Genomic DNA, 57,671 nt, shown 5'->3' on the forward strand with positions numbered 1-57,671 from the left:
CATATAGAACCTGACATAATGACTTTGTCAAAATCAATTGCTGGCGGTTTACCATTAAGTGCTATTGTCGGTCGTGCGGAGTTGATGGACATTCCTGGGAGAGGACAAATTGGTGGAACTTTTGCCGGGAGTCCGTTATCATGTGCAGCCGGTCTTGCTGTATTTGAAATAATGGAAGAAGAAAATCTAGTTGAAAGGGCTCAGCAAATTGGAAATAGAATAATGTCACATCTACATCAAATGCAATTAAAGTACGAAGTGATTGGTGATGTTCGTGGAATCGGTGCGATGGTTGCAATGGAACTTGTAACGAATCGCATAACGAAAGAACCTGCAAAAGAACTAACAGTAAAGCTAATTGAAGATTTTTGGAAGAATGGGCTTATAAGTATTGGAGCGGGGATATTTGATAATGTACTACGCTTTTTACCACCTCTAGTTATCTCAAACGAAGAAATAGATAGAGGATTTGAAATAATAAATGAGTCTTTTGAAAAGTTGTGCCGCAAGTAAGAGGAGGGATTTGAATGACTAAAGTATATGAAATCCTATCTTTAAATCTAGGATTGCCAAAAGAGGTTATGTATGGTGGGAAGTTAATTCAAACAGGGATAAATAAAAAGCAAGTAAAGGAACCTGTTTTTTTATCATTTTTAAAGTTTAATGGAGATGGACAGGCGGATTTAGTTCATCATGGAGGGGTAGATAAAGCGGTTTGTGTTTATACTGGTGACCACTATCCTTACTGGGAAAAAGAGTTGAATCAGGAACTTGTATATGGGGCTTTCGGTGAAAATATAACAGTAAGCGGAATGCGTGAAGAAGATGTTTGTATTGGTGACACGTTTCAACTCGGAGAAGCGATTGTACAAGTAACGCAGCCAAGACAACCTTGTTTTAAATTAGCGAAGAAATATAATATTCCAAAGTTGCCATTATATTTTCAAGATACAGGATACACAGGTTTTTATTTTCGAGTATTAAAAGAAGGGTGGATATTACCGGTAGATACTTTAAAATTGTTGAAGCCTGATCCAAAAGGTGTGTCAATTTTGTTTGCGAATCGCATAATGCATAAAGAAAAACAAAACTCTGAAGGATTAATAAGGATTTTAGAAGTAAATGCACTGTCTACTAGTTGGAGAAAGACGTTTGAAAAGCGAGTGAAGGGAGAAGAAATTAGTACGATGGAGCGACTTGAGGGAACCAAAGAATAGGTGAATTATATTTGCATAAAATGGTGTATTTCTATTATCGGAAAGATAAGTAGGAAGCACCATTTGTTATATAATAAACATGATATTATTCAAAAATCTTAATACTAGTTTATTCGACTTGTTTTTTAATAATCAAAACATAAAATAAATTAAACCATTTTTAAAAGTTTTATGATACTATATTGATTTGAAAGGCCTATTTTTTGAGAGTAAGTCATATAAGTATATCTAAATTAATGGAATCGACGTATGGAGGGACAACATGGGGAATGTTGAAAAAATGGCAAACTTTCTATTAGAAGAACCGAGAAGAGAACAGTTATTTCCTTTATTTGAAGAAGTGTTTGGGATTACGAGCCAAACATTGCAGGATTTTTCAGAGAAAGGGTATTGGGATCATACATATAAAGCATTATCATTTTTACAAGATGATAATGCGATTGCAAATGTTGCGGCATTTTCACTTCCGCTTTTAATTAATGGTGAAAAAATAAATGCAACGGGTATTCAATCAGTAATGACACATCCGAATTATCGTAGACGAGGATTAATGAAACAATTGTTTAGTAAGATGATAGAGGAAATTGATGAGCAATGCGAGTGTGCGGTCTTGTTTACTGAAAATCCGGAACTATATAAACCATTTGGTTTTCAAATTGTGCAAGAATATTTGATGACAGTATCATACGAAAATAAAGGTTACAAAGATTCTCAACTTAAAAAGTTAGATTTTTATAATGAAGAGGATAGACAATTAATACATGAGATTATTGAAAATGGCCAAAGGCTTTCTAATAAATTTTCAGCGCTAAATTACCGCTCTTCGTTTTATTTAAATATGTATGATTCAACATGGAATGAAAACCTTTATTATTCAGAGAAATTAGATGCGCTGATTGTTCTTACAGTAGAAAATCAAAAACTAAAATTATTTGGAGTATTTGCGCCGGTAATTCCGATTTTAGATGAATTATGTGAGGAAATCTCTGGGGAATTTACGGAGATTGAATTTTATTTCTACCCAGATCAATTAGGAATTGATGATGTACAATATACAGAATTACAGACTAGTAAGTATTTAATGGTTCGAAGTAATAAAGAATTAGATTTTAAAGGTTATAAATTCCCGGTATTAACTGAGTTTTAAATATTAATTTAAATGCTTTTTTATGGAGGAATTATGAAAACATCATATATACCAAATCATATTGAGCAACTTACTGTAATGAATGCACCTAAATTTTACAAACTTGAAGACAATGATACATTCATTGTCCATTCGAAAGAAGAAACAGATTTTTGGCTGAAAACCCATTATGGTTTTGAAGTAATGAATGGCCATGTATTTTATGATGAGATAATGACAGATTTTCAGGCTGAGGTTCAATTGCGCATGAATCCAAATGCGACATACGATCAAGCGGGTTTATTTGTTATGATTTCTGAGAAGTGTTGGTTAAAAACATCTTTAGAATATATTCCTGAGGGCCCATCACATTTAGGTGCTGTCGTAACGAATAATGGCTATTCTGATTGGTCAACGCAAGACTATCCAAATGAGTTTGCTAAGCAACAATTACGTTTTCGAATTATTCGAAAAATTGGCGATTATACAATATATGTGAAAACGAGTCAGCGATGGGAACAAATAAGAATCGCTCATTTGATGGAGGACATAGGTAATGAGCCTGTTAAAATTGGTTTTTATACGTGTAGTCCTTCTGAAAATAATGGATTCGAGACCGAGGTTTTCGATTTTAAAATTGAACAAATATAGATGGAAAAACCGCATTCTTACTAAATGAGAATGCGGTTTTTATTAAGTTAAAGAGTATTCACATCAACTGGCAGTGAAAATGCCTGGTAGATTAAAGTTCCATTTTATTGACTAAAAATGATTTAAAACTTATCATTTAATAATGTTAAATATTAATTTACATAATATAATAGGACTAATGAAGAAATTACAGACTATATCGCTTAAATAAGGAGGAATATGAATTATTCAATGGTAATTTCATGAAAAAAGGAGATTATGTATGAAATCATTTCGCAAGTTGTTACAGTATTTAAAACCATACATGTTCTTCGCTATTATTGGACCGCTATTTATGGTACTTGAGGTTGCGATGGACTTAATTCAACCGACAATTATGCAACATATTATTGATATTGGAATTGCAAATCGGGATTTGAATTATGTAATAAAAATGGGGCTTCTAATGATAGGAGCGGCGGCGCTTGGATTAATTGGTGGACTTGGCTGTATGATGTACTCTACAAAAGCAGCTATTAATTTCGCTACAGACATACGAAAAGATGTGTTTGCGAAAATAGAAACATTTTCTAGCAAAAATCGTGATTCATTTGGAACAGGTAAATTATTAACAATCGTGACAAATGATATTACATCTATTCAATCGGCAATGACGATGACGTTACGTGTACTTGTCCGTGGACCGTTATTATTTATTGGAAGTATCATTATAGTCTTTGTAACAGCGAGAGACCTATTTCCAATTTTACTTGTTGTGGTACCCGTATTATTAGTTGCAATTGTATTGATTGCAGGTCAATCGAGCGGTTCATTTAAGCGAGTACAAGAAGCATTAGATAAAGTAAACACAAAGCTACAAGAAAATTTATCCGGTGTACGTGTTATAAAAGCATATGTAAGACAAAAATATGAAATCGCACAGTTTGAGAAAGTTAATACAAGTTTAACTGAAATAAATATTCGTGCAATACAAATTATTTCATTGATGATGCCAATTATTATGCTAGTTGTAAATAGTGGAATTGTAGCAACTTTATGGATTGGTGGCGAGAAAGTTTTTAACGGTACACTCCAAGTAGGGGCCATTTTAGCTTTTATTAACTATTTAAATATCATTTTAATGTCACTTATGTCTATTAGTATGGTATTTATTCAAATTGCCCGTGCTTTTCCATCAGCTGATCGTGTACAACAAGTCTTACATACTGAAGTTGATATTACAACTGAAGGCGACGTATATGAACCAAAACAAGTGGGTGGTAATGTAGAGTTTAAAAATGTTAGCTATAGTTATACGAAAAATAATGAATATGTTTTAAAAGATATTTCATTTACTGTACGTAAAGGTGAAAAAATAGGGATTATTGGATCGACCGGAAGTGGTAAATCTACATTGGCGAAACTATTGCCACGACTTTACGATGTTGATCAAGGTGAAATATGTATAGATGATGTTAATGTGAAAGCATACGATTTGCAAAAACTTCGTGCTTCCATTGGCTTCGTTCCACAAAAGGCACTTCTTTTTTCAGGCAGTATAGAAGAGAATTTACGTTATGGCAAAGAAGATGCAACTTATGATGAATTGGAATTAGCATCTTCATCTGCTTGTGCGACTGAGTTTATCAATAAGCTGGAAGACTCTTATGAATATAACTTAACACAAGGTGCAACCAATCTATCTGGTGGTCAAAAACAACGTATATCTATTGCAAGAGCCCTAGTGAGAAAGCCATCTATTCTTGTATTAGACGATTCTACATCGGCAGTTGATGCGAAGTCAGAAGCTGTAATACAGGAAGCATTAAGGACAAGATATAGTGGCACAACGACATTTTTAATTGCATCAAAAATATCTTCTATTATAGATGCTGATAAAATCCTCGTTTTGAATAACGGTGAATTAGTTGGAAATGGTACGCATGAGGAGTTATTGGCAACTTGTGAAGTGTATCAGGAAATTTATCTTTCCCAAGGTGGTAGCCTGCAGCAAGAAGGAGGGGAAGAGCGTGCGTAATTTTCAAGGACAATTTGGAAATAAAGGTGGACGTAACAATCCGAAAACGGGAAAAACTAAGAATACTAAAGGAACTATAATGCGAGTATGGAACTATATGGGGTATCAAAAAGCATCTCTGATGTTCGTTATTATTCTTGTATTTATCACGACATTACTAGGTTTACTTGGGCCATATTATATGGGGGTCATCATTGATGAATACATTGTACCGAAGGATTTAAGCGGGACAGCCAGAATGTGTATGCTACTCATTGCAATATATGGGATAACCGTATTATTAACATGGTTACAAACATTTGTAATGATTAATGTTGCATTAAAGACTATACAAAAAATACGACAAGATATTTTTGAAAAAATCCAAACACTTTCTCTACGATTCTTTGATGTACGTTCTCAAGGTGATTTAATGAGCCGTGTGACAAATGATATTGATAACTTGAATCAAGCTTTGACACAAAGTGTTGTGCAAATCATTTCATCAGCGTTAACGTTTATAGGTGTAACAATTGCGATGTTTTCATTAGATTGGATTTTAGCGATTGTAACTTTAATTACAGTACCTATTATGTTTTTCGTTACGAAAAAACTAGTTGCTTATAGTGGGAAAAACTTTGCGAAGCGTCAAAAGGATTTAGGAGAATTAAATGGATTTATTGAGGAAGCTATTACAGGCGCAGACGTAACTACGTTATACGGAAAAGAAAAAGAAACCGTACATAACTTTAATGAAATTAACGAACAGCTAAGAATTTCAGCAACGAAGGCTGAAACGTTTTCAGCATTTATTTTTCCAAGTATGAACTTTATTAATAACTTAGGAATGGGGCTTGTAATTGGAACTGGATCGGTAATGGTATTAAACGGAATGACAACAGTAGGTGTCATTGCAGCTTTTATTAATTATTCTCGACAATTTTCAAGACCACTTAGTCAATTTGCAACTTTAATGAATACGATTCAAGCGGCAGTTGCTGGAGGAGAACGTGTCTTTGAAATTATGGATGAAGTACCAGAAATTCAAAATAAAAAAGATGCAGTACTTGTACAAAATTTACAAGGACATGTTAGGCTTGAGAAAGTTTCATTTGGATACGCACAGGACAACATGATTTTAAAAGATGTGAGTCTCGAGGCGAATCCTGGGGAGACAATTGCTTTAGTCGGTCCAACTGGATCAGGAAAAACAACAATTATTAATTTGTTAACTCGCTTTTATGACATTCAAAAAGGGCAAATTAGCATTGATGAAAAAGATATAAAGGATTATGATATTAATTCTTTGCGGAGTAAAATAGGGGTTGTTTTACAGGATACGTATTTATTTGCAGGAACGATTATGGAAAATATTCGATATGGACGTTTAGATGCAAGTGATGAAGAAGTAGTTGCAGCAGCAAAAGCAGCATCAGCACATTCTTTTATAAAACATCTACCGAATCAATATGAAACGGAAATTGCTTCAGAAGGTTCGAATTTAAGTCAAGGACAAAAACAACTCCTTGCGATTGCACGAGCGATTTTAGCAGATGCAGATATATTAATTCTCGATGAAGCAACATCTAATATTGATACGAGAACAGAATTACAAATTCAAGCAGGATTAAATAATTTAATGAGAGGGCGAACGAGCTTTGTAATTGCTCATCGACTGAAAACGATTGAAAAAGCAGATCAAATACTTGTAATAAAAGATGGAAGTATTTTAGAGAGAGGAAATCATGAAACTCTCATGGAAGATGGAGGGTTTTACTTTGATTTGTATACGAGTCAGTTTAAAATTTAACAAAAACATTGATGTGGTGAGGTTTCTCTAGAAAAGAGAAACCTCATTTTTTATATTTGCAAACATTGCCATCCGAAAAGTCTATCACTGAATGTTTTAACAGCGTCCTTTTGCAGACTAGGTGAAAAATGTGAATAGCGATTTAAGGTTATGAAAACGTCCTTATGATCCAATCGTTCGCTTACAATCTTTGGATGTACTCCTTGTTTTAAAAGAAGCGTTGCATGAGTATGGCGTAAATCATGAAATCTAATGTTTTTTAATTCTGATTTTTTCAAATAGGCTTTAAATTTATCACGAAAACCACTTTTGTCTTCTTTTTCCTGTCTCTGAATCAGCTCCGATATCGACAATAATACACCGCTTTGTTCCTCTTTTTCGAATATGTCCTTTCACTTAAAACATTCCTTCATTGATTTTTGAATCATGTTGTAAAAGTATATTTGTAATTTTGCTGCTATGAAAATTACATGTTTGGACATATCGGCGATGGATATATTTTATCATATATAAATTAAAACATTTTGGAGTCGTCTATTTAGTAAAGAAATTAAAATTATAAGAAATATGATTTTTAGTATATTTTCATCAGTTGGTGTATATATGTCGTATTTATTATTTTTGGATTTCAAATGAAATTTCTTTAGCTGCTTCTAAAGCTATTTTTTTAGCTTCTGTTTTAAAATAGGCTGCAGCTAAAACGTATCCACATCGATGTCCCATTGATGTAGGTGGTTTTAAGATAGTTCCTTTTTTAGGTTTTATATAAACTTTCTCTACACCAGGATATTTAGAACTACGGTTTTTCCCTGTAACTCGAATTAGTTTTCCTTTAGATTTAACTGTTAGGTAATGAGCGTACACATATTTATAATGTTTTTTATTTAGTGAAGGTTTATTTCCTAACATTAACTGAATAGTCTCTTGCACTAAGTTGATTCCATGTCCAATTTCAATTATGTCATTCATTGCTCCACCTGATATTCTGGGATTTATCTCAATTAATTTCCAAACATCTTTTATTCTCCGGAGTTCTAGATGACACGCTCCATTTTTCATATTAAAGGCCTGAATAACAGAATTAACTGCATTGAAAAGACTATTATATAGTCTTTTGTCTACCTGTCCTAGTAAAGAATAACCAGTAACAATAAAACGTTCAAAAAGTGTAATTTCTTGTTCAATTACTGCTATAATATGGACTTTTCCATCTTGAACTAAAATTTCAACTAAGTACTGAGGTCCATCTATATATTCTTCAAGTAGAATTTCTTCATTAGGTAGTTTTTTTAAAAGACTTTGTATAGATAAGATTAATTGATCTTTATTTTTTACTAATAATACATCTTTGGATCCTGTTGATTTAGGGGATTTTACAATAAGAGGGAAATTCATCTCTTTAGTTTTTTCAAGAAAAGATGATAATGATTCTGTTGGTTTGTAAATTAAATAGTTGAGTGAGATTGGTAATTCTTTAAGTACATTACGAGTTAATATTTTGTTTTCCATATGATGGATAGCTTTAGTAGATACAATATTTGAGCAAAATCTTTCTGATAAACGTGCAGCCACATAAACAAAAGGGTCAATAAAACTAAAGATCCCTTTTATGTTTTTTCCTGATTTATTTAATTTTTCAATTGTTGTAATTATATTATCATAATCATTTATATCAGTGAAAATCATCTGATGTACATCAGGGAATATAGTGCGTTCATTAATAAATTTTGTTTTTTTAGTTAATAAAACAGTAAAGAAATTAAGTTTTTCAGCTGCTTTGATTGCTTCCCTACTTGATCCAGATTTATTTGTTTCAATGAAAACGATAGTATCCATTTTATGTCACCTTAACCTTTATCATTTTATAAAATCTCAGGTTTATTATTTCTATAGGTAGAATATTAAAATGAGGTTAAGCTTGTTCTGGATTTTTCGAAAAATGGTTGAATGAGGAAGAACATGAATATATATATAATGAATTTGATATTTGTTTTGAAAAAATCTTTAGAAAGAAGGGAAGAAGAACTAACATGACTATAATTGGTATGCTTCATCATCGGAAAGATCCGAATGACGTAAAGAAAGCATATACTTATGCTGCTGTAGCTAAAGCTGAAGGTGTGGAATTTTTTTATTTTACTTTAGGAAAAGTAAATATAGAAACGAAGAAGATTTTAGGTAAAACTTATGAAAATGGTAAGTGGATTGAACAAGAATTTTCTTTTCCAGATGTTATTTACAATGCAAGTGTTCATGTTAGTGATAAAAATCAGCAAATCTATGATTATCTACATGAAAAAGTTCCTTTTACAAGTCATTCAATTGGAAATAAATTAAGTGTATATAACAGAATAAATAGAGAGAAAAAATTTAAGCAATACCTTATTCCTTTTTATGAATTAAATGATGTTAATAAGTTTTTTGACATGATTAATCGTTATGAAAAACTTATTATTAAACCAATTTCTGGACATCAAGGTAGTGGTATTATTTTCATTGAAAAAAATGGGATGAATTACAGTATGAATGATTCAGAACAAATTTCATCTATTAATAAAAAACAATTACGGAGCTTTATATCTGATAAGATTCAAGAGCAAGGTTACATAGTTCAACAGTTTATTTCATGTCAAATGAAATCTGGTCATGTTTATGATTTTCGATTGCATGTTCAAAGAAATGGGGAAGGCAGGTGGGTTGTTACTTCTATATTCCCGAGAATAGGTCCATTAGGAAGTATTGTATCAAATATGGCTAAGGGTGGTTATAGTACGTATTTAGATGTTTTTTTAAAAGCGGAGTTTGATAACGATTGGTATAATATTAAAAGGTATTTAGAACGATTTGCAGTAACTTTTTCTAACCATTTTAATTCTTTATATAAGGATATACTATTTGATGAGTTAGGAATTGATGTAGGGATTGATAAGGATCAAAAATTGTGGTTATTTGAGGTGAATTGGAGACCAGGGGTACCTAATATATTTAATCTTGAATTAGATGTAGCTAGAAATTTAGTTCACTATGCTAGATATTTGGCTGATAAATATAAATAAGAAAAGGAAAATATAATGAAACCTAGAAACCTTTATATACCAATGTTTCTACTAATCTCTCTTTCTATATCTCCTATAAGGCTTTTCTCCATGCATTCCGAAATTGGGCGGATGCTGGACTGTCGCCAAGCCAACGTACCTAATACGAGGAAAATACCGGAACCTGGTAATACATCCTTCATTGTGGGCGGGAGCACATATTTTTTTAAAAAATACGCTTGTCCAATCCATTATCATTCTCCAGTCATTTAATACTACAAAGGGGGGAGAACATGGAAAGCAATGAAAAAATCACGTTTCGATTTGTAAAAAAAGATGGAGAAGAAATTAATTTGGGAAATCTTGCTGATAAACGAAAAATTGTCATTGTCATTAATAATCAGATTACATTTGCACCGAATACAACACAAATTGCCAGTGGAGCCGGACAAAATAGTGCAGCAGGAAGTAATGCAGCAATCGATTCATCGAATACCCGACAGCAAGAAACGGTGGGCGCTGGAGGCGAAGCCATAAATAAGGGAATTAGTGGGGACCAGATTGAGCCACATAAAATGAAAAAAGAAACTTCGGATGAAGAGGCGGAATTTGTACTTATCATCAATAATCAAATTAATAAAACCCGTAAGGAACAGGCTGGTGCTACTCAAGTGGCAAGTGGTGGTGGAGAAGACAGTGCAGCGGGAACCAACGCTGCCATCGAAAGTTCTAATACTAAACAGCAACATGCAGTGGGAGGCGGAACGGATAGTTCGGCAGAAAATGCAGGTGAAGAAGGCGACCAAATAGAAAAATGCGATTAAAGAAAAGAGGCTGTAATTATTTCGCAGCCTCTTTTTCTTATTATGGATTAATTGGTCTATTACTTACCCAACCAAATTAGGAATATATTAAATATCTTGATGGATCATATACTGTCCATAATCCTATCCGTTGAGAAGTATTTGGATTTTTATATACTGCGATTGATCCATAAGGCTGAAGTTGTATTTAATAAAAAGTTGTAGCTTCTGATTTTGATGATGCGAAAAATCAAATTCGTCAACTCGAATTGTCTTTTGCCACAGAAGCATGTGCTTCTTTTTTTGAAGAGCTATTAGTATTTGTACAGTTTCTAGTAATAAGTTTTGGATTATACATTCAAAAATAGAAAAAATATATCCAACCTTATTTAGCAATGAAGCTTAGTAAGAAGCGTGTGGATATAAAAATCGTTATTGGATAAAAAATCAAAAGAGCACGCCTATAAACGTACTCTTAGAAAGATAAGAATCTTATGAGTGGAGGAAATCTCCATATAATAACATATGCTTGTCTACTTTAAATGTGTAAAATTTATAAACAAAAATGCTATTTTATTAAGAAACGAGAAACGGTAGATAAGTAAGTACGTACGTATATTATCGGATGTTAGTTGTTTTAATGAAAAAGAAACCTTTATAAAAAGGTTTCTTTTTCATTAAAATTAACAATCATAATCATTGTCGTATTCATGGTTACATTCATCGCAAGGGTTGTTCTGGTCATCACAGCAAATACAAAATGTTTTATTGATAAATATATCAATAAAATCAAATGTATCGGAATTATTTGTGAGAGTAAGGCTTTGTAAATCTTCTACTTGAAAGATCCTTGTTTCATTAGGAATTAAAGTTGCATTAATTGGTATGTTAGAACTTCTTGTTTGAACTGTTACTTCAATGGGACCGGAATCGTTAGGAACAGATAGTTGAAGTAATGTTTTGTTGTGATTAATAGTAAGATCTTCAAATACTGTTCTTGAGGTATTAGGGGGTACGATAATATCGAGAGGTACATTTCCAGCTAAGGTAGTTCCCGAACCAGCAATCGTGTGAGTTTCGACAAAACAGTTACTATCTTCGTTAATAGAATATGAATGCTCTTTATAATAAGCATTTTGTTCATTGCAGCAGATGCAAAATGTTTTTTGAATAAAAATACCAATATCGCTACTTGTATTGGTATTATTTGTGACAGTGAGGCTTTCAAAATTTTCTACTTGAAAAATCCTTGTTTCACCTGTAGCTATTGTAGCAGTAATTGGTCTACGAGCATTTCTTGTACGAATAGTTATTACAATCGGTGCAGAGGTGCCAGGAACATGAAACTGAAGTAATGTTTTGTTGTGATTATTAGTAGAATCTTCGAAAACTATTTTTGAAGTGTTAGCTGGTACGACAATATCTAGAGGTATATTTGAACCGGCAATCGTATGCGTTTTAGTGAAACAGTTCTCTTTTTTATTGTGAGAATATGAATAGTTTTTATAGTACTTTTTACCATGTTTATAAAAAAAATCAGCCATTCTTTAATCTCCTATCTTCTATTTGTCTATATATTATATTTAATGAGGATAAGAACTGTTTGTACAAGGTAGAAAAAAGTTCTATTTAGGAGAATAAGAGAAAGAATTTTAGATGTATGTTCTGTAGAATTTGTTTCAGTTAACCCAAATATAAGAAATGTATAGCTAACCTTTTTACGATATTAATAGTTAGGAAAGCATAGATCGGGAAATACAGTTTGGTATTCTGGGATTAACCGAAGATCAGTAGTTAAGGTCGCATAGTGCGTATAGTTTTTTTCTAATTTTTCAAGTGTTGTTAAATGATGAGAACCTAAACCACGCTGTACACTATGTTTAGAAAGAGTGGGTCCAATTTGTAATTTTCTTTTTTTCATAGCCTCGTTCCATGGACTATAAAAAAATTTTAAAACGAAAGCAGGCTGCATGTAAATGCTATATGGATAATGTGAGCCATGTCTGCCGACTCTGTAGTCACCATGAAAAATATTGTGAATTAATCTACCGTTGAGATAAAGCAGATTGGGACTGGGTTGGATTAAAATACCGTGATAACGTTGTTTGACTAGTGGAATACTGTATCTTGGATTAGAATAGCCGTGAGAAGGTTCATCGATCATCATTATAACTCTAATGGAAAACATGTTCCCTCCATTAGAGTTAAGTGAAGTGAAAAATTGTTCTTTATTAAAACAACAAAGAAACTCTGTCGTATTTAATACCATTTTCCATCCAGTAACTTCTTTTTCAATTTCCATAACTTCTTGATCAACTAAATAGGCATCAAATTCTAATACTTTTGAATTGCGAATTTCCCAATGAGGTGCAAATAACTTACATATTTCCACTGAACGGTCAGTAGATCCTCGGTTAATTAGAATACCGTGATCAAATAGTTTTGTATGATGCATTAACCACCATGGAAGTAAATATTCTTCATTGTAAAAATGAGAAATTAAAGTAGTCTTAATGAAAACCTCCTCCTTATATAACACACTTCTTATTTAGTATGATATGGTGGGAATCTTATCGTTAGAAGGTTCCCACCTTAAAACTAAAAAAACAAAGATGATAGGTGGAAGGATAATTATTTATTTCAGATTGACTGTTAAATTAAGAATTAGGATGGTTATGGAGCTAGTTGATAACAATTGAAATAGCGCTAAACACTAATAAAACTGCCATAATAATGTTAAATATTCGGTTATGTTTTAATAAAAGTTTTTGAAACATCGACCCGAATAGACACCAACTAAATGTACTCATTAAACCGACTATGCCTAAAAACAATGAAAAGAATAGGTAACTAGAATATGAATGGTAGTAAGGGAGAATAAAAGTTGATACTACAGTCAGTCCGAATAAAATTCCCTTCGGGTTAACAAATTGAAGCATAATTCCTACTAAAAATATGTTTTTATTACTTTTTTCATTTGTATCTGTATTGCCTTTACTAGTGAGTATTTTAAAAGCTAAATACAGCATATAAGCTACACCTAAAATTTTTAAAGGGAATTCAATTAATGGCAGAATATTTATAAGTACAATATTAAAGAAACTACATAATGAAGTGATAATAAAAAAACCGAAAGCCACACCTAGGCAAAATGTAATGCTTCTTTTTAATCCATATTGCTTGGCGTATGTCATAGCTAAAAAATTGTTAGGGCCTGGTGTGAAGCTACTAACTAAGACAAATAATAAAAAAGAAAATATTGGCATTTCAAAAACCCCCTCTTATCCGTGTGTTATAATGACCGAAAAGAACAATATAACGTGTGCTTTTTATTATACATAATGGTCGTTATATTGTATATGATATAGGAGTGTTTTTTATGGAGGAAATTCAAATTATCCTTGCAAAAAATTTAAAAGCTATTCGAGAGAAAGAAAAGCTGAGCTTAGAAAAGGTTTCTCAATTAAGTGGTGTAAGTAAAACGATGATTGGACAAATTGAAAGAGGAGAATCAAGCCCGACCCTAACAACAATATGGAAAATTGCCAATGGATTGAAAGTGTCTTTTACTTCTTTAATCAATAATCCACAGCCAGATACGAAAGTTGTTTTACGAAATGATGTTCAAGTATTATCTGAAGACAATGGGAGATATAAAGTGTATCCTTCGTTTCCTTTTCAAGATGATAGACATTTTGAAATCTATACTGTTGAAATTGAAACAGAAGGAAAGTTATATGCTGAAGCGCATAAAGAAGGAACAGAGGAATTTATAACTGTGTTTGATGGTGAACTGACAATTGAGGTAAATAATTGTCAATATAGATTAAATAGTGGAGACTCAATCAGGTTTAAGGCGGATAGACCTCACGCTTATTATAATTCAGGAAGTACGTTAACTCGGTTGAGTATGACAATTTATTATCCAGCTTCATAAGTTTTTATGTACATAAAAAATATAAGGGAAGAGTAATTATAAAACCATCTATACAAGGTGGTTTTTATTATGTGAAAAATTACAAAAAAAGACACTCATTTGAGTGTCAACACAGTATTTCTCTCGCGTATAGGATTGGAGAATGTTTCTCAAATACATATTGAGATGATTAGTAAAGGAGAAACTGTCTTCATAAATAACTTAACATTGATAGCTTATAGAGTAAATTGATAATGTTTATCCGGAATATTTAGTATAGATAGTTTCTACTATCTATATAGGGGAATGGCATTTAAAGCTAAGAAGAAAAGATGAATCATTTATTAATCAACTCGTATAATTGTTAGAGAGGCACCAGTTGATCCACCACCGACTAAATTGACAATTGATAAGAGACCGGATAATTGAAGATATTACCTGCATTTAATATTGTAATTAAATTATTATTATAACTTGAAGTAGATAAGGCAGGAGATAGAATTGAGCCCAGAAGTGATGTAGATCCGTTTAAAATTAGTCTTGAACCCGCAAGAAGTGCAGTTGTAGTATTAATTTGATAAGAAAGATAATAACGTCCCGTTACAGGGACTGTAAATAAATCATTCGCACTATTGACTGCAAAGCTATCAAGGCTTTGATTGTTTGAGAGTGGTATGTTAGTACCGCCTAGTACAACTGAAACTGTTCCACCCACTGTATTATTTGCAAACATAGAATTTGTTGTAACGTTTATGCCGGTATTACTCATGGGTCCAGTACTACCAGTAGGACCAGTTAGTCTATAAGGAAGGATAATTTCAAGTGAAATTATAGATAATTGTACGTCATTATTTTGGGGATTTTCTCTATCTTTATTTTTAATTAAAATCACCTCATTTTTATGATAAAGGAGATACTTTTCATATATTCTATTAATAATATTTTTTATAATAACGGCATGCTGTTTAAAATACATTCATTTTTAGTAAGTTACATTAAAATTGATTTTGTACAAAGATTTTAATCGAGAGATTAATAGTATTTTTTTAGATAATCCTTTTAACATTTCGGAACATCTAACATTTAATAAATACTATAGAAGGAAGGTGCAAATTTGAATCGATATGACAAATTACCAATGTCTAAGGAAGTTATGGATTCTAAAAATATTGGTCCTACATTTCCACCTCTTCCGTCTATTAATTTTCCAACCGGAGCAACCGGAGCAACCGGAGCAACCGGAGCAACCGGAGCAACCGGAGCAACCGGAGCGACAGGAGAAACCGGAGAAACAGGAGCAACCGGAGCAACCGGAGAAACAGGAGCAACCGGAGAAACAGGAGCAACCGGAGCAACCGGAGCAACCGGAGAAACAGGAGAAACAGGAGCAACCGGAGAAACAGGAGCAACCGGAGCAACCGGAGAAACAGGAGCAACCGGAGAAACAGGAGCAACCGGAGCAACCGGAGAAACAGGAGCAACCGGAGTAACAGGAGCAACCGGAGCAACCGGAGAAACAGGGGCAACCGGAGAAACAGGAGTAACAGGAGTAACAGGAGAAACCGGAGTAACAGGAATAACAGGAGAAACAGGGGCAACCGGAGAAACAGGAATAACAGGAGTAACAGGAATAACGGGAGTAACGGGAGAAACAGGAGCAACCGGAGAAACAGGAATAACAGGAGTAACAGGAATAACGGGAGTAACGGGAGTAACAGGAGCAACCGGAGTAACAGGAGCAACCGGAGCAACCGGAGAAACAGGGGCAACCGGAGAAACAGGAATAACAGGAGTAACAGGAGTAACAGGAATAACGGGGGTAACGGGAGTAACAGGAGAAACAGGGGCAACAGGAGCAACAGGAATAACCGGCCCAACGGGAATACCGGGAACAATCCCAACAACAAACCTATTATATTTTACTTTTTCAGATGGGAAAAAACTTATATATACTAATGCAGATGGTATAGCACAATACGGTACAACACAAATCTTATCACCAAGTGAAGTTTCTTATATTAATCTATTTATAAATGGAATTCTTCAACCACAACCTTTTTATGAAGTTACAGCTGGTCAGTTAACTTTATTAGATGCTGAACCACCCTCACAAGGATCTTCAATTATCCTACAATTTATTATTATCAATTAAAAAGGACAGATTTCCTATAAAGAGAAATCTGCCCTTTTTGTTCTAAATTTGGTTAGTTAAAATTAAGTGACGATAAATTCAATTGTAATTGGAATTCCACCGTCTAATGCATCTCCGCCAGGAATTGTAATAGCACCAGTAGGACCAGTAGTAACACTGGAGTTTACACTAGGCTGAAGAATACCGTTTATATAGAGATTGTAATACGTAAAAGTTGGGAAGGCAGTTGCAGTAGTACCCGCATCGTTTAAACAAGCTGTGGCAGCAATCGCAAAAGCAGCACCTGTGCCTGTTCCAGCTCCTAGTGTAGAGGTGAATCTTCTAGATGCCATAAATGGTTGAATGATAGGCATTTAATTCTCACTCCTATTCTAAATTTATTGGAACGAAGTTTAGAATAACTTGTCCACTATATAATATGAGAGTTTTCTAAATTAGAAACGGCATCCTGATTATAGTTTCAACACAATTTTTGTATAGGTAAAATACTAATTATTCTAGTATGGAAAAAGTGATGTCATTATAAGTGGAACATATGTTATTGATTGTTTTAGTGATTACTATGGATAATTAAATTGATAGGCAATTGAATTTGGGAGATAAACGTGGAAAAATAAAATAAACTCTTAAGTTTAGGTGTTTAATCTAAGCACTCAATTATTAAAAACATATAATTAATATGTGAGTCATGAACATAATTAAATTACGTTTTCAAGTTTGATTATAATTCATGTTTCCTATTTTAAGAGAAACATATAACTTAACTACTTTTTTCAAGCGCATCTTTTATAGTACTTAGAATAGGAAAACACTCAACTATAAGAAAAGTAAGGAGGAAATAAATGAAACATAATGATTGTTTTAATCATAATGACTGCAATTCGATTGTTTTTTCAGCAGATTGTTGTAAAAATCCACAGTCAGTTCCTATTACTAGGGAACAATTAAGTCAATTAATTACTTTACTAAACTCATTAGTATCAGCTATTTCAGCATTTTTTGCAAATCCAAGTAATGCAAACAGATTAGTGTTACTCGATTTATTTAATCAATTTTTAATTTTCTTAAATTCCTTATTACCTTCTCCAGAAGTTAATTTTTTGAAACAATTAACTCAAAGTATTATAGTTTTATTACAATCTCCAGCACCTAATTTAGGACAATTGTCAACATTATTGCAACAATTTTATAGCGCCCTTGCACAATTCTTCTTCGCTTTAGATCTTATCCCTATATCCTGCAACTCAAATGTTGATTCTGCAACTTTACAACTTCTTTTTAATTTATTAATTCAATTAATCAATGCTACTCCAGGGGCGACAGGTCCAACAGGTCCAACAGGTCCAACAGGTCCAACAGGAGCAACAGGAGGCGGAGCGACAGGAGCAACAGGAGCAACAGGAGCAACAGGAGCGACAGGCGACAGGAGCAACAGGAGCAACAGGAGCAACAGGAGGCGGAGCAACAGGAGCAACAGGAGCAACAGGAGCAACAGGAGCAACAGGAGCAACAGGAGCAACAGGAGCAACAGGAGCAACAGGAGCAACAGGAGCAACAGGAGCAACAGGAGCGACAGGAGCAACAGGTGCAACTGGTGGCGGAGCTGTTATTCCGTTTGCATCAGGTGGACCAGTAACGTTAGCAACTGTTTTAGGTGGATTAGCAAACACAGGAGCACTTCTTGGATTTGGAAGTTCATTCTTCCCTGTAATTGTCCCACCTGGTGGCCCAATTACTATAGGTCCTGTACCTCCAGTATTTGATTTCGCATTTGTAGCTCCTCGCGCAGGTACAATTACTTCGTTAGCAGGATTCTTTAGTGTAACTGTAGCGGTTGCTTTAGCATTAGGAAGCATACAAATTCAAATGCAGTTGTACAGCGCACCAGCAGCAAGTAATACTTTCACGCCAGTAGGTACACCGTTACTATTAACACCAGCATTCAGTGGTCTTATTGCTATCGGTGCTACTTCGAGTGATATTAGCGCACAAGCAATTGCGGTTGCTCCACAAGATAAGATATTACTTGTTGTTTCATCAACTACACCAGGTTTTGATATAGCTACTGCTATTACAGGATTCGCAAGTGCAGGGATAACATTCGTCTAAGCATCGCGTCTTAAATGGTGAGCATTGAAAAAAGGAATACTCTTTTTAAGAGTATTCCTTTTTGTATAGCTAAAAAAGATCTTATTTATTTTTATTACAATTACATCCTTTTTTCTTTACGTAGCCTTGTTGAGCTAAATCTCTTTCCGATTGGGAACTGGAAGATTGAGAATTCGAAGATTGAGAGGACGCTGAAGAGCTACTATTTTTATTATTAGAGTAGTTTTTTCGATAGTTATAATTACTCATAGTACTATCACCTCCAATTAAATATATAAATATTATATGTATGTACTCTATTAATTGTTACGATAAAAAATCTCCTCGATATTTTCCGAGGAGATAAATGGTGGTTCTATTAAAATGATACTAATTAATACCCCCAGTAAAGAGGGAAGTAATAAGAATCTTGGTAATATAGATTTTGTTGTTGAGTAGGGGGCTGAGTTGACTGATTCATCATGTCGCGGTTTTGATTACAGTTCGCCGGGGGACCAATTACCGTAGTTGATTGAATTGGGGATACTGCTTGTTTCCATTGTTGTTCATTGAGGCAATAAGTATGAGCCATCATATTAGCGGGAGTTAATCTTAAAATATCAGAACCAAAAATAACTTCTGGGGTTGGGGCATCGAATATAGCTAATAAATGAGTATTATCTGCTGAAGCAATTTCATAATGCCACCACGCTTGTGGAATGTTGGCAACTTGCCCTGGCTTTATCGGTAAGTTTAATATTTGATTCGTAAATGGATTAAGTAAAGAAACAACAGCAGATCCTGAAATACAGTAAACGAGTTCAGCTGCATTTTGATGGATATGTGGTTCTACAACATTACCTGTACTTAAATATATATCTAATAAAGAAGTGTTTTCTAATGTGTTTAATTGTTTAATGCCAAGTACGTTTATATAATTTTTGGCATCTTTCTTAAAAAAATTACTTTTATTTAAATCATGGGTGAAATTGGTTGAGGGGGAAGTGTAGTCGATATTAGAAGTCAATTGTATTACCCGCCTTTCCTATGTTTTAATGCAATCTGAAATTAGGGTATGAGTCTAGTTATTGAAATGTGAAAGTGAGGATGGTTTTAGTTCGTTAAATAATAAAGTTGCAAGTACATATGCAGTATGATTGAATTTCGATGAAATAGTATAAAATAAGTTTGGTTGCGAGAAAAAGCTCCTTTAATTACAATTAATGTAATTAAAGGAGCTTTTTTATTAGTTAATAAAAAGGGAGTGTGGGAAATGAATAATCTAATTATAAAAGAGTTAGAAGTTGAATTGAAAAATCACTTTAAACCATTTTTGAATGCACCTGCAACAATAGAAGAAATTCAATATGTCGAAAGCGAAATGGGAATTTCGTTTCCAGATGAATTACGTATGCTTTATCTCACGCATAACGGTGAAGTTAAATCGGGACCAGGATTGTTTTTTGGTTTGCCATTTCTCTCTTTAGATGAAGTTTTGAATGAGTGGAGAGTATGGAAAAGAATTGAAGAAGAGGAGTTTTTAAATTTTGATGCATTTTCAATACCAGTAAAATGTATTAAGGAAACATATGTGAATTACAAATGGATACCTATTAGTAAGGATTATGGCGGTAACAATATAGGAATAGATGTTGATCCGGATGAAAAGGGGGAAATGGGACAAGTTATTAATTTTGGACGAGATGAAGAAGTAAAATATGTAATGGCAAATAGAATTTCAGATTTTTTACTATTTATTTTACAAACGCTAAAAGATAAAAATTTCACCATTCACCAAGAGGAAGACTATTTATATTGGAGTTATGGTGCTAACAACAATATACATTTTTTAGACGCATTATTTAATATTGAATTACCTGTTTTACATCCTCAATTTATATTTCAGTCTGAAAATAATGTTAAAGATTGGTACGATAGTTTAGATGGAGAATGGAAAAACATTGTGGGTTCTTCTGAACGTGCGGATAAATTTATTAGAGAGAAGAGACTATATTTAGGTGGAAAGGGATTAGTAGATATTAGTCCATTACATATATGTACGGAAGTAAGGGAACTAATTTTATCTGGAAATGAAATTAAAGATTTAACAGGATTAGAACGAATGAATTCTTTAAAGAAGTTATATTTAGTTAATAATCCGGTGCAAGATTTAACGCCAATCATACATTTACAGCACTTACAAGAAATGAATATAAAGAATACGAGGATAAATAATCTATCGGCACTTGTAGAAATATCATCATTAAAAAAATTAGATTTTTCACAGACTAATATTCAAGATTTTTCGTTACTATCGCAGTTTCAAAAGTTAGAATCGCTTACTGTACATATTTCAAATCGCGAGCAGCTTTATGCAATTTCAAAAGTAGATACTTTAAAGCATTTGTATATTTTAGGTTTAGAGAATGTTAGTGGATTGGATTTACTTGTTTTACAAAATTTAAATGACTTAATAACAATTGAATTTGAAAATAGTACCATTGATAATTTAAATTGCTTTCAACATAATACGTCAATTCAAAATATAAAGTTGAAAGATACAAAGGTAAAGGATGGATCGGCATTAGGTAGAATGAGAGGACTAAAGGAATTAGAATTAGATGGAGCAACAATTGAAAATATTGAAATGGTTTGTTGTTCTAAGTCATTAGAAACATTTACAGGCTCGTTTGAACAATTTCATATGTTAAAAGACTCATTTGATAGAAAAATAGATTTTTCAAAAATAATAGGAGAAATGAGTGAAGAAGAAAGTGAAGTTTGGTACCAGCATTTAAGTGATTAGAAAATAATATTATTATGTAAACAAGATTGTTTGTAGAAGTTGTCACTGTTACTATTTTGAAAATGTTCACCAACACTTTCTGGAATATAAATTAGTTTTAAGCCACTGTTTGACAGTTGATTCTGCAATGGAGTGGTTAGGAGAAATAAATTATGTGTAACTGAATGTCACATCCCTCCTAATTCGTTCGTCTTGTATGTAGAACGATAAGGAGGGATTTTATTATGAAAAATTTTGATGTAGCAATTGTTGGTGGTGGGCTTGCTGGATTAACAGCATCTATATATTTAGCGAAAGCTGGAAGGAAAGTTATTGTATTAGAAAAGTCCAGTAACTTCGGTGGTCGAGGGATGACTATAAATAAAAACGGCATTTGTATGAATCTTGGTGCACATGCTTTATATAGAGGTGGAGAAGCGTTTATAACTTTTAATGAGCTAGGAGTAAATCTTCCAGGTGGAATCCCATCTACAAAAGCACATGGAATATGGAAAGGGGATATTTATACCATTCCAACAGATTTTCGCTCTATTTTATCAACACCGTTACTTTCATGGTCTGCAAAAGTACAGTTCGCTCGTCTTATGATTCATTTAGGAAACTTAGATGTAGAAAAAGTTCCGAAAATAAGCCTAACTACATGGGCAGAAAATGAAATTAAAGATCCAATGGTTCGAAATATATTTTATGCATTATGTCGAACAACAACATATACGTATGCTCCTACAATACAATTAGCATCTTCCGTACTAAAGCAAATACAGCTTTCTATGAAAGAAGGAGTACTTTATGTAGATGGTGGTTGGGAGACGATAATAACAAATTTAAGAGGGATAGCGAATACTAGTGGTGTACAATTTCTGGCTAAAAAGCATGTTTTAAAAATAGAGAATTGTGAAGGAAAACACAGAATACATTGTTTTGACGATGAAGTATTTGAAGCAGGGGCAGTTATTGTAACAACTCCACCGAAAGAGGCATGTAAAATTATAAAAGGTACAGAAGGAACAAGTTTGCAAAAATGGAGTGAACAATCTATACAAGTGACCGTGGCAGCGTTAGATATTGGTTTAAAACAATTACCGAATCCTTTGCATCATTTTGCATTGGGATTAGATCAACCTATATTTTTCACGAATCAATCGAGAGCAGCTAAATTAAGTGAAGATGGATCAATTGTAGTGAGTCTAATTAAATACCATAACCCTGTACTAGAACTGAATCATATTCAAGAAGAGAAAGAACAGTTAGAAAATATGATGGAATTGTTACATCCGAATTGGAAAGGAGAAGCTGTTGCACAGCAATATTTACCGAAAATTACGGTAGTACATGATTTTCCTCATATTGACCGTGTTGAAAAACCAGGCCCTAATATACCTGAAATGCCAGGTGTTTACGTTGCAGGAGATTGGGCTGGGCATGATGAAATATTAGCTGATGCTGCGGTAGCAAGCGGGAAACGTGCAGCGTTACACATTTTAAAGCAATTAGAAAGTGAGGCAGTTCATCATGGAAACGGAGCAATTATATGAAGCGTATCAACCATTATTATTTTCATTAGCATATAGAATCCTTGGGAGTGTTATGGATGCTGAAGATATCGTCCATGACGTATTTATATCGTTTAATAATATGGAGGACGTTCAATCTATAGAAAATATGAGAGCCTATTTATGTAAAATGGTAACAAATCGCTCAATTGACAAATTACGTTCGGCAGCACATAAACGTAACGTATATGTCGGAATGTGGTTGCCAGAGCCATTTGTGGAAGAGATAGATGATCCATCAGAGTCATTTGTAATGAAAGAATCAATTTCTACGGCATATTTATTACTTTTACAACAATTGTCTGAGGTAGAAAGGGTTGTTTTCATATTAAGAGAGGTTTTCAGTTATGACTACGAGGAAATAGCTTCAATTGTTGATAAAAGTAGTGTGAATTGCCGGAAGATCTTTCAACGCGCACGAAAAAGTATTTTAGATAAGCCGAAGCAATCAACATTAAGTACGAAGAAAATGGCTGCCTATGTGGAAAAGTTTGTATCATCATTACAGCGTGGGGATACGCAAGGCATGTTAGAGGTATTAAAAACAGATGCGATATTTAAAGCAGATGGTGGTGGTAAAGTTACAACTGCAATTAATCCGATTTATTCTGCAGATAAAATTATACGTTTGTTCTTTGGAATTGCAAAACGATTGCCAGAAAAGTATAGTGTTGATTTCAAAATAGTAAATGGTGCACCAGGCGTTATAGTTACAATAAATAATAAAGTGACGTATGTACTTTCATTCATATTTGAGGATGAGAAAATTTCAAACATTTATATGATGGTTAATCCTGAAAAACTTATGCACTTAAATGTAACAGTATAAAAAAAGACGCATTCCTTTAGAAGTGCGTCTTTTTTTTATTTTTCTAACATTTCAAGAGGTACATCTTTTTCGCCGGCTACCTCGAATTTAATTTCCCCGTCTTCTTCATAAATGCGTTTAATAATCGGTATAGTTATCATTAGTTTTTTATGCTGTTTACGTCTTCTAGCAGCATCTAAGTTAATCACGTTCATGTGTAAGCATCCTTTCTTACAGAAATATATAAACAAAAGAAAATGCGTCCGAAAAGGGCGCTTAGTTGAATTAGAAATACCGATTCATTTAAATGGGGTTTAGATTATCTTATAATTGAAAACTGATTGTAAAATAATGTGAATTAAATAATTGCACGTAGAAATTAACTTTACCAAAAAACGAAACAATATGCTATAAAAAATTTTAATTCTTTGTCGTATAACAGGAAAAAGGTGTGCATTTCGCATATAATGAAAAGTAGACGGGCATCATGTACTTTTTCATCATATTGCTTGGAAAGGCGATGGAGAAAATGAATACTCTAGATTCATTATTATTGCAACTTGAACAATATGGAGAAGAGCATGATCGACATAAAGAAAAAAGAGAAGAAAAATTAAGAAATATTTCTCGTGAAATGGGGCAGTTTTTATCAGTATTAGTAAAGGGGTGCAATGCAAAAAAAATTTTAGAAATTGGAACTTCAAATGGCTATTCTACATTGTGGCTAGCAAATGCGGTAGAAGAAACAAATGGAAATGTTATAACTGTAGAACTTTCTTCAGAACGGGTTGGAGAGGCACTTGGAAATTTTGAAAGGGCAAATCTTACACAGAGAATCGATATTCATAATCAAGAGGCTGGGGCATTTTTAGATTCGCAAGTAGATCGTTCATTTGATTTTATTTTCCTAGATTCAGAGCGCACGCAATACATGTGGTGGTGGGAACATATAAAACGTATTTTAGAGCCAAAAGGTTTTCTTGTAATTGATAATGCAACTTCTCATGCGGGGGAATTAGCTGGATTTATAAAGATGATTGAAGAAGACGTTACGTTTGAAACCGTGTTATTAGCTTTTCAAAAGGGAGCATTTGTTGCGCGGAAGAATAATTAGAAGTGGACCTAATATAATTATCACATTGAAAGATAGTATATGTCAAAAGATAGAGCATTGTATGAATTTAAGAAGGTAACTAAATGGAATTTCAAATTAATAGTCAGTGGTGATAAGTAAGGTAAGCTGTGAAGAATCCGTCTTCAGCATGTTGTTCTCTAGGTCTTAAGTCTGAGGAAAATAATGACGAGAACAGGTATACTTATACTATGAAACAGGGAATGACTGCATAAGCAGGTATTTCTTGAAAAATCGATTTCAAGCAAGCAAAAATGTATATGAAATACGATATATTAGATGAAATATAGTGCACATAAATTCGCACATATAAATAAAGGAGCGATTTTGTTGACTGAACTCGAGAAAAAAGAACCTGTATCGATTGTGAAAGATAATAATGTAGAAGTAGTAGTGGATACAGTAATAAAAGATGCAGAGCTTGAAGAACTAAATAAAGAAGCAGATCTTTATGTACAAAAGTTAAATAGCGAGCAAAATACAGATTTATCAAAAGTATTGTCGCAGCTAGGAGACTTAGGGGATAAAGAGCAGCAAGCGGCAGGACAAACGCTATCAGCTTTAAAACGTCCTGTGACAGCGATGATGAATGGAAAGAATGAAGAAATTCCAAATACATTGTTAGAATTACGAAAAGTGGTATCAGAACTTGATCCAAACTCATTAAAAGCAACTGGTATGAAGAAACTTATGTTTAAAGTGTTTAAGAAAAATCCGATTGAAAATTACGTGCATAAATATCAATCTATAGATAAGCAAATCGAGGAGATTATAAGATCACTTCTCATTGGCCGTGATAACTTGCAAGAGGATACGGTTGGTCTTGAAATGTTAAAAGAGCAATCACACGATAAAATTCACGCTCTTGATAAACAAGTATACTTAGGAAGAAAACTTGCTGGTATGCTTGAAGCTGAGAAACAAAATCCAGAACGTCAAAGGGATATTCCGTTAATAAATGATGCATTAGAAAAGATACTTGTGCGTACTCGTAATATGCAACAAGCAAAAAGTGTATTATTACAATCTATCGCATCTGTAGACATCATTAAGAAAAATAATGAAAAGCTATCAGAGGCAATTCGTAATGCAATTACGATGACGCAAAACGTTATAACGGTTTCAGCTGCAATTCAGCTCGCATTAACAAATCAATGTAAAACAATTGATGCAGTTAATGCGACAAATGAAGCGATTGAATCAATGGTATTAAGCAATTCTCAAGCATTAAAACAAAATACAGAAGAAACAACAAAACTCCTAGAAAATCCTGCAATTAGCATGGATAAATTACGTGAATCATTCCAAAATGTATTCGCTGCTATTGAAGCATCTGAGAAATCGTCAGAGCGTATTATTGAGTCTAGTAAGAAGTTTGTAATTGAACTTGACACATTTAATGATGAGATGAAGCAGAAACTCATTCAGCGTCCAAGGAAATAACAGATTATTTGAGGAGGTGAAAAAATGAGTTTCATTCAAGGAGTATTATTACTATTAGGGTCATTACTTTTAATCGCATTTACTGTCGTTGTTTTAGTTGTATACTTCGGACGTAAACTTTATTTTTCATGGACGAAACCATATAAGAGAGCGCAAGATTCTATTGAAAAATTATCGAACAAATCAACACCGTTTTTACAAGAATTTACGCAGCACCCACTCTTTTATCGCTGGATTCGTACAGAAGGGAAAAAAGAACAAAATACATTAAATACACTTTTCTGTTCATCGGGCCAACGTACGAGAGAGCAAGTTTTCTCAATGTTACCGAAAGAAAAGCAGAAAAAAGTGCATGTGATGGCAAAAACAACGAAAAAGCTTACGAATGAAGATATTGATATTGCAACAATGAAAGTGAAAGATTTCTTGAGACAAGAATCACAGCAAACTGTTAAACCGACAGACTTATCGTTTTATAAATTGTATTTCTATGATCGATATCCAGATGCATTAAATACAATTCAAGCATATAAACGCTCGATTAATCCTTCACTACAAAGAACGGTTGATGACATTACAATTTCAGTATTAAATGCACTTCCGTACTATCAAGAACAACGCATGTTTGAACAACAACATAAACTTGAAACGTTCTTAATGAAAGATTTAACAGCGATGTTATCATTAGTGGTACAATTACCACCATCACAACGTCCTGAAAAAGAAGAAGAACTAAAAATATACTTGCAAAATTTCCAAAAGGAAATGGAAGTAGTAGAGCGTGATATTCGTGACTCCATTGATCATGATTTGAATGTGAAGATGAGAGTAGCGACAGAGAAGTTTAAGAACAAATAGAAAAAACCGCCTTAAAAGTTGAATGTTTCGGCTTTAAGGCGGTTTTTTTAATATAAGGGATTCTATTATTATTTTGCTTTAATAGTTGCTTTACTAGAAGAAATACTCTCATTATGAAGTCGATCTAAAGCTGTCACCACATACGTATAAGTCTCCTCAGATAAAGCTGTTTTATCCACAAAAATTTCTGCCCATTGTGTCTTCCTTACAGTAGTAAGTAAATTCTTCGGATCTTGAATATCAACTACATTCTTTCCATTCACACGGTATATCGCATAATAAGCAGAGTCATTATCTCTATCATCAATTATTCCTAAAGCAATACCTTCATCTCTTGGAATGGCACCTTTTAAAGTAGGTTGTTTTGGTGGATCATGATCAAGCCAAGGCATAGGTGGAATTAATGCAGGGTGTTTATATATGTCTTTTGAGAGTCTATCTTTAATTCCAAGTGGATTGTTATTTATATCTTTTAAACTGAAATGCATACTACCTTTTATTTGTGGATATTGATGGTTTAAAGCGATTTGCTTTGGATATTCTTCTGGATCAGACCAAGCAGAGACAGAGTTGTTATTTATTTTATAAGCCGCTTGACCGATGTATAGGTGAATCGGTTTGTTATTTGTTTCTTTTACCCACCAATCTACTAATATGTCATATGCAGCAGGTGTGAAACCTATATTCCAATATATTTGAGGTGTAATGTAGTCAATGTACCCTTTTTGTATCCACTCACGTGTGTCAGCATAAAGGTCATTGTAGTTCCTTTGACCTGCGGTTGTATTAGAGCCAGTTGGATCGTCAGCTATATTTCGCCATACGCCAAATGGACTAATGCCAAATTTTACGTATGATTTTTCTTGTTTTATAGCAGTATTTAAACCTTTTACGAGTTCATTTACATTATTGCGACGCCAATCTTCGATAGTTGAAAAATTCTCATTATTATATGATTCAAATGTTTTTTGATCAGGAAATTCTTCGCCAACTACTTTATAAGGGTAAAAATAATGGATATGGTCGTGTAGTTAGATAATAATGCATGTAACACCTAGCAACTTATGAAACTGCGAAAAGGAGGTAAATGATGAAGAAAATTACCATTATAATAGCAATTTTATTAATAGCTAGCGTAGGATTTTTAATAAAATATCAATCTGATAATGAGAAACTTAAAACTGATAATATAAAATTAACGAAAAAAGTGGAAAAGGTGGAGGCACAATACAATGATACGAAAAGGGAGTTATCAGCTCTAAAGAGTAACAATCAACAACAAGTAAAGGAAGCTGCAGAACGATTTCTTAAAGCTTTCCATACTTATGATACGGGTAAAGGCGAATCATACCTTGCTAATATCGATGCATATATAACACCAAATGCAAAGAACGAATTAACACCACCAGGTGGACCAACTCAATCTGCCCCTGGGGCTGGAGATGAGAAAGAAAAGAAGAAAGTTTCATTTCAATCTGAATACACAGGTGGCGAGTTGTATTATGCATTTTTGGATACTACGAAAGCAAATGTATTAGCAAATGTATTAGCAAAAGTGAAGAGTAAAATTACAGTTAATGGTGTTTCATCTGATAATATGTCATTAATGCAAATAAATCTTATCTATGATGGAAATAAGAAGTTATGGCTTGTTGACAAGGTTATCCCACTAGCTGATTTAAGGGATCAGATGCCGTAAATCAAAGTACTATTATTTAGGATAAAATCTGATTACAGCCATCTTTTCTTTTTATGTTTATTAGAGGTAGGGTGAATTTTTTAGAAATTCATGTTCATCAAACTATAAAGATTGAATGTTTGCCTTAAACTAAAAAGAAGGCAAACGCGGGTAATTTAGAATAAAAATTTAAGACAAAAGAAATGCTTAATAATAACAAAAAAATATTGCAACTATAAAAAAACATGGTATCTTGAGGTAAGCGCATACAGAACGGATTGTAACTGTTAAATCAGGCAAAACCGATTACCTTAGAAAAAGGTAGGGTTTTGCCTTTTTCTATTTCGGAGGTGATAAAGTGAAAATCGAAAAAATACTAAACAATAATGCAGTCATATCAATAAAAGACAATCAGGAAGTTATCATTGTCGGCCGTGGAATAGCTTTTAATAAACGCATGGGTCATGAAATTAACGAACAACAGATAGATAAAATTTTCACTTTAGAAAACGAAGATATCATGAAAAAGTTCAAAACTTTAATTTCTGATATGCCAATTGAGTATATGGAATTATCCGAGAAAATTATCTCATATGCAAAAACGAAATTAGGTAAAAAGTTAAACGATAGTATTTATATTCATTTAACTGATCACATTCATTTTGCTATTGAGCGTTACAAAAAAAATCTGCCTATAAAGAATGGATTGCTTTGGGAAACGAGGCAATTATACAAAGATGAATATGAAATAGGATTAGAAGCTTTAAACATGATTTGTGAACATGCTGGTGTTATTTTACCAGAGGATGAAGCTGGTTTTTTAGCCCTTCATATTGTTAATGCTGAATTAAATGAAGAGATGCCAGTTGTACAAAGCATGACTAAAGTGATGCAAGAAATATTAACGATAGTGAGATACCATTTTAAGATTGAATTTAATGAAGATTCATTAACATATTATCGTTTTATTACACATCTAAAGTTTTTTGCACAACGGTTGGTTAAAGGAAATCATTATAATAGTTCAACTGATGATGATTTATATTTTGTAATTAAGAAAAAATATCCAGAGGCATTTAGTTGTTCACAAAAAATAAAGAAGTTTATTGAAAATAACTATACCTATGAGTTAACGGAAGAAGAAGTAATTTATTTAACCATTCATATTGAAAGAGTGGTCAAAAATAACGAAAGATAATAGGGTTGTAACCTTACGGGCAAAACCTAAATCAAGCATTCAAAATTGATTGCTTGGTTTAGGTTTTTTGTATTCTCATTTTTCATTTGTAGCAACTTAGCAATAAATAATAACCTAGCAATGAATATTGCTAAAAAAGGAGTGTTCGATTTGAGTTACAGTAAATTTGCAAAAACCATAGTCGAATTAGTTGGTGGAGAACAAAACATCTCCAATCTTGTTCATTGTGCTACTCGTTTACGTTTTAAATTAAAAGATAAGACTAAAGCAAATAAGTCAGCCCTACAGAATTTGGATGGGGTTTTAAGTGTTGTGGAGAACGGAGGACAATTTCAGGTAGTGATAGGAAGCCATGTTTCGGAGGTATATAAAGAAATTACAAAAATTTCAAATGCGGATATGGAAGCTCATTCACCAGATGAGTCAAAAGGAAGTATTGGAGCTCGTATTTTTGAAGTTATTTCACGCAGTTTTTCCCCATTGTTAGGGGCAATGGCGGGAGCGGGTATGCTGAAAGCATTGTTAACGATTTTGACAATGACTGGGTTACTATCAGCTAAAAGTGGAACTTATCTTATTTTATCTGCGGCTGGAAACGCTGTCTTTTACTTCCTCCCAATCTTTTTAGGGATTACACTTGCAACAAAGTTGGGAGCAAACCCTTATGTTGGTGGAACCATCGGGGCTGCGTTGTTAGAACCTAATTTTACAAGTCTGCTAACCAAAACTGGTGATATCACTAATTTTTTAGGTATTCCAGTTGTTCTAATGGAGTATTCTTCATCTGTTTTCCCAGTATTTATAGCAGTAAGTATGTATGCTCTTTTAGACAAATTCCTAAAGAGAACTATTCATAAAGATTTACAAATGTTTTTAGTTCCGATGTTATCGTTGATGATTATTGTTCCACTTACAGTTATTGCATTTGGACCATTGGGAGTATATGCCGGGAATGCAATTGGCGCAGGTATTGACTTCTTGAGCACAAAAAGTGGTATTTTAACAGGTGCTGTTGTAGGGGCAGGGTGGACATTCTTGACACTGTTTGGTCTTCATTGGGGACTCGTACCCCTTATTTTAGATCAGCTTGCACACGGAGGTAGTACGCTCTTTGCAATGCTTGCAGCTGCTCCGCTCGCACAAGCAGGTGTAGCATTTGGTGTTTTTTTACGCACAAGGGACAAATCCTTAAAAACACTTAGTGGATCAACATTAATACCGGCTTTACTATCCGGTGTAACTGAACCAATCCTATACGGTTTAATGATGCGCTATAAAAAAACAATTCCGTATGTTATTATCTCTGCCGCTGTTGGTGGCGCAATTAATGGCATGCTTGGAGTAAAAGCACTTGTGTATGTATTCCCAAGTATGTTGTCTATACCGGCTTTCACACCCATGGGAATTTTCATCATCGCGATTGGTGTTGCCTTTGCAGGTGCAACATTAATGACTTTAATATTTGGATTTGAAGACAAAAAGCAAAAGAAAGTAGTATCTGATAACAAAGTAGAAGTAAGTCAGTCGCTCACAGAAAAAGAGGCTGATAACAAAGCAGAAACAAGTAAGCCATTGGCAAAAAGGGAAGTTATTATTAGCCCATTAACAGGAGAAATTAAGCCACTAGCAGAAGTAAATGATCCAGTATTCGCATCAGAAGCAATGGGAAAAGGAATCGCGATTGAGCCAACTGTCGGTCAAGCTGTATCACCAGTTAATGGTGTTGTTTCCACTGTTTTTCCTACGGGTCATGCAATAGGTATCACGTCAGAAGAAGGGGCGGAAATATTAATCCATATCGGAATCAATACAGTCCAATTAGAAGGCAAATACTATTCATCGGTCGTTAAACAAGGAGATCAGGTCAAGCAAGGTGATTTATTAGTTAATTTTGATATTGAAAAAATTAAAGAAGCAGGGTATCCAGTTACTACCCCTATTATTATTACAAACACCGACCGCTATGTGGAGGTTGTTGAAAATAGTAAAGACACTGTTCGCTCTAAAGAAGGCTTATTGACATTAATTAAGTAACTGTCTATTTAGGAAGTCTGGGAAGGAGCAAGATTGATTTTCCACATATTTTAGAGGTGTTCTAGATGAATATAAAGGAGGAAAAAATAATGAATTTTGAAGAAAAACGTTTTCCAGAAGGATTTTTATGGGGAGGGGCAACAGCGGCCAATCAATTAGAAGGATCGTATCTTGAAGGTGGTAAAGGATTAAATACTCCTGATGTATTACCAGGGGGGAAAGTAAGACTAAGTGTACTGAAAGATCCTGGTTTTGATTTTGATTTGAATCCAGAAAAGTATACGTATCCAAATCACGAAGCAATTGATTTTTATCATCGTTATAAAGAGGATATTGCACTTTTTGCAGAAATGGGCTTTAAAGTATTTCGTATGTCGATTTCATGGTCACGTATTTTCCCTAAAGGTGATGAGCTAGTTCCAAATGAAGAAGGGCTAGCATTCTACGACCGAGTGTTTGATGAACTGCATAAATACAATATTGAACCAGTTGTAACGATCTCTCACTACGAGATGCCAATTCATCTTGTGAAAGAATATGGGGGCTGGAGAAGCCGTGAAGTGGTTACATTTTTTGAAAGATATGTAACATCACTCTTCGACCGATATAAAAATAAAGTGAAGTACTGGATGACATTTAATGAAATCAACAGTAGTCTTCACATGCCGATTTTAGGACTAGGGTTTGCGATTCAAAAAGAAGAAGATTGTTATCAACCAACTTTCCAAGCGTATCATCACCAATTTGTTGCTAGTGCAAGAGCGGTTCAGCTTTGCCATGAGATGATACCTGGCGCTCAGATTGGATGCATGCTTGTTTATATTCCAACTTATGCTACTGACTGCAATCCTGAAAATGTGCTTTATGCTTTAAAGGAAGATCAGTTATTTAACTACTTCTGCGGCGATGTGCAAGTAAGGGGTGAGTACCCTACATTTATTAAACGATACTGGAGAGAACATGGAATAAAGCTTGAAATTCAAAAAGGTGATCTTGAATTAATCAAGGAAAATACTGTTGATTATATCGCATTTAGTTACTATATGTCCCGTACGGAGAAAAAGGAAAAAGAAGCCAATGAGGTAAATGCAGGGAATATTATAGGTGGAATTAAAAACCCATTTTTAAAAGCAAGTGAATGGGGATGGGAAATTGATCCTATTGGTCTTCAAACCTCATTAAACCTACTGTATGATCGCTATCAAAAACCGTTATTTATAGTGGAAAATGGACTTGGAGCCATCGATAAGGTAGAAGAGGATGGTTCAATCAATGATGATTACAGAATTGACTATCTTCGTGAACACATTAAAGCGATTGGTGAAGCTATTGAAGATGGAATCGAAGTTATGGGTTATACTCCATGGGGATGTATCGATTTAATAAGCGCATCTACTGGTGAAATGAGTAAGCGCTACGGCTTTATTTATGTGGATAAGCATGACGATGGTAGCGGTACATTAGAAAGAAAGAAGAAAAAGTCATTCTTCTGGTATAAAAACGTAATTGCAACAAATGGTGAGCAACTTTAATTTCATTTTTAATTACTTTATTAAGGGCTACTAAGGTAGCTCTTTTTTATTTGTCACGATCGGATGTGAAGGAATGAACCTACACTAGCGAGGGCTTTAGATAAATAAGGTAAGGGGCAGGTCTAGAATAAAGAGAATTAAAAATTCCAGAAAATATTTCTAAAAAACTTAGTTTCCCAGTTAAAAGTACAAATAATTTAAGTAGAAGTATTATTTGGGGATTTTTAAATATTGAACGAGGGTGAGGAGATATTTTTATGGAGTCAAAAACTTATGAAAAGCTACAAGCATTACGTAAATATAAGGAGCCAATTCAGGCAGTATTGAGAACGGTTAAAAGACAAGATAAAGACGATTCAGATACTGAATATGCTGAGTTTGCCCTTGAAAACGGAAAGATTATAGGTATTTGTAAAAAAGAGGACTTCTCTGATTACTCTTTTAGAAGTATTACTCAATTCACAGGTAATATTTTTAATGTAGTAATTACACAAATGTCTGATGAACTGGATGTAAATAAAGTACAAGTTTCAGTAAAAGAAGCTAGCAGGAGATCGGCAGATGCGTTAATTCGTGAGTTAATAGAATTGGAGCAAGATGAAAGACTTCAGGAACCTACTTACGAAGCTGAGGTAACTGGATATAACATGAATGCTCAGGTTCCAACCATATTCTTACGCATCAATGGTGCAGAATGCTTCATGAAATTACATGAACTAAACTATGGAAGAGTGTATAAAAACGCTGTGGATCGCTATGCACCAATTGGTGAACATATCCCAGTTAAGGTTCTACAATTTAATCCAGAACAGCGACTAATCCACGTTTCTAGAAAAGCAGCCGTGGAAAATCCTTATCAGTTATTATCTGAATTAGCTGAAGGGGATACAATTGTAGGAAGGGTTGTAAATGTTGACCCGCGTTTTGGAGTTTTTGTTGAATTGGACCAAGGCTGCACAATTAAAGGAATTGTCCCTAAAACAATCGAACAGCCAGTATTGGATGAAGTAGTAAGTATGAGAATTGTGAATGTGGATGTAGAAAAAGAGAGAGGGTCGGGGGTTATCTTCAAGTTTCCTTTTGGACGCAAAAAAGTTAACGACCCAACGGCGTTTTTATATAACTAATGAGTGCGCCGCAGGTTTCCGTACAAGAGAATGGAAAGGCGATTCAATATTGGCTTAATAGGGACCAATCTTTATCACTTTGGGATGACCCCTCTTTACAGGGGGGACCAATTCTTCCAGATAAATTCAAACCACTCACAGATTTACGTAGTATTTATGACAGAATTAATTCAGGTTTTATAAATGAAAACGACAATTTAATACTAAAGCTTATTTGGGATTCATTAGCGATTACTGAAGCTCAAATTAAAAATTTTGTGGAATCTAAAATTAGTAGGTCTCAGGTTTCGGAATCGCTGAAAAAACTGGTACTGTATGGATTTGTTAGTAGATGGGAGATAAAATCGGGGCTATTTCCGGATCAGCCTAAAACCTCTGCTCCAATTACTCTAAATACTGCTGGTCATTTGATGATGTGGGCTTATCATAACCGTAATACAAACTATTCTTTAAAGCCTGAACAGTGGTTAAAAATTGGGGTGGCAGGCGTACAAAGATTTGTCACTATGAATCAAATAAAATATGAGTTTGCAGTAGGCCAACAATTATTAAAAAACTGGTGCTGGTATCCGAAGCTACAAGGTACTGGTACTGGGTATAATCCAATTGCTGTTGGAGAAATTAAAACTCCAATCGGAAATCAAAACTTTATATTTGAAAGAGTACAACAGGGGCAGCGATATGCACAGCATTTAAAATCACGATTGAAAATTTGGGAAGATCAAATTCAAAATGGACCAAATAATTTATTGAATTTCGAAAACACGAAGAGTTTACCTGGTATTTTTATTTTATCTATATCTAATCTTTCATTAGCAGAACATGTTAGAAAGGAGCTAATGTTAGACTTACGTAAGATTCCTATCATGCTCGTAATAGACGAATGCATTCACAGTGAGGGATTCGCAAAATCTTTTTATATCGCAACTCAAAACGGAATTCAGCAAGCACCATTACCATTTTTAAGATAACAAGAGCTGCTTCAGGTAAATATGCTGAAGCAGCTTTTTGTTGTAATAACGATGGATCGACGTTCACAACTCAACCCTTGTTTGCAATATATCTAATCTCATCTTTTATTGATAGCAATTAGGGTTGTTTTTTATGAAAAAGCAATGTATTGAGTAGATAATTACAAAAGGCTTTTCTATTTTTCTCTAGAATGAACAGTAATGTATAATCTAATATCCTTAAATGTAGCAAGGAGGGGGTAAAATTTGAATAAAATAATTTGGTTTATATTTACTTTCTTTGCCGTTTTAGTAGCTGGTTATGTTGTTATCCAATATTTTATTATGGATGGATTTCAAACAGGACTTGTCAAAATGAAGGTTATGTCTGTATCTAAATTAAGTAGTTTTTGGTACATTATGTTATTTATACATATTACAACTAGTATACTAGCATTAGTAATTGGTCCGTTTACATTATCCACAAAATTTAGAGGAAAGAATATCAACCGTCATCGAATATTTGGGAGAATCTATATGGTTGGTATATTATTAGGCGGCGTTTCAGGACTGTACTTATCCTTTTACGCTATGGGGGGATTGGTAGCAAAGCTTGGTTTCGGTTTGTTAGCCGTATTTTGGCTAACATCAGCATATCAAGCATTAAATAGAGTTAAGAATAAAAAAATTCAAGATCATCGGAATTGGATAATCAGAAATTATTCCTTAACCTTTGTGGCAGTTATATTAAGAATTTGGCTACCTTTGTTTGTATTGCTGTTTGGATTAGAGCAGTTTGAGCTTAGTTACGCTGTTATTGCTTGGTTAGCGTGGGTACCAAATTTAATTATTGCAGAATTATTTATAAGACATAGATTTATTAAAGGACAATACCAGGGAAATGAGGATGTACATTTTTGATGCAAATCTAAATTAATGTTGAGGACAGAATTCCTCAGCAATTCAATGTTTTTTTATGATTTTTCCCGTTGAGATTATGCAGTAAGCTATCGTGACGTTAGCGGAAAAATAAAGGAATTATTGGAGCTGTGAACTACACGCCACTTAGCAAAGCATGATGTGGGAGCTTCTCAGTTCCACGACGAATGTAACCTTTCGTCTCCCTAAGCGTTACTTCAGGGTGTTTCACCCCTAGATGTCCAACGCTTGGACGCTCTCTTGGTACAGTTGATATTTTACACAGGAACCAAATGGCTTGGTTTTCGCACTCTATTTTCTTCCTGCCACCTCATATATCAAGTTATCAAAGAACTTCAAATAGCTAGTTTATCAAAAGTTTTTGGCTATGCCAAACATGCTTATATATCCGGTGTTTATTTTGTGAAATACTTTAGAAGGGGGATATAATTATGAGAGTGTTTTTATCCAGGGATGCAGCGGTGAACATGGATTTAAGACAACTTGAAATGAATACTACGTATGCACTTGTAAATTATGGTGAACCAAAAACTGCTCTTATGAAGAAGGTTCAAATAAATATTACTAAAATTGAAGATATGAAACTTAAAGTACAAGTGATTGAAGAGAGAGAAGGACCAAAGGTGTATGGTTTCTCAATTAAAGACTTTTTTGATGAACTAGTCAAAGGAGTAGAAAATCATCCGAAATTTAATCTAACATACTATGACATTGATGGTGCTAAAGCCATTGTTTCTTATGATTTCACTCTCAATTCAAAGGCACCTGATATAGAGATTAATAAATTTATTGATTTTATAGAGGGGCAAATTACTGGAGTGCATTTAGAAGTTTTTAAAGCTTTTAATTTTCCAGCAAACAAACCAAGGAATAGTTAGAAAGTTTGTAAATACATGAGAGGTAAAGGTCATTGTTGCAATGACCTTTTTTATCTGAATATGTATGAATCAATTACCTCGGATGTACACAAACAGTAGAGTTGTTGATGGATTGTATAATATTAAGTAACCACATATAGGAGCTGGGTAAATGAAAATAGTTGCATGGAATGCAGGCATGGCATTTAGGAAGAAAATCGACAAAATATTACCGCTTAAGGCAAACATATTAGTAATTTCAGAGTGTGAAAAGCCGGAAAAATGGGGACAGATTATTGATGAAAAAGGTATCGATGATTTTTTATGGGAAGGGGATAATCCAAACAAGGGTATTGGAATAATTACTTTTGATGAAAGGTATCAAATTGAAATTCATCCTGATTATGATAAATCATTCCGCTATATCGTTCCATTAAAAGTCACTGGTGAACAGGAGTTTATTATGTTTGCAGTTTGGTCACAAAAGGGTGAAAAACGTTATAGTAGTTACATAGGTCAAATATATTTAGCGTTAGAGAAATATGCTTCTTTGCTAAAGGAGCCATGTATTATTGTAGGTGACTGGAACAGTAGTAAGGTATTTGATCGTATCAAAAGAGTTAAGACACATTCTGAGGTTGTTGAATTTCTTGAAGGGTTTGGGATTAAGAGTGCATATCATTGTAATACTTATGAAAAACAAGGGCAGGAAAAATCCCCAACCTATTATCATAGAAAAGACAAAACAAGTTCTTACCATATTGATTTTTTGTTTGCTTCTGAAATATTCCTTAACGAATTAGAATCTATTGAAATAGGTTCATATGAAGAGTGGATTGAGTTTAGTGATCATATGCCAATAAGTGCTGAATTTAATAGGTAAAAAATAATATAGTATCTTAAATTAAATTGGAAAAACCATCCATTAAAAAATAGGTGGTTTTTATGTCAATTTTAAATACAAATAATTTTCTATTATCTTTTTTATATTAAAAGTTACTAATTCGCATTATACCCGTATTCACGTGTACCCAACTTTTCCTTATAAATATTTTCAATATCGAGTATTTCATCATTAGTAATTGTTTTGGGTAAAGTACGTAATATCGAAAAAAGAAAATCTTGTTTACGTTCTGGATTATTTTCTAATAGCTCAATTAATTGCTTATTACCTCCATGTCCAGTTTTAGCGTAAGATTCCCACCTTCCCCATATACCGCCTTTTCCAATTCCACCATATGCATTTGCTTTACCTACATATAATTTCCCTGTTTCTCTATCTAAAATTGTATAGATTCCTGCTACTGAGGAAAGCATTTTACACCAAGTTGAGTTAACATCAGGGTTATCGTATAATTTTTTTTAATCGTTGTATGTAAGTGTAAAATCTAGAAATCCTGGAAACTTACGAATTGCTCCTTTTTGAATTATTTCTATGATATCAAATTGTTTTCTCTTTCTGGCTGCCTTTACCTTTTTTAGTGGTGCAAACCACATGTGAAATGTTCGCTCTGACCAATTAATGATTATCCGATTCTCTAGTTCCTCAAATCCTTTGACTTTTTCCATTTCATAATAGTATTCATTACCCTTTTTGTACTCAGGTTTCATCCAATCATAAAGTTTATCAGTAATGAATTTTTTTGGGTTGGATTTGCTTAACACTTTGTAAACACCTATAAATACAGCTTTTTTACCTTCTTCAAAGTCTAGGAAGCTAACCACATATTCACATTCTCCAAAAATATCATCTTTTTGATGTTTCTGGTATAACTCTAATTGTCCTTTTTCATATAAATCTACAACATCAATTCTATCCTCATCTTTATGCCGAACGATTTTAATGTTTTTAGATAAATCTAAGCCATAACTCTCTAACATTTTCTCTACTGTAAGCATAATTCCCCTCCTACTTATATGATAGTATTATTTGGATAAAGAAACATAATAATTTTTAGGGATAGAAGTCCTTATACAGGCGCAGTAGGAGACTATGATAGCACAACGATTGCCGCTTCATTTGCAGCGGAGGATAAAAACTCGTCCAATATAATTTATCTCTAAAAAATTCGTATTACTAATAGTAAATGCAAGGATAGAGCAAAGGGAAATGGACAAGCGGTTGTATTTTGAAAATTAGACAAAAGCGTTATTGTAATACATTTTGAATCTTGTACAAAAAGAGGAAGGTATTAGTAAGTTAAGAATTTATGAAATCAATGCATAGGGGAGTGACATTATGTTTTGGTTAGGATGTTTTTTAGGATATATTGTAGGGTCGGTTTTTACTTGTGGGCTATTCTACTTTGGTTTTAGGGTTGAGGAAAACAAAAAAGCTGACATGCAAATACAGAATGATGGAAATAAAGCTTAATACAATTTGAATTTTGTATAAAAATGGATACTGTATTTATGGAATTTTGATAGCCGATGTATTTATAAAATTCCCTTCAGAAGATCAAAAGGGAATTTTTATTAGTATAATCAGAATTATTGATAGTTAATTAGGTTCGATTTCTTCAGCAGTGAAAGTAACTCCGGTTACACGTTCAGTATTCCCAACAGTTGCACGTGCTAATGACGCTTCTAATACATAGGTGAAAGTTCCTACTCCAGGATTATCAAAAGCTGTAAAAGTAGAAATTAATTCGTCAAAATCTGTATTTTGAACAATTGAGAAAATCGCAAATGGTGCTACTCGTCTAATTTGATACTGTATTACAGTCCCACTAAGTGGAACGGAATTTACGCTTGAACCAGTAGTCTCTGATTGTATTGTTGCAAAAAATCTGACGGTATCCCCAGGATCATCAATAGTTATGGTTAATGTTGAAAGAGTACCAACCGTTGGACTTGTAAAAGTAAGAGGTAACATACCATTTACACCCACTGTAAATTGGTGTAATCCAGTTGGTCCAGTTGGTCCAGTTGGTCCAGTTGCGCCAGTCGCGCCAGTTGGTCCAGTTGGTCCAGTCGCGCCAGTTGGTCCAGTTGGTCCAGTTGGTCCAGTTGGTCCAGTTGCGCCAGTCGCGCCAGTTGGTCCAGTCGGCCCAGTGTTCCCTGTCAATCCCGTATTCCCAGTTGGCCCGATTGATCCGGTAGCTCCAGTAGCACCCGTTGAACCAGTGGGACCTGTAGGGAATTGAAAAGGCTGCATAGGTGGGAGGGTCGGTCCAATCGAACCCGGGTTTAATGCAGCAGAAGATAAAAACCCATCCAATATAATTCACCTCTGAAAGTTCGTATTACTTATAGTAAATGCAATGATAGAGAAAAATGAAATGGACAAGCGGTTATATTTATGAAATTTAACAAAATAGTTATTGTATGACGAACAAAATAAAAGAACCCACTAATCATAACGGGTTCTATGTATAAGGAATACAAGGAATACAAGGAAACTGGTCCGGGGAAACCTGTTTATCCCTGCACTTAATGGTATTATATTCCAAATAAATAAAAGAAGAATAAAAATAACAAAATCGTGTACAAAAATGCAAACGATTATAAATAAACTATGTCTTGTCAGTTTATTTTATGTTGACTGTATGTAAAGGATGACATATCCAAAGAAATTAAAAGAGCGCTTTTCAAGGCGCTCTCTGACCAAAACGTATATTGAAAAAGAATTCTCAGGATAGTGTATGTATGCTGTTTAGGACTGTGCGGATTCAATACTTGTTATCTAGAAATGAATAAAGAGCATACATAAACGCATGCTCTTTTAAAGAGAGGCCAGCTTACAATGCTCAGTTTATAAGCTGAATATATGTGTAACTCACCTTAATATATGTATTTTCTCGTGAAGAGTGAAAAAGAATGTTTAATAAAAACTTTATTTGACACAACAAAGCGGTCAGCCTAACTAGCTAACCACTTGTTGTACAAAAGAAACTAGGCCTTACAAGTACAGATATGTAACTTGAAGTTACAGCTATAGAATAAATGTAATTGTAAATGTTATACGAGGTGAAAAGGAACCTGAATTTTATTGAATTTTCAACAAAATCTTCATAGTAAGTAAAAAAGAGCACTATAAATTAGCGCTCTTTACAAGAGTGAGTATAAATCCCTACCATTCTATACTAGTATATGCTCTGCATTATGTAATCGCTACAAAAATGGATGTAAGTCTTATTTGAAAATAGAGGCTTCTTGTTATAAAGCCTCTATTACCGAAAACTAAAGTTACGTTATAACAAATTCAATTACAATAGGAGTACCTCCATCTAGGACGGCTCCTCCTACAATAGTAGCTGCAGTAGTAGTAACTCCAGTAATAGTATCACCTGTTTGAATAACACCATTAATATATAGTGTGAAATATGCATAAGAAGCAGGGAATGTTGTTACAGCACCAGTATCATTAGTGAAGTCGGTGTTGGCAAAAGTTAAATCCGCTCCAGCAGCAGTTCCCGTTGCTGCTGTACTTACAAATCTTCTTCCAGCAATAAAAGGCTTAACGATAGGCATTTATGTTCACCTCTTTTTAAGAATTAACTCGGACAAGTTTTTAGAAAGCTTGGCCCTGTATTTTATACTATGTTGTGTTTCTTTGAAAAGAAACGGCTTGTACACTAGTATAAAAACGCTATTTTAATAAGTAAATAAAAGAGAGCACATTTGAGTATGTGCTCTTGGATAAGGGGTGCTGAATTTTAATTTATTGATTCTCTTTCATCGGAGGTATCAAATTTATCGATTAATTTAAAGATAGCCTCTAGAAGAACCGTAGATAAAATAGCAAAAATCAATACAGCATGAGGTGTTAATTTCACAGTTGTAAAATTAAGATTAGCTAGCCAAAAATATCCGACATACATTGTCAGGAAGGTACTAACAATTGAAATTGTAAACCCTAAGAAACCTAATTCTTTTAGCTTTTCCTCAGATAATTTGAATACTCGTAATACTAAAGAGAAGATGATTCCTACTATGAAAAAACCAATACATAATGTCAATAGTGATATTATACTTGGATATTCAACGTCATCAGGCATCCATTGTTTCATTGCTACAATTATAGCTGTAGGGAACACAATAGGTATTAACAGTGGTGATACTATTAGAAAAATTGCCAATAGTCTACTGATGTTGTTTGTTTCATTGTTGTTTTGATTATTCATAAATCCTCCAAAAAATAATATAAAGATCAATATTCTAGAGGATTTTAACACAAAAGTGTTAGTAAGACTATAGCTAAAAATAAGGATGGCTTTAAACAAAAATTTCATTTTGTAGAAATAAGAAAACTAAAAAAGAGCACCATGCATAAGTGCTCTTTACGATAGGAGGTAACACTGTGAGCTGATGTCTAGGTTAGTAGTATATGGTGTGAAAAAGAAATAAGAACAAAATGTTATTATTTGCTCAATACAAAAGAGCAGCTAGCAAAAGCTAACTGCTTGGCTGGTTCTCCGTGGGGATAGGAGAAAGGTTAGGGATTCATTAAATGAGTTCTAGCTATTGCCTGCCTATCTAAATTATTGACGGAATGTTTATTAAATAATCATAGTGGTAATTTATTATTTGTTTTAATTTAAGGCTGGGTCCAAAAAAGTGACATACCAACAAAATATAAAATTATTAAAAGGAAAATTGTTATGAAAATAACTAAAAAAATCTTTTTCATCAGTAGACCTCCTTTATGAAGAATATTACATCTATCCAGAATTTGAACAAAATAATCCTTTGAATAGAAAGTGAGGTTAGGAGAATGGAGGATAACATAAAGCTTTTAGGTGATGATGGGATGTTAGGTATGGAGTTTAAGGAAAGAACGATTCGTGTTTATAACACAGAAGGCAATGGGTTCTGGTGCAAAAATAAAGTAAAAGAGAATAAAGCATATATATATTCCTAATGGAATCGTATCTTATGCTACAAGTCCAAACAATTGATAGAGGAATTCTTTCTGATTTTGGATAGACTGGTTCCGTAAATTAATCTGTTCTTTTTTAATCATATGCATGGCTTCTACTCCAGAAAGAATGGATATAGCTGTGTCAAAAGATTTGAGCCCTAGCATAGAACGGATACGCTTCTTTATAAAGCGATGATCTTGTTCTACTATATTATTCAAGTACTTTTGTTGTCTAAGTTGCATACCATCAGGTATGTTTTTTTTTACAGTTCAATTGCTATAGGATAAGCCGGAGTGAAATAGAATTTCATTCCGTCTTTTTATTTAACGAAAGGGTTATTTAATAGCTTTTAAAAAGTGACAAAAAAGTTGTTTAAATTTAAATAAAGTTGTTAAAAAATGCAAGTCATTCTATTCAACAATCGGGTCATATCCTTGAATAATGGGTTAAACTAGTAGTTGACCTCGTAGTTTAGTGTCTGTTATATTTATACAAACACTAAAAGGATAGGTGAAGAAGTTCGGCATAGCAGAAGTTTGATTTTCACGAACTTTGTTATGACTGGAAAAGAGTAAATAAATCAATTTGAAGCAAACTGAAATATGCATTTTTATGTGTTTATTCGGTATGCCCATTTGATTTTTTACTCTACGGACTTATTCTCTTTTTTAACCGCAGAGTAAAGCTCTGCGGTTTTTTGTGTTTAAAAATTTTTAGGAGGAAGTTTTTATGAATAATTTATTAAACCAATTGCAGGTACCTTCACGATTCGAACAAACTGATAATGTTTTTTGGCAAGATTCTTATATTGCTAAAAAATTATTAGAAGCTCATTTAAGCCCTGATACTGAAGGAGCTAGTAGGAGTTTTAAGTTTATTGATAAATCTATTGATTTTATCCAACAAATAGCTCCCAAAAAATCTTATCAAAAAGTACTAGACTTAGGTTGTGGTCCAGGTCTTTATAGTGAGCGATTAGCTAGAAAAGGTTATACGGTAACAGGGATAGACTTCTCTGAAAACTCAATTCGTTATGCTAAAGAACAAGCAAAAAAGTTAGATTATGATATTGAATATCGCTATGAAAATTATTTGGAATTAAATGATTCAAATATCTATGACTTGGCCCTATTGATATATTGTGATTATGGTGCTCTTGCGCCTGAAAATCGTAGTATATTACTTTTTAACATTTGGAACAGTCTGAAGAATGGTGGAAAGTTGTTATTGGATGTTTTCTCTCAAAAAAAATTTGATCAGTTCAAGGAAGAACAATATTGGAGTATTAATGAAAATGGTGGTTTCTGGTCAAAGGATTGCTATGTAGCTATCGGTAGAAATCTTCAATATCCTGATAGAGTAACATTAGAACAAACAACAGTGGTAACCGCTGACAAAATAGAAACTTACAACATTTGGTATCAATTCTTCACAAAAGAATTATTCATCAAAGAGGTAACCGCTGTAGGGTTTACTGTAAAAGAAATTTACGATGATGTTTCTGGTGAAACTGGGAACGGAGGAAGTCAAACTATAGCCTTATTGTTAGAAAAATAAGGTTAAATTGAACAAAGAGAAAGAAATATATGTTATCACTTTTTTTAAAAGCAATATTTTTTCTTTTCAAAAAACGGTAGCTAATGTTGAATAAAATTTAGATTTTCAAATGACTTTATTATTATATTTTTTAGTGTAGTAAATATTTTACTTTAAAAATTAAACAACTATATTTTTAACCCCGTCCTAAATTTAGAACGGGGTTATCTTTTTGATGTATATTTTAAAGAGAATTTAGAATAAAATAAAAATATGGTCACCTACCTATTATTCACTAATAAAAAGAAAAGGTGGTAGCGAAATGCGCTTGAAGTATGGGAAGCACATTAATATATTATCTATTATTCTAACTTTGTTCTCTTTTTTCGCAATTGTAAGTTTCTCTACCTGGTTGAGTGAATATTCAATTCCCAACATTTCTAAAATGCTTAAGGTAACAATGTTGAGTGCATTTATTCTTGGAATTATAGGGTTTAGACAAGAGAAAAGCGCACTAGCGATTATAATCATGGGAATATGTGCCTTTGCTCTAGTCGTTCTATATATTTATGCAGTTATAAGTTTTCTTGAGCATTGAACACCATGAAAAAGAAACGAACATTTTTGTTCGTTTCTTTTTTGGGGGATGATTATTATAAAATAGCCTCTTCTAATGATTGAGTGCTGAATCCAAGAATTGATTTTTGAGTGTTATTTTCATAATCTTTTACGAAGAAGAAGACGTCTCCTATCTTTTAGAATACCAAGATGACAAGGATGCTGTTGATTCTAAGATAAATCCAAAAGGACTTCTCCCTGGCACTTATATTCATTTTTCAGACTGTATGAACAATGGTGGAACATCAAGACTCTATATTGATTTTAACCCTTCTGATGAAGGTGTATGTGGTCAAATAGTTCGTTTTTTGCACGATCCTGATGAATATGAAGTGATTGCAAACAGCTTTGATGAGTATTTACAGGATCTTATTGATGGTGATTTTAATTTTCTAGAAGAAGAATCTCAATAATTTGTGAAGAATTACACTTCAACTAAGGGGAGCTTTAGTTGAACAAGATTTAGACAAATTTATTATTTATATTTGTCTACAAACTCATTTAAAAGGTTAGAAATTAAACAACTTTAAAGAGCCTTACTACAATATGATTTGTAGTATCCATATTGTTATGGTGATTTCACATATGCCACAAAGGTAAATGAAAAAACAAAACTTATTGAAGAACTTCTTCGAAATGTACATAACTCTTCTAAATAAGTTGCAGAATGAAATATAATGATACCGTCAGCTTTTCTTAATTCACATAATTTTCAAAATTAAAATCTATGGATGTTAATATTTGTTATATAATGTATTTATCAAAGCGTTACCCCTGTAGTTTCTATGATGAATCTGTAAGATAGTTTGTTTGCCCCGTATATTCATCTTAAACTAAAAAGAACTTGTAGAGATTCCTACAGGTTCTTTTTGTTTTAAGGGTTATATGTGGATTTAAAATATAATTACAATTTTTTGAGGGGGAAAAAGTATATGCTTGTAAAAGCAGAAAGATTATTAATACGGAAATTTGAGTTCAAGGATTGGCAAGCTGTCCATGAGTATACATCAGATATCAATGTTATGAAATACATACCTGAAGGGGTTTTTACTGAAGAAGATACAAGGAACTTTGTGAATGAAAACATTGGTAAAAACGCTAAGAACTTTCCTGTGGTATTAATAGATGAAGATATCCTGATTGGTCATATAGTTTTTCATCAATATTTTGGTGAGCATACTTATGAGATTGGTTGGGTGTTCAATTCAAAATACTTCAATAAAGGATATGCTTCTGAAGCAGCACAAGCTACATTAAAATATGGCTTTAAGGAAATGAAATTACATAGGATAATAGCTACATGTCAGCCACAAAATATCCCATCATATCGAGTGATGGAGAAGATTGGAATGAGAAGAGAAGGCTATTTCAGGAAGTGTATACCACATGGGAATGAATGGTGGGATGAATATTATTACGCTATTTTAGAAGAAGAGTAGTGTCTCAGAACGCATTATTTAAATTGAAACTCCTATCCCTAAAGAGGCAAGTTGACTAACGTTAGTAGGATTCTTGCTATCGAAGGCGAAGTCCATGTCTGCTATCGCTGACGTGCAAGACCGTGGTGTCCCATTATCCTGAAAGCAATTTTATCTAAACCTGGATTTTTACCAAACTTAAGTAATGATTCTTCCATTGTATTTCCTGAGGAAGAAGAAATAAATAAAGGAAATGAAGGATCTACTATTACATTCCCGAAAGAGGATTCCGCTAATAGTGAAGGGAACTCTAGCTTCATTTTCCCAGAATAATTGTAGAGATACCTTTTATTTAGTATGAACGAATCTTATATAACTAGTTGTTTATAATACTAGTCAGATAGGCTCTTATGTGTAATAGCATAAGAGCCTATCTGTTGTACTTTTAACCATATGAGGAGGAAAGTACTTCTAGGTATATTTTTAGTGTAGTGAAGTGTCTTATATCAACATTTAAATAATATTCAGTTTAGCCTCATTATAAATTTAGAAATGGACTACTTTTTCAATTATATGCATAACGGCAATTGGTGGTAATAGTGCAGTCCAACCAAATGCATAAACGTTTAATTTTTCAACACCTCCTTGCAGTATTTCATATTAAGATATTAAAACTGCTAGGAAAGTGTGCTATTGTCCATGAAAAATATTGAGAAAACGTTGAGAATGTTGCAATGCTATTAATCGTTGAGGAGTTAATTATGCCTTGTGATTTTATAAAAAAATAAAATAAGAAAGAGAACAGTTGCGTAGACTGTTCTCTTAAGGAGCGGAAGTGCTGAACATTTTCAATGACAATGATTCAAGCATTCCGTTAATAGTATGTGCATATATTTGCAGTTCATACAAGAAGGTAGCTAAAAAATAGCTACCTTGCTCAGGGAAAATTCAAAAAAATCAGAGATTCATTATGGATACAGATTGGCTGTTACCAACCTATTCGTATTATTGGAAAGGATTCCATAAATTATTCATAAGTTAAAATCTCACTTCATTATAGGTTCATTGGCTTGCAAAGTAAAAATAGCACTTTTCAAAAATGCTCTTTTTAAGATGTGCATTAGGACTTGAAAGAGGCATCAATAACAATTTAAGAGGAGATATCTTTATACAATATATGGAGGTGCTATGGAAAGGTGACGATAAAAAGAAAAAGAGCAGTTAGAATAAACTAACTGCTCAGCTCCAGGAGAATTGAAGACTTGGTTATTTATAGTTTTGACGGAACTTCGGGGTATTATTCAATAGTAGATGTAAAGAAAACATTATTAGAAAAGATCAAAAGGTATACGTACCTTTTGAAGTGTTAGAATACTCCTGAAGAAATAAATAATTTTAATTATAAAGGGCAGTTAATATTAATTCATTTTTGGCATAGGTTTTGATCATTATAAATCCAATTTTTCTAGTTTTGGGACGTTTCATTTACAGATGATAGATAATAACATAATTTTCTCAATAAGGAATTTACTGCTTTTAATATAATTTTTTAACAATTCATGGTATATCTGTATTAAGGGGACCTTTTCGGTTGATTAGGGAGAAAGATTATAAAAATGATATGGGAGGAACAAAAAATGTCATTGAAAAAGAAATTAGGTGTTGGAGTGGTTTCAGCCGCTCTTGGCTTATCTTTAATTGGTGGGGGAACATATGCATATTTTAGCGATCAAGTGGTGACAAATAATTCATTTGCTGCAGGTACATTGGATTTAGCTATGCAACCAACTACTTCACTTAACTTAGAAAATTTAAAACCTGGGGACAAAATATTAAAGAAATTCAATTTAACAAATAGTGGTACACTAGATATTAAAGATATCATGATGAAAATAGACTATACTGTAAACGATTTAAAACAAAATAACACTACAGAAGATTTAGGTAAACATATTAAAGTACAATTTCTTTGGGATTGGGATCCTGCAAAAAGCCCTGTATACGAGACAACTCTTGCAGAACTAAAATCACAAAGCCCAGAGATTGCCTCCAAAAAAGTATTTCATTCTAAGTGGACTGAAACAGGAGGATTAAAACCTGGGAAAATGGATTGGTTTTGGATAAAGTTTATATTTGAAGACAACGGAACAGATCAAAACGTGTTCCAAGGGGATAGTATTGCGCTAAAAATGGAGTTCCAAGCCAATCAAACAGATGGACAAGAAAGATAAATTTTAGAGCATAATACTGGCAAAAAGTAAAACTGAGCTTATGCCTTTTAATAATTTAAAAGAATGATTACTACATATCTATACCAAAATCCATTGATATCAGCATTTGCGCATGATATTAATGGATTTTGTAAGTTTAACATTTTGAATGTTTTGTAAAACTAACATTTAATTTATAAATAGAAGAAAAAAATAGCCAAAAGTCGTAGAGCGTTTAAGAGAGTAAATAACGACTCTCTTTTTTTGCTTTTTTATTTTTATGGGCATCCATATACATTGAATAAGGAAATCCCCACGCTGCAATCAAGCTAAGAAAAGCATAAATCCCCAAATAGCAAAATTGAGATCCCCAGAGTAAAAATCATTGTTTTTGGGTAGCGTAAAACCTTAGTATGTTAGCGATGTGATGCTAACCCAAATTTGAACCCTATTCCTCAATGAATCAAACAATTTAACATGGTAAAAGTATATTTGGATGAGAGTCCAATACTTACTATTGAAATTGTGATGGTTCACGTTGGAAGAAGGCACTTTAGGGTTTCTTTTCTTTATGAAAAAAATCCCCGCACAATGTACAGGGATAAAAAATTATAAGTCATGGTGGGACAGTTCCTGTTTTAGTTAATCAGGTAGCTTCTATTAAAAGTAAAAATAAAATGTAATGCTTTGAAAAAAACTATGTACTAGAACTGGTACTCTGTCGGTAAGCCATGAAAGAGGTACTTATATTATTTGTTTTGTAAATTATCTTGAATTTGTTGTTCCATATTTACTAGTGATGTTTTTAGGAAATTACTAAGCTGTTTAACAAATTTAAGAACAAGAAGCCAGTTTTTAATATTAGAACTCTAAAAGCGTTAGGGTAGAAATTTATTGTTTTTGTTAAAAAAGAATTGACTTCTACCACTGTTGTAACTAATATGGTTACATAAGGTTGTAATCGAATCAGTTACAACCTTATGACTATTTAAAGTGAAAATAAGGTTTATATATTTAATTAAGGATGGTAGTCCACATGTTATCGCCCGGTGTAGAAAGTTACTAACATATTTAAATCAAGATATATTCCGAATTTTAGTATCTTCTATTTTGGAGCAATGATGTGCAGCGCTATCTTTCATTAGAAATCTTATCTAATCTTTTTGGGAAGGGTTAGTTTTGAAAAATATAGTAAGGTAACTCAAAAAAGAACAAGATATAAAAAAGATGTACTTATATAAACCAAAAAGTTAGCTGAGAATTTTAAGTGATAGCTGGACTGGTTAATAAAAATAAAGGTAGGAGATTTAAATGAAGACGAAACAAGATAACCTTATTTACGTATGGGACGCCTATTGTGGATGGTGCTATGGCTTTTCAGAAAGTATTAAAAGATTTTACAAAGAACACACTGAAATGCCGTTAACAGTTTTATGTGGAGGATTATTTTTAGATGATTTACCAATAAAAAATTTCTCATATATAGAAGAGGGGAATAAAAGAATTAATCAACTTACAGGTGCAGAATTTGGTCCTTCATATCAAAAATTGGTGGAAGAAGGGACTTTTAAAATGAATTCGAAAGATGCTGCAATTGGCTTTTCAGCTTTACGCTCATTAGCACCAGACCGTTTGTTAGAATTCACTTCGGCTATGCAAAAAGCGTTTTATTATGAGGGCCAAAGTCTGAGTGATCCTGAAACATATCGTAAGATTGCAATCGAGCATGGTTTGGACCCTGAACAAGTACTAGAACGATTAAACGCTCAAGAAACAATAATAGATGTCCAAAACGATTTCAATAAAGTGCGACAGCTTGGTGTTAATAGTTATCCTTCATTACTTTTACAAAAGGATAATCAAATTATCCCTATTGGTGGTGGGGTAATGACGCCAGATAAAATTGAAGCGCGTTTTAAAAATTTATATTAATGAATTTTAAGTTACAGTATATAACATTTAACAAAAGGAGAATAACATTCTATGTTTAAAACAATTGATACAAATCAAAAAGATGTAAAATTGACGGTGTTTAGTTCAGACGAAAAAAGTTTCATGGTCACTGCAACCTTAGTTGAGAAAGCGGGACATGCATTTTTAATAAACTCAAAATTTACTCAATCTGATTCGAAAGAAATTGTTGAGTATCTGAAAAAAAACGGCTTATCTCTAGATAAAATTTTTATTATTCATGGGGATCCTGATTACTACTTTGGATTAGAAAGTATTAAAGCTGCTTACCCAGAAGCTATAGCGTATGCTACAGAGTCTACTGTTGAACACATTGTTCATTCTGTCTTAGGGAAATTAAAAGTTTGGAAAGGTGCCCTAGGAGAAAACGCACCAAGCAACGTAGTATTATCTCAAGTGTTTAAAGAAAAAACGATTGATTTTCAGGGGTTAACATTTGAACTAGTAGGCTTAGATCATTACAGAACTAGCTTATTTAATAAAGAGCTAAAAGTATTAATTGGTGGTATTGATGTATTTAACGAAATACATGTATTCTTAGCGGATACTAGCTCAAAAGCGGCTATGGAGGCATGGATTGAGAACTTGAAAGTATTACAAGCATTACATGCTGACATAATTGTACCTAGCCATGGATCAATTGAAAAATCTTTAAATAATCAGACACTTACTGCAACTATGGATTACCTAAGAACTGCGGTTCAAGCTTCTGAGGAAAGTAAAACTTCAAAAGATTTTGTAGTGAAACTTGAAGCAGCATATCCAGGCTATGCAAATAAAGGTGTATTAGAATTAAGTGCAAAAGTTGTAACAAAAGAAATGCCTTGGGGTTAATGCCATGAATAAATATCAAAAACTATTACATGAAACGTATGTGTTAACTGGCGAAGGAAAATTGGATGTGTTCAAAACGTATTTAAGTGAAAATGTATCTTGGACAGAAGCTGCTGGGTTTCCATATGCGGGGACTTATATAGGTCCAGATGAAGTAGTGAAAAATGTACATGAACGTCTTGGCACGGAATGGGATAACTATAGCGCTAAAGATGAAATTTATGCATTTAATAACAATACTGTTATCGTTTATGGAAAATATAGTGGAACATATAAAGATACAGGAAAATCGTTCATAGCAGATTTTTGTCATCTTTATGAATTTGATGAGAACGATAAGGTTAAGAAGTTTATTCAAATTGTGGACAGTGCAACTGTTAATGAGGTATTAAGTTAGGGTTATTAGTTTCTAACATGCCTTGTATAAGGGGTAGTGTTAGGATAAACTAAATTTCCTAACATTACCCCTCACATTACATTTTGGGGAAGGTTTCTACTTCTCAAGCGTGTTATGGAAGAAAACTTATATGATTAGAAGAGGTAGGCATAAATGAAATTAGAGAAAAATTTAATAGTAATAATTATTTCTGTTTTTATTTTAGGAATTGTGTCGACTTTGATATTTCAAGCTTCCACCGGTAATAACAAAGCTAACTCAATAAAGAGTGAGAATGTTGCTTCTGTATCAAAAGAAGCGAAAGAAAATGAAAAGAATAAAAAGATGGTAGTTGATTTCTATAATGAAGTTTTTAACAAACATAATATCGATATTATCCCTAAATATGTAAGCGAAGATTATCAGCAACATAATCCTTTTGTTGCTGATGGACGAAAAGCCTTTATGGATTTCTTTAAGGAGGATTTTGTTAAAAATCCTAATTCCTTTGCAGAGATTAAACGTGTAGTAGCTGAAGGGGATACAGTTGCTCTTCATGTACATTCTCGTACTAATTCTCAAGATAAGGGAGTTGCTATAGTCGATATATTTCGTATAAAGAATGGTAAGATTGTTGAACACTGGGATGTAATTCAAGAGATTCCAAATGAGGCAGCTAATGATAATACAATGTTTTAGGTAGAAGATATATCTAATAATTGTTTAATTGATAGAGATGTATAGGATTTAGAAATTTAGATAAGTAAAGGGGATGTCCTAGGCATGGTACTAGGACATCCCTTTTTGTTTTAACGAGATTTAATTTACTATTATTTGTAGAGTGCTTATTTCGTGTATTTTCTGATAACTTAACGCTAAAACTACACAGTTATTAAATTAGATAACCGCATTAGTTTGTAAGAAAGGATGAACGTGATCCAGCAAGATATACATCTATAGTGATGTGGATTTAGGTAGGGATGCTGAGGGTAGTATCTATGAAACGCTATTTGATGGAGATTTGGCAATATTACAAGCAATGCCGATTCCAGGAGAATCCGCTTTAATGCTGGGCTAATCTAAGATTGGTAGTAAATTTTTATTAAAAGAGCTTCTTATCTTAGGTAAGTTTGGAAAATTAACTTATAATAAAGAAAAAAATCTTGGACTTCTTCCGGTGGACTTGAATACACTCAGGGTAGCGTTGATGGGAATAGAGTGAAGCATGTATTAGCACATACTAAACCGAATCCGCATAAACCTACGCATTCAGTATTTAATTTAGATAAAACAAAGTTATTAGAACTATTAGATGAAGCCTGGTCCACAAAAGGAGAGCATGTACCAAAGGATGCAGCTGCATATATAGTACCTATGGGAGAGTTGTAGGAACTGCAGGAGAAACTTCAATTAGAATTGTTGTACGAACTAATACAAATAAAGTTATAACAGCAAACATTATTAATTTAGGATACGATTGGTATAAAGGATAATTCAAAGCTTTGCTATTATTACTTTAAAAACCTTTTTTCTAAGATGAAGTGAACCATGAAAATGGGACACATATCAAAACACCTTCTGAATTTGCATACTTAGTATGCGAATTCAGAAGGTGTTTTTTTATGTACTACTATTCGATTACATCACTTTTAGCAACGGCAAACCTCATATTGTAGCAATTATGATTTTAAGTGAAATCGTTTATTGGTACAGACCTACGGTTATCCGTGATGAAGAAAGTGGAAAAGTAACATACAAGAAAAAATTCAAATCAGATAAATTGCAAAAGAGTTATCAACAATTAGCAGAAACATTCGGGTTTTCAAAATTACAGGTGAAAAGGGCATGTGATTTGTTAACGGAAATGACTCTTATCAAAGTTGAATTTCGAACTATCCATGTTGAAGGGAAAGTTTTAAATAATGTGATGTTTGTAGAACCGGTAGCAAATGAAATCAAACTGATCTCTAGTATGTATCAAAATACAGAAGTCCCTGGTTACTTAGAAGTAAAGAGCCCTATTACTCCAAAGTCATCACCCTCTTTACTTCTAAGTAAGGACTCTCCCAACTTAGAAGTAAAGACAAATACAAAGATTACTAAAGAGAATACTACAAAGAATGTAAGTAGTAGTAATATCTTCTCATTCTATGAAAATAATTTTGGGATTTTAAATCCATTCGTAGCTGATAGTATTACCCAATGGGCAAACGATACAAGCATCCATGGAACGTGCATTGAAACAACAGAAAAAATGGAACTACGCTGAGGGGATTTTAAAACAGTGGGTTAATAAAAACATTCGTACATTAGCAGATGTACATGCGTCAGAAATTGAGTTTAAAAACAAAGGTAAAAAAGGAGATAAAAACAATGCAAGCAATCAAAAAGATAGTAGCTTCATCGACAAATACGACTTCAAGAAACACTAGTCAAAGATACGTATTGTCTCCTAATAGATGTAAGAATGTCTTTTTAGTAGGGAAAGAAAAATTTAAAGACGTTTGCAGCAAACGCATGTTGATAGATATAGAAACAAATGAGGAATTTTGTCCTCAATGTAGATCGGTAGAAAACGAAGATCAAAAATTAGCTAAAGAGACACTAGCTATAAAAAAGAAAAATGAAATTATTCATTTATATGATTCATTTGCTGATAACAGTTTAATAAATGACAAACTCAAAAAAGCCACATTTGAAAATTATGTACCAACTAAGAAAGAGTTAGCTGATGCTAAAGAAGCAATTATGAACTTTGTTGCTTCATTCAATAAGGAAGAACCACCGAGCATGATTATAACGGGTGATTACGGAGTAGGAAAAAGTCATTTGTGTGTGGCAGCCACTAAAGAACTTATGAAAAAGGGTCATAGTGCAATGTTTATTCAAATGAATAAGTTATTTACTAAAATCAAATCTACTTGGAATAAAAACAGTGAAATGACAGAGGACAAGCTTATGTCCCTTCTAGCAAAAGTTGATGTCTTGATTATCGATGACTTTGGAGCGGGATTTACGGAGAAAGATAAAGAAGGTGTCACTTGGAAACAAACAAAAACGAATGAGATTGTTGATAGTCATATAGGTAAAAGTACTTTATTTACTACCAACTTTAATATCGGTGAATTGGCAGAAATGTATGGAGAACGTGATTTTAGTCGGATGATGGAAAACGCTGAAATGTTAGAAATGCATGGTGATAATTATAGATTACGCAATTTTAAAAAGAGGGAATAACAATGTGTGCATTATGTCAGGGTACAGGAATTATTCGTAGAGAAACTTATCCAGGTGTAACTGAAACGAACAGTTGCAATTGTGAAGTGGCAAAACAACAGCAAGCAGAAAATAAAAAGCGCTGGGAAGCATGGTTAGTACGATTTGAGTCATTGAAGCAAGAGTGACAACGTAATCAACAACAAAAAGTTTGCTAATAAGAAAAAAAGGGGGGATTTCAGTCGTATGAAGCCTACGAAAATTGAAATCGATGTTACGGATAATAAAATTTATGTGGTCAAAAATGGTGAGGTTACTCTGTTGAATCCTCCAGCAACAGGATTCGGAGAGCAAACGATTATTTGGCAAGGTGGAAAAGTTGATCGTGTATCAACTACAAGTACAGAAAAAATAAAATAACTGGGGATGCGATTATGAAGCAATTAACAATTGATGATGTTATAGGTAGTTTCAACTATAGAGCGATAAATACAAGTGAAAAGTTTTTGAATCCAAGCTATGAAGTACATTTCTACGATAAAGAGGAACGGCAAAAGATGGATTGCTTTGATGCTAAGACTGAAACTGAAGCTTGGAATGCAGCGATAGAAGAGCATGGAAAAGGTATTCAGAAGATTAGGATAAGTTGTTCGAATCGTACCAGATCTGAATTTTTGGCACTAGATTAGGAGGGGGAAATGATGACTTTCAATCGTTGGCCAACTGATGAGGAATATAAGCAGGCTGAATCAAATGGTATTAGCAGAAGAGTTCTCTACATGAGGATGTACAGATATCGTGTTGATGTGAAGTAAGACCAAATTTGAATTTTGTACAAATATGCAGGGAGTGTGAGGATCATCTTATAAATAAAAGCTCAACTCTCAAAAGGGTGAGAGTTGAGTCTGTGAATGTAGCTACTGAGTTCTCGGGTTGATGAAAACCAGAAGCTAACTAAAATAATATCATGAGTGTTCAGAAGAAACATTGAATAAATGTTTCCAATGTTTTAAATAATAGTTAATCGGTTTTAAATGAACAAAAGCGTTATTTTGTCGAAAAGTAATGCGGAGATAAATAAGACCGCTCCTTTTATCGAAACGGCCGTACAAATAACCTGTGCTGGAGTTCGCATCAAATGGCTTAAGATGTTTTCTCTAAGCAGTATGGACAAGGATTTTTACAATTATACGTAAAGATGGCAGGTAATTGACTAAGTTACCTGCCATGTTCTAAAACAATACGGAGGAGAGAGCCCCGATTTGAAAAGAGTGAAGCCGTGGGAAGTCGGCTTGTAGGTAGTATGTACGATATAAAAAAGATTATACGAAAAGGGGAATGGAAAATGGCTATTGAGGCACATAAATGTAACGTTAAAGGGTGTAATGGTTTTGTAGTTTTTGAAAATGCTGATTTTGATTTACAGAATCCTGACACAATCAGAGGAGTTTATGCTCTTGATAATCCAACTTGCAATGTTTGCGGAAAAGAATTTTTAGTAGTACCTAGCTATGCTGTCATTGATTTGGATGAAGATACACAAGATTTTGAGGAAATCGAATCGGCTTGCATAACTGAATGGCAGAAGCAAAAAATTTAAATAAAATAGTTATTTAAATAAAAAAGTCATTTTTCAATGAATTTAAAAATCTGGTAAATATTGAAAAAGAAATGGAACTAATAATACAAGAATGAAGCCTATAACAGTTATGGATATAACTTTAATTAAATCTTTTTTCACCGCTTTTTCCAAATAAAAACACCTCCGTATTATTTATATTTAATACTATCACTATTTATGAATTAAATTGTATTTTAAAACTACAGTTGAATGCATCGAGGAAGAGTTCGGTATCGCTGTTTGTAAGCTGCAGTTAATTTATTTAGAGAAGACTAAACAAAATCCTTATTTTAATTGG

53 protein-coding genes and 10 pseudogenes (1 of these 63 cut by a window edge) are annotated in these 57,671 nt (G+C 33.3%); 46 read left to right on the forward strand and 17 right to left on the reverse strand.

All coding sequences use genetic code 11. The features are described 5' to 3' along the window. The 6 genes from gabT to NSS97_RS12405 all read left to right on the forward strand — a co-directional run. Nucleotides 1-513: the 3' end of a 4-aminobutyrate--2-oxoglutarate transaminase gene (gabT, locus tag NSS97_RS12380; RefSeq protein WP_002085627.1), read on the forward strand. It extends 813 nt beyond the left edge of the window; only the last 513 of its 1,326 coding nucleotides appear in the window; its start codon lies off the left edge, out of view; it ends in the stop codon at nucleotides 511-513. Nucleotides 514-527: 14 nt separating this feature from the next. Beyond that, entirely contained in the window at nucleotides 528-1,217 is a 690-nt protein-coding gene (locus NSS97_RS12385) for an MOSC domain-containing protein (protein WP_107887522.1), read from the forward strand. Between the two features lie 262 nt (nucleotides 1,218-1,479). Further along, complete coding sequence (locus tag NSS97_RS12390) at nucleotides 1,480-2,364, forward strand: GNAT family N-acetyltransferase (protein ID WP_341112687.1); 885 nt, start codon at nucleotides 1,480-1,482, stop codon at nucleotides 2,362-2,364. A 33-nt stretch (nucleotides 2,365-2,397) separates the two neighbouring features. Beyond that, complete coding sequence (locus tag NSS97_RS12395; RefSeq protein WP_131929250.1) at nucleotides 2,398-2,994, forward strand: DUF1349 domain-containing protein; 597 nt, start codon at nucleotides 2,398-2,400, stop codon at nucleotides 2,992-2,994. Nucleotides 2,995-3,256: 262 nt separating this feature from the next. Further along, complete coding sequence (locus tag NSS97_RS12400; protein ID WP_107887525.1) at nucleotides 3,257-5,011, forward strand: ABC transporter transmembrane domain-containing protein; 1,755 nt, start codon at nucleotides 3,257-3,259, stop codon at nucleotides 5,009-5,011. Continuing rightward, a complete protein-coding gene (locus NSS97_RS12405) occupies nucleotides 5,004-6,800 on the forward strand; it encodes an ABC transporter ATP-binding protein (RefSeq protein ID WP_044441686.1) in 1,797 nt (598 codons plus the stop codon). The genes NSS97_RS12400 and NSS97_RS12405 overlap by 8 nt, the downstream gene beginning before the upstream one ends. Before the next feature lie 50 nt (nucleotides 6,801-6,850). Here NSS97_RS12405 and NSS97_RS12410 read toward each other — a convergent pair whose 3' ends face one another. Then, nucleotides 6,851-7,153, reverse strand: coding sequence for a tyrosine-type recombinase/integrase (locus tag NSS97_RS12410; RefSeq protein WP_440162322.1), 303 nt, complete (start codon nucleotides 7,151-7,153; stop codon nucleotides 6,851-6,853). 262 nt (nucleotides 7,154-7,415) lie between these two features. Beyond that, entirely contained in the window at nucleotides 7,416-8,636 is a 1,221-nt protein-coding gene (locus NSS97_RS12415) for an ATP-grasp domain-containing protein (protein ID WP_107887527.1), read from the reverse strand. A gap of 194 nt (nucleotides 8,637-8,830) precedes the next feature. Between NSS97_RS12415 and NSS97_RS12420 the strand changes: the two genes are divergently transcribed. Together NSS97_RS12420 and NSS97_RS12425 are read left to right on the forward strand one after the other, a co-directional pair. Further along, nucleotides 8,831-9,856, forward strand: a complete 1,026-nt coding sequence (locus NSS97_RS12420; RefSeq protein ID WP_107887528.1) for a YheC/YheD family protein — start codon at nucleotides 8,831-8,833, stop codon at nucleotides 9,854-9,856. 272 nt (nucleotides 9,857-10,128) lie between these two features. Continuing rightward, nucleotides 10,129-10,659, forward strand: a complete 531-nt coding sequence (locus tag NSS97_RS12425) for a hypothetical protein (protein WP_044438282.1) — start codon at nucleotides 10,129-10,131, stop codon at nucleotides 10,657-10,659. A 662-nt stretch (nucleotides 10,660-11,321) separates the two neighbouring features. Here NSS97_RS12425 and NSS97_RS12430 read toward each other — a convergent pair. The 3 genes from NSS97_RS12430 to NSS97_RS12440 all read right to left on the reverse strand — a co-directional run bounded on the left by NSS97_RS12430 (nucleotide 11,322) and on the right by NSS97_RS12440 (nucleotide 13,904). After that, a complete protein-coding gene (locus NSS97_RS12430) occupies nucleotides 11,322-12,182 on the reverse strand; it encodes an exosporium protein D (protein ID WP_107887529.1) in 861 nt (286 codons plus the stop codon). Between the two features lie 182 nt (nucleotides 12,183-12,364). Then, a complete protein-coding gene (locus NSS97_RS12435; protein ID WP_002127363.1) occupies nucleotides 12,365-13,177 on the reverse strand; it encodes a glycosyltransferase family 2 protein in 813 nt (270 codons plus the stop codon). A 142-nt stretch (nucleotides 13,178-13,319) separates the two neighbouring features. Then, nucleotides 13,320-13,904: a LysE family translocator gene (locus NSS97_RS12440; RefSeq protein WP_341112696.1), complete on the reverse strand. Its 585-nt coding sequence runs from the start codon at nucleotides 13,902-13,904 to the stop codon at nucleotides 13,320-13,322. A gap of 113 nt (nucleotides 13,905-14,017) precedes the next feature. Between NSS97_RS12440 and NSS97_RS12445 the strand changes: the two genes are divergently transcribed. Beyond that, complete coding sequence (locus NSS97_RS12445) at nucleotides 14,018-14,575, forward strand: helix-turn-helix domain-containing protein (RefSeq protein WP_044438287.1); 558 nt, start codon at nucleotides 14,018-14,020, stop codon at nucleotides 14,573-14,575. A gap of 323 nt (nucleotides 14,576-14,898) precedes the next feature. Here NSS97_RS12445 and NSS97_RS12450 read toward each other — a convergent pair. After that, a pseudogene (locus NSS97_RS12450) lies at nucleotides 14,899-15,323 on the reverse strand (BclA C-terminal domain-containing protein). A 345-nt stretch (nucleotides 15,324-15,668) separates the two neighbouring features. Between NSS97_RS12450 and NSS97_RS12455 the strand changes: the two are divergent. Next, complete coding sequence (locus NSS97_RS12455; RefSeq protein ID WP_341112699.1) at nucleotides 15,669-16,706, forward strand: DUF4183 domain-containing protein; 1,038 nt, start codon at nucleotides 15,669-15,671, stop codon at nucleotides 16,704-16,706. 62 nt (nucleotides 16,707-16,768) lie between these two features. On the opposite strand, the gene NSS97_RS12460 is transcribed toward NSS97_RS12455, so the two are convergent. Beyond that, nucleotides 16,769-17,059, reverse strand: a complete 291-nt coding sequence (locus tag NSS97_RS12460; protein ID WP_107887531.1) for a DUF4183 domain-containing protein — start codon at nucleotides 17,057-17,059, stop codon at nucleotides 16,769-16,771. A gap of 489 nt (nucleotides 17,060-17,548) precedes the next feature. Between NSS97_RS12460 and NSS97_RS12465 the strand changes: the two are divergent. Further along, a pseudogene (locus tag NSS97_RS12465) lies at nucleotides 17,549-18,815 on the forward strand (exosporium glycoprotein BclB-related protein). 373 nt (nucleotides 18,816-19,188) lie between these two features. Here NSS97_RS12465 and NSS97_RS12470 read toward each other — a convergent pair. Then, complete coding sequence (locus tag NSS97_RS12470) at nucleotides 19,189-19,821, reverse strand: cupin domain-containing protein (protein ID WP_002127373.1); 633 nt, start codon at nucleotides 19,819-19,821, stop codon at nucleotides 19,189-19,191. A gap of 246 nt (nucleotides 19,822-20,067) precedes the next feature. On the opposite strand from NSS97_RS12470, the gene NSS97_RS12475 reads away from it, so the two are divergent. The 3 genes from NSS97_RS12475 to NSS97_RS12485 all read left to right on the forward strand — a co-directional run bounded on the left by NSS97_RS12475 (nucleotide 20,068) and on the right by NSS97_RS12485 (nucleotide 23,982). Beyond that, nucleotides 20,068-21,600 carry an SMI1/KNR4 family protein gene (locus NSS97_RS12475; RefSeq protein WP_107887533.1) on the forward strand — a complete coding sequence of 511 codons (1,533 nt, stop codon included), beginning with the start codon at nucleotides 20,068-20,070 and terminating at the stop codon, nucleotides 21,598-21,600. A 224-nt stretch (nucleotides 21,601-21,824) separates the two neighbouring features. Next, on the forward strand, nucleotides 21,825-23,135 hold the full coding sequence (locus NSS97_RS12480) for an FAD-dependent oxidoreductase (protein WP_107887534.1): 1,311 nt from the start codon (nucleotides 21,825-21,827) through the stop codon (nucleotides 23,133-23,135). Then, on the forward strand, nucleotides 23,113-23,982 hold the full coding sequence (locus NSS97_RS12485) for a sigma-70 family RNA polymerase sigma factor (RefSeq protein ID WP_044444106.1): 870 nt from the start codon (nucleotides 23,113-23,115) through the stop codon (nucleotides 23,980-23,982). Before NSS97_RS12480 ends, NSS97_RS12485 begins: the two co-directional genes overlap by 23 nt. A 35-nt stretch (nucleotides 23,983-24,017) precedes the next feature. Here the strand turns inward: NSS97_RS12485 and NSS97_RS12490 are convergent, their stop codons facing one another. Beyond that, complete coding sequence (locus tag NSS97_RS12490; RefSeq protein WP_002085567.1) at nucleotides 24,018-24,176, reverse strand: hypothetical protein; 159 nt, start codon at nucleotides 24,174-24,176, stop codon at nucleotides 24,018-24,020. A 305-nt stretch (nucleotides 24,177-24,481) separates the two neighbouring features. Here NSS97_RS12490 and NSS97_RS12495 point away from each other — a divergent pair, with 305 nt between their 5' ends. From NSS97_RS12495 to NSS97_RS12505, 3 genes are all read left to right on the forward strand, one after another. Further along, nucleotides 24,482-25,075, forward strand: coding sequence for an O-methyltransferase (locus tag NSS97_RS12495; protein ID WP_002085565.1), 594 nt, complete (start codon nucleotides 24,482-24,484; stop codon nucleotides 25,073-25,075). 348 nt (nucleotides 25,076-25,423) lie between these two features. Beyond that, nucleotides 25,424-26,536: a toxic anion resistance protein gene (locus NSS97_RS12500; protein WP_131929248.1), complete on the forward strand. Its 1,113-nt coding sequence runs from the start codon at nucleotides 25,424-25,426 to the stop codon at nucleotides 26,534-26,536. Between the two features lie 24 nt (nucleotides 26,537-26,560). Continuing rightward, nucleotides 26,561-27,394, forward strand: a complete 834-nt coding sequence (locus NSS97_RS12505) for a DUF3974 domain-containing protein (protein WP_107887535.1) — start codon at nucleotides 26,561-26,563, stop codon at nucleotides 27,392-27,394. A gap of 68 nt (nucleotides 27,395-27,462) precedes the next feature. Here the strand turns inward: NSS97_RS12505 and NSS97_RS12510 are convergent. Continuing rightward, a pseudogene (locus NSS97_RS12510) lies at nucleotides 27,463-28,407 on the reverse strand (glycoside hydrolase family 10 protein); the annotation flags it as partial. A 77-nt stretch (nucleotides 28,408-28,484) separates the two neighbouring features. Between NSS97_RS12510 and NSS97_RS12515 the strand changes: the two are divergent. From NSS97_RS12515 to NSS97_RS12555, 9 genes are all read left to right on the forward strand, one after another. After that, nucleotides 28,485-29,093: a hypothetical protein gene (locus NSS97_RS12515; protein WP_341112707.1), complete on the forward strand. Its 609-nt coding sequence runs from the start codon at nucleotides 28,485-28,487 to the stop codon at nucleotides 29,091-29,093. Nucleotides 29,094-29,430: 337 nt separating this feature from the next. Continuing rightward, a complete protein-coding gene (gene licT / locus NSS97_RS12520; RefSeq protein WP_107887537.1) occupies nucleotides 29,431-30,270 on the forward strand; it encodes a BglG family transcription antiterminator LicT in 840 nt (279 codons plus the stop codon). Nucleotides 30,271-30,420: 150 nt separating this feature from the next. Beyond that, on the forward strand, nucleotides 30,421-32,304 hold the full coding sequence (locus NSS97_RS12525; RefSeq protein WP_341112710.1) for a beta-glucoside-specific PTS transporter subunit IIABC: 1,884 nt from the start codon (nucleotides 30,421-30,423) through the stop codon (nucleotides 32,302-32,304). An 89-nt stretch (nucleotides 32,305-32,393) separates the two neighbouring features. After that, a complete protein-coding gene (locus NSS97_RS12530) occupies nucleotides 32,394-33,836 on the forward strand; it encodes a 6-phospho-beta-glucosidase (protein WP_107887539.1) in 1,443 nt (480 codons plus the stop codon). Between the two features lie 257 nt (nucleotides 33,837-34,093). Next, nucleotides 34,094-34,963 carry a S1 RNA-binding domain protein gene (locus NSS97_RS12535; RefSeq protein ID WP_044444111.1) on the forward strand — a complete coding sequence of 290 codons (870 nt, stop codon included), beginning with the start codon at nucleotides 34,094-34,096 and terminating at the stop codon, nucleotides 34,961-34,963. Further along, complete coding sequence (locus NSS97_RS12540) at nucleotides 34,963-35,934, forward strand: hypothetical protein (RefSeq protein WP_044444112.1); 972 nt, start codon at nucleotides 34,963-34,965, stop codon at nucleotides 35,932-35,934. The genes NSS97_RS12535 and NSS97_RS12540 overlap by 1 nt, the downstream gene beginning before the upstream one ends. 246 nt (nucleotides 35,935-36,180) lie before the next feature. Next, the gene (locus tag NSS97_RS12545) at nucleotides 36,181-36,834 is read left to right on the forward strand and encodes a DUF2306 domain-containing protein (protein ID WP_107887540.1); all 654 of its coding nucleotides are present in this window, start codon (nucleotides 36,181-36,183) and stop codon (nucleotides 36,832-36,834) included. Nucleotides 36,835-37,283: 449 nt separating this feature from the next. Then, entirely contained in the window at nucleotides 37,284-37,730 is a 447-nt protein-coding gene (locus NSS97_RS12550) for a hypothetical protein (RefSeq protein WP_044444114.1), read from the forward strand. A gap of 151 nt (nucleotides 37,731-37,881) precedes the next feature. Then, entirely contained in the window at nucleotides 37,882-38,592 is a 711-nt protein-coding gene (locus NSS97_RS12555; protein ID WP_044444115.1) for an endonuclease/exonuclease/phosphatase family protein, read from the forward strand. 116 nt (nucleotides 38,593-38,708) lie between these two features. On the opposite strand, the gene NSS97_RS12560 is transcribed toward NSS97_RS12555, so the two are convergent. Together NSS97_RS12560 and NSS97_RS12565 are read right to left on the reverse strand one after the other, a co-directional pair. Beyond that, nucleotides 38,709-39,026: a GIY-YIG nuclease family protein gene (locus tag NSS97_RS12560; protein ID WP_234705793.1), complete on the reverse strand. Its 318-nt coding sequence runs from the start codon at nucleotides 39,024-39,026 to the stop codon at nucleotides 38,709-38,711. Nucleotides 39,027-39,071: 45 nt separating this feature from the next. Beyond that, on the reverse strand, nucleotides 39,072-39,608 hold the full coding sequence (locus NSS97_RS12565) for a hypothetical protein (RefSeq protein ID WP_234705794.1): 537 nt from the start codon (nucleotides 39,606-39,608) through the stop codon (nucleotides 39,072-39,074). A gap of 340 nt (nucleotides 39,609-39,948) precedes the next feature. Between NSS97_RS12565 and NSS97_RS12570 the strand changes: the two genes are divergently transcribed. Then, on the forward strand, nucleotides 39,949-40,083 hold the full coding sequence (locus NSS97_RS12570) for a hypothetical protein (protein WP_265113327.1): 135 nt from the start codon (nucleotides 39,949-39,951) through the stop codon (nucleotides 40,081-40,083). Nucleotides 40,084-40,209: 126 nt separating this feature from the next. On the opposite strand, the gene NSS97_RS12575 is transcribed toward NSS97_RS12570, so the two are convergent. The 3 genes from NSS97_RS12575 to NSS97_RS12585 all read right to left on the reverse strand — a co-directional run bounded on the left by NSS97_RS12575 (nucleotide 40,210) and on the right by NSS97_RS12585 (nucleotide 42,835). Then, nucleotides 40,210-40,929, reverse strand: a complete 720-nt coding sequence (locus NSS97_RS12575; RefSeq protein WP_341112723.1) for an exosporium leader peptide-containing protein — start codon at nucleotides 40,927-40,929, stop codon at nucleotides 40,210-40,212. 968 nt (nucleotides 40,930-41,897) lie between these two features. Next, nucleotides 41,898-42,182, reverse strand: a complete 285-nt coding sequence (locus tag NSS97_RS12580; protein WP_044444116.1) for a DUF4183 domain-containing protein — start codon at nucleotides 42,180-42,182, stop codon at nucleotides 41,898-41,900. Nucleotides 42,183-42,367: 185 nt separating this feature from the next. Continuing rightward, nucleotides 42,368-42,835 carry a hypothetical protein gene (locus NSS97_RS12585; protein ID WP_044444117.1) on the reverse strand — a complete coding sequence of 156 codons (468 nt, stop codon included), beginning with the start codon at nucleotides 42,833-42,835 and terminating at the stop codon, nucleotides 42,368-42,370. A gap of 590 nt (nucleotides 42,836-43,425) precedes the next feature. On the opposite strand from NSS97_RS12585, the gene NSS97_RS12590 reads away from it, so the two are divergent. Then, nucleotides 43,426-43,572, forward strand: a complete 147-nt coding sequence (locus NSS97_RS12590; RefSeq protein ID WP_162531640.1) for a hypothetical protein — start codon at nucleotides 43,426-43,428, stop codon at nucleotides 43,570-43,572. Nucleotides 43,573-43,584: 12 nt separating this feature from the next. Here NSS97_RS12590 and NSS97_RS12595 read toward each other — a convergent pair. After that, nucleotides 43,585-43,865, reverse strand: a pseudogene (locus NSS97_RS12595) (DDE-type integrase/transposase/recombinase); the annotation flags it as partial. Nucleotides 43,866-44,302: 437 nt separating this feature from the next. On the opposite strand from NSS97_RS12595, the gene NSS97_RS12600 reads away from it, so the two are divergent. From NSS97_RS12600 to NSS97_RS12620, 6 genes and pseudogenes are all read left to right on the forward strand, one after another. Further along, nucleotides 44,303-45,130 carry a class I SAM-dependent methyltransferase gene (locus tag NSS97_RS12600; RefSeq protein WP_341112728.1) on the forward strand — a complete coding sequence of 276 codons (828 nt, stop codon included), beginning with the start codon at nucleotides 44,303-44,305 and terminating at the stop codon, nucleotides 45,128-45,130. Between the two features lie 301 nt (nucleotides 45,131-45,431). Next, complete coding sequence (locus NSS97_RS12605; protein WP_044444556.1) at nucleotides 45,432-45,707, forward strand: hypothetical protein; 276 nt, start codon at nucleotides 45,432-45,434, stop codon at nucleotides 45,705-45,707. A 133-nt stretch (nucleotides 45,708-45,840) separates the two neighbouring features. Beyond that, nucleotides 45,841-46,140: pseudogene (locus tag NSS97_RS12610) on the forward strand (SMI1/KNR4 family protein); the annotation flags it as partial. Nucleotides 46,141-46,284: 144 nt separating this feature from the next. Then, a pseudogene (locus NSS97_RS30475) lies at nucleotides 46,285-46,386 on the forward strand (lysozyme family protein); the annotation flags it as partial. 273 nt (nucleotides 46,387-46,659) lie between these two features. Further along, nucleotides 46,660-47,166 carry a GNAT family N-acetyltransferase gene (locus NSS97_RS12615; RefSeq protein ID WP_107887542.1) on the forward strand — a complete coding sequence of 169 codons (507 nt, stop codon included), beginning with the start codon at nucleotides 46,660-46,662 and terminating at the stop codon, nucleotides 47,164-47,166. 138 nt (nucleotides 47,167-47,304) lie between these two features. Continuing rightward, nucleotides 47,305-47,478 (forward strand): annotated as a pseudogene (locus NSS97_RS12620) (peptidase S8); the annotation flags it as partial. A 213-nt stretch (nucleotides 47,479-47,691) separates the two neighbouring features. On the opposite strand, the pseudogene NSS97_RS12625 reads toward NSS97_RS12620, so the two are convergent. Further along, nucleotides 47,692-47,781 (reverse strand): annotated as a pseudogene (locus NSS97_RS12625) (DUF3221 domain-containing protein); the annotation flags it as partial. A 1,001-nt stretch (nucleotides 47,782-48,782) separates the two neighbouring features. Between NSS97_RS12625 and NSS97_RS12630 the strand changes: the two are divergent. The 12 genes and pseudogenes from NSS97_RS12630 to NSS97_RS12685 all read left to right on the forward strand — a co-directional run bounded on the left by NSS97_RS12630 (nucleotide 48,783) and on the right by NSS97_RS12685 (nucleotide 57,352). Further along, nucleotides 48,783-49,376, forward strand: a complete 594-nt coding sequence (locus NSS97_RS12630; RefSeq protein WP_044444559.1) for a TasA family protein — start codon at nucleotides 48,783-48,785, stop codon at nucleotides 49,374-49,376. Between the two features lie 1,290 nt (nucleotides 49,377-50,666). Then, on the forward strand, nucleotides 50,667-51,287 hold the full coding sequence (locus NSS97_RS12635; RefSeq protein ID WP_107887543.1) for a DsbA family protein: 621 nt from the start codon (nucleotides 50,667-50,669) through the stop codon (nucleotides 51,285-51,287). A 51-nt stretch (nucleotides 51,288-51,338) separates the two neighbouring features. Then, on the forward strand, nucleotides 51,339-52,160 hold the full coding sequence (locus NSS97_RS12640; RefSeq protein ID WP_341112735.1) for an MBL fold metallo-hydrolase: 822 nt from the start codon (nucleotides 51,339-51,341) through the stop codon (nucleotides 52,158-52,160). Nucleotides 52,161-52,164: 4 nt separating this feature from the next. Further along, entirely contained in the window at nucleotides 52,165-52,557 is a 393-nt protein-coding gene (locus tag NSS97_RS12645) for a nuclear transport factor 2 family protein (RefSeq protein WP_107887545.1), read from the forward strand. Nucleotides 52,558-52,710: 153 nt separating this feature from the next. Continuing rightward, a complete protein-coding gene (locus NSS97_RS12650; RefSeq protein WP_107887546.1) occupies nucleotides 52,711-53,235 on the forward strand; it encodes an ester cyclase in 525 nt (174 codons plus the stop codon). A gap of 256 nt (nucleotides 53,236-53,491) precedes the next feature. Further along, nucleotides 53,492-54,029, forward strand: a pseudogene (locus NSS97_RS30480) (chitobiase/beta-hexosaminidase C-terminal domain-containing protein); the annotation flags it as partial. A gap of 104 nt (nucleotides 54,030-54,133) precedes the next feature. Next, a pseudogene (locus tag NSS97_RS12660) lies at nucleotides 54,134-54,968 on the forward strand (DnaD domain-containing protein). Next, nucleotides 54,910-55,773 carry an ATP-binding protein gene (locus tag NSS97_RS12665; RefSeq protein ID WP_341112738.1) on the forward strand — a complete coding sequence of 288 codons (864 nt, stop codon included), beginning with the start codon at nucleotides 54,910-54,912 and terminating at the stop codon, nucleotides 55,771-55,773. The pseudogene NSS97_RS12660 and the gene NSS97_RS12665 overlap by 59 nt, the downstream one beginning before the upstream one ends. A 2-nt stretch (nucleotides 55,774-55,775) precedes the next feature. Beyond that, nucleotides 55,776-55,940, forward strand: a complete 165-nt coding sequence (locus NSS97_RS12670; RefSeq protein WP_044444565.1) for a hypothetical protein — start codon at nucleotides 55,776-55,778, stop codon at nucleotides 55,938-55,940. Between the two features lie 58 nt (nucleotides 55,941-55,998). Further along, nucleotides 55,999-56,172 carry a DUF3954 domain-containing protein gene (locus tag NSS97_RS12675; protein WP_044444566.1) on the forward strand — a complete coding sequence of 58 codons (174 nt, stop codon included), beginning with the start codon at nucleotides 55,999-56,001 and terminating at the stop codon, nucleotides 56,170-56,172. Nucleotides 56,173-56,186: 14 nt separating this feature from the next. Beyond that, nucleotides 56,187-56,441 (forward strand): hypothetical protein, encoded by a 255-nt coding sequence (locus NSS97_RS12680; RefSeq protein WP_107887548.1) that lies wholly within the window; start codon nucleotides 56,187-56,189, stop codon nucleotides 56,439-56,441. A gap of 656 nt (nucleotides 56,442-57,097) precedes the next feature. Beyond that, nucleotides 57,098-57,352: a hypothetical protein gene (locus NSS97_RS12685; RefSeq protein ID WP_044444569.1), complete on the forward strand. Its 255-nt coding sequence runs from the start codon at nucleotides 57,098-57,100 to the stop codon at nucleotides 57,350-57,352. The last annotated feature ends 319 nt before the right edge of the window (nucleotides 57,353-57,671 follow it).

The sequence above is a fragment of the Bacillus sp. FSL R12-0074 genome (assembly GCF_038005725.1).
Lineage (GTDB): Bacteria > Bacillota > Bacilli > Bacillales > Bacillaceae_G > Bacillus_A > Bacillus_A mycoides.

Coding starts and splice junctions, on each gene's coding strand:
- NSS97_RS12385 (WP_107887522.1), top strand. CDS start 528: ATGACTAAAGTATATGAAATCCTATCTTTAAATCTAGGATTGCCAAAA.
- NSS97_RS12390 (WP_341112687.1), top strand. CDS start 1,480: ATGGGGAATGTTGAAAAAATGGCAAACTTTCTATTAGAAGAACCGAGA.
- NSS97_RS12395 (WP_131929250.1), top strand. CDS start 2,398: ATGAAAACATCATATATACCAAATCATATTGAGCAACTTACTGTAATG.
- NSS97_RS12400 (WP_107887525.1), top strand. CDS start 3,257: ATGAAATCATTTCGCAAGTTGTTACAGTATTTAAAACCATACATGTTC.
- NSS97_RS12415 (WP_107887527.1), bottom strand. CDS start 8,636: ATGGATACTATCGTTTTCATTGAAACAAATAAATCTGGATCAAGTAGG.
- NSS97_RS12420 (WP_107887528.1), top strand. CDS start 8,831: ATGACTATAATTGGTATGCTTCATCATCGGAAAGATCCGAATGACGTA.
- NSS97_RS12425 (WP_044438282.1), top strand. CDS start 10,129: ATGGAAAGCAATGAAAAAATCACGTTTCGATTTGTAAAAAAAGATGGA.
- NSS97_RS12430 (WP_107887529.1), bottom strand. CDS start 12,182: ATGGCTGATTTTTTTTATAAACATGGTAAAAAGTACTATAAAAACTAT.
- NSS97_RS12440 (WP_341112696.1), bottom strand. CDS start 13,904: ATGCCAATATTTTCTTTTTTATTATTTGTCTTAGTTAGTAGCTTCACA.
- NSS97_RS12445 (WP_044438287.1), top strand. CDS start 14,018: ATGGAGGAAATTCAAATTATCCTTGCAAAAAATTTAAAAGCTATTCGA.
- NSS97_RS12460 (WP_107887531.1), bottom strand. CDS start 17,059: ATGCCTATCATTCAACCATTTATGGCATCTAGAAGATTCACCTCTACA.
- NSS97_RS12475 (WP_107887533.1), top strand. CDS start 20,068: ATGAATAATCTAATTATAAAAGAGTTAGAAGTTGAATTGAAAAATCAC.
- NSS97_RS12480 (WP_107887534.1), top strand. CDS start 21,825: ATGAAAAATTTTGATGTAGCAATTGTTGGTGGTGGGCTTGCTGGATTA.
- NSS97_RS12485 (WP_044444106.1), top strand. CDS start 23,113: ATGGAAACGGAGCAATTATATGAAGCGTATCAACCATTATTATTTTCA.
- NSS97_RS12490 (WP_002085567.1), bottom strand. CDS start 24,176: ATGAACGTGATTAACTTAGATGCTGCTAGAAGACGTAAACAGCATAAA.
- NSS97_RS12495 (WP_002085565.1), top strand. CDS start 24,482: ATGGAGAAAATGAATACTCTAGATTCATTATTATTGCAACTTGAACAA.
- NSS97_RS12505 (WP_107887535.1), top strand. CDS start 26,561: ATGAGTTTCATTCAAGGAGTATTATTACTATTAGGGTCATTACTTTTA.
- NSS97_RS12515 (WP_341112707.1), top strand. CDS start 28,485: ATGAAGAAAATTACCATTATAATAGCAATTTTATTAATAGCTAGCGTA.
- NSS97_RS12530 (WP_107887539.1), top strand. CDS start 32,394: ATGAATTTTGAAGAAAAACGTTTTCCAGAAGGATTTTTATGGGGAGGG.
- NSS97_RS12535 (WP_044444111.1), top strand. CDS start 34,094: ATGGAGTCAAAAACTTATGAAAAGCTACAAGCATTACGTAAATATAAG.
- NSS97_RS12540 (WP_044444112.1), top strand. CDS start 34,963: ATGAGTGCGCCGCAGGTTTCCGTACAAGAGAATGGAAAGGCGATTCAA.
- NSS97_RS12550 (WP_044444114.1), top strand. CDS start 37,284: ATGAGAGTGTTTTTATCCAGGGATGCAGCGGTGAACATGGATTTAAGA.
- NSS97_RS12555 (WP_044444115.1), top strand. CDS start 37,882: ATGAAAATAGTTGCATGGAATGCAGGCATGGCATTTAGGAAGAAAATC.
- NSS97_RS12560 (WP_234705793.1), bottom strand. CDS start 39,026: ATGCTTTCCTCAGTAGCAGGAATCTATACAATTTTAGATAGAGAAACA.
- NSS97_RS12565 (WP_234705794.1), bottom strand. CDS start 39,608: ATGCTTACAGTAGAGAAAATGTTAGAGAGTTATGGCTTAGATTTATCT.
- NSS97_RS12570 (WP_265113327.1), top strand. CDS start 39,949: ATGTTTTGGTTAGGATGTTTTTTAGGATATATTGTAGGGTCGGTTTTT.
- NSS97_RS12580 (WP_044444116.1), bottom strand. CDS start 42,182: ATGCCTATCGTTAAGCCTTTTATTGCTGGAAGAAGATTTGTAAGTACA.
- NSS97_RS12585 (WP_044444117.1), bottom strand. CDS start 42,835: ATGAATAATCAAAACAACAATGAAACAAACAACATCAGTAGACTATTG.
- NSS97_RS12590 (WP_162531640.1), top strand. CDS start 43,426: ATGGAGGATAACATAAAGCTTTTAGGTGATGATGGGATGTTAGGTATG.
- NSS97_RS12600 (WP_341112728.1), top strand. CDS start 44,303: ATGAATAATTTATTAAACCAATTGCAGGTACCTTCACGATTCGAACAA.
- NSS97_RS12605 (WP_044444556.1), top strand. CDS start 45,432: ATGCGCTTGAAGTATGGGAAGCACATTAATATATTATCTATTATTCTA.
- NSS97_RS12615 (WP_107887542.1), top strand. CDS start 46,660: ATGCTTGTAAAAGCAGAAAGATTATTAATACGGAAATTTGAGTTCAAG.
- NSS97_RS12630 (WP_044444559.1), top strand. CDS start 48,783: ATGTCATTGAAAAAGAAATTAGGTGTTGGAGTGGTTTCAGCCGCTCTT.
- NSS97_RS12635 (WP_107887543.1), top strand. CDS start 50,667: ATGAAGACGAAACAAGATAACCTTATTTACGTATGGGACGCCTATTGT.
- NSS97_RS12640 (WP_341112735.1), top strand. CDS start 51,339: ATGTTTAAAACAATTGATACAAATCAAAAAGATGTAAAATTGACGGTG.
- NSS97_RS12645 (WP_107887545.1), top strand. CDS start 52,165: ATGAATAAATATCAAAAACTATTACATGAAACGTATGTGTTAACTGGC.
- NSS97_RS12650 (WP_107887546.1), top strand. CDS start 52,711: ATGAAATTAGAGAAAAATTTAATAGTAATAATTATTTCTGTTTTTATT.
- NSS97_RS12665 (WP_341112738.1), top strand. CDS start 54,910: ATGCAAGCAATCAAAAAGATAGTAGCTTCATCGACAAATACGACTTCA.
- NSS97_RS12670 (WP_044444565.1), top strand. CDS start 55,776: ATGTGTGCATTATGTCAGGGTACAGGAATTATTCGTAGAGAAACTTAT.
- NSS97_RS12675 (WP_044444566.1), top strand. CDS start 55,999: ATGAAGCCTACGAAAATTGAAATCGATGTTACGGATAATAAAATTTAT.
- NSS97_RS12680 (WP_107887548.1), top strand. CDS start 56,187: ATGAAGCAATTAACAATTGATGATGTTATAGGTAGTTTCAACTATAGA.
- NSS97_RS12685 (WP_044444569.1), top strand. CDS start 57,098: ATGGCTATTGAGGCACATAAATGTAACGTTAAAGGGTGTAATGGTTTT.